61 protein-coding genes and 1 other annotated feature (2 of these 62 only partly in view) are annotated in these 57,671 nt (G+C 36.7%); of the genes, 43 read left to right on the top strand and 18 right to left on the bottom strand.

Annotated features, from left to right (window positions below; genetic code table 11):
- Positions 1-262: the end of an alpha-amylase family glycosyl hydrolase gene (locus J2Y03_RS08210; protein WP_310192719.1), read on the top strand. It extends 1,250 nt beyond the left edge of the window; only the last 262 of its 1,512 coding nucleotides appear in the window; its start codon lies beyond the left edge, outside the window; its stop codon occupies positions 260-262.
- A gap of 230 nt (positions 263-492) precedes the next feature.
- Here the strand turns inward: J2Y03_RS08210 and J2Y03_RS08205 are convergent, their stop codons facing one another.
- A complete protein-coding gene (locus J2Y03_RS08205; RefSeq protein WP_310192718.1) occupies positions 493-1,362 on the bottom strand; it encodes an SDR family oxidoreductase in 870 nt (289 codons plus the stop codon).
- Positions 1,363-1,460: 98 nt separating this feature from the next.
- Entirely contained in the window at positions 1,461-1,952 is a 492-nt protein-coding gene (locus J2Y03_RS08200; RefSeq protein ID WP_310192716.1) for a YajQ family cyclic di-GMP-binding protein, read from the bottom strand.
- A gap of 131 nt (positions 1,953-2,083) precedes the next feature.
- Here J2Y03_RS08200 and J2Y03_RS08195 point away from each other — a divergent pair, with 131 nt between their 5' ends.
- Both J2Y03_RS08195 and J2Y03_RS08190 read left to right on the top strand, forming a co-directional pair.
- Positions 2,084-2,947 (top strand): CvfB family protein, encoded by an 864-nt coding sequence (locus J2Y03_RS08195; protein WP_310192715.1) that lies wholly within the window; start codon positions 2,084-2,086, stop codon positions 2,945-2,947.
- A 70-nt stretch (positions 2,948-3,017) separates the two neighbouring features.
- Positions 3,018-3,149 (top strand): DUF3941 domain-containing protein, encoded by a 132-nt coding sequence (locus J2Y03_RS08190; RefSeq protein WP_132085495.1) that lies wholly within the window; start codon positions 3,018-3,020, stop codon positions 3,147-3,149.
- Positions 3,150-3,189: 40 nt separating this feature from the next.
- Here the strand turns inward: J2Y03_RS08190 and J2Y03_RS08185 are convergent, their stop codons facing one another.
- Positions 3,190-4,050: a DegV family protein gene (locus tag J2Y03_RS08185; protein ID WP_310192712.1), complete on the bottom strand. Its 861-nt coding sequence runs from the start codon at positions 4,048-4,050 to the stop codon at positions 3,190-3,192.
- 108 nt (positions 4,051-4,158) lie between these two features.
- Between J2Y03_RS08185 and J2Y03_RS08180 the strand changes: the two genes are divergently transcribed.
- Positions 4,159-5,001 (top strand): YitT family protein, encoded by an 843-nt coding sequence (locus J2Y03_RS08180; protein ID WP_310192710.1) that lies wholly within the window; start codon positions 4,159-4,161, stop codon positions 4,999-5,001.
- A gap of 60 nt (positions 5,002-5,061) precedes the next feature.
- On the opposite strand, the gene J2Y03_RS08175 is transcribed toward J2Y03_RS08180, so the two are convergent.
- From J2Y03_RS08175 to J2Y03_RS08165, 3 genes are all read right to left on the bottom strand, one after another.
- Positions 5,062-5,247: a DUF3813 domain-containing protein gene (locus tag J2Y03_RS08175; protein ID WP_132085501.1), complete on the bottom strand. Its 186-nt coding sequence runs from the start codon at positions 5,245-5,247 to the stop codon at positions 5,062-5,064.
- Between the two features lie 2 nt (positions 5,248-5,249).
- Positions 5,250-5,402, bottom strand: coding sequence for a hypothetical protein (locus J2Y03_RS08170; protein ID WP_165902987.1), 153 nt, complete (start codon positions 5,400-5,402; stop codon positions 5,250-5,252).
- A 115-nt stretch (positions 5,403-5,517) separates the two neighbouring features.
- Positions 5,518-6,330 (bottom strand): Cof-type HAD-IIB family hydrolase, encoded by an 813-nt coding sequence (locus tag J2Y03_RS08165; RefSeq protein ID WP_132085503.1) that lies wholly within the window; start codon positions 6,328-6,330, stop codon positions 5,518-5,520.
- A gap of 212 nt (positions 6,331-6,542) precedes the next feature.
- Here J2Y03_RS08165 and J2Y03_RS08160 point away from each other — a divergent pair, with 212 nt between their 5' ends.
- The 12 genes from J2Y03_RS08160 (at position 6,543) to J2Y03_RS08105 (ending at position 20,875) form a co-directional block, all read left to right on the top strand.
- Complete coding sequence (locus J2Y03_RS08160) at positions 6,543-7,304, top strand: alpha/beta fold hydrolase (protein ID WP_310192705.1); 762 nt, start codon at positions 6,543-6,545, stop codon at positions 7,302-7,304.
- Between the two features lie 17 nt (positions 7,305-7,321).
- Positions 7,322-7,630: a metal-sulfur cluster assembly factor gene (locus tag J2Y03_RS08155; protein WP_095248602.1), complete on the top strand. Its 309-nt coding sequence runs from the start codon at positions 7,322-7,324 to the stop codon at positions 7,628-7,630.
- Positions 7,631-7,862: 232 nt separating this feature from the next.
- A complete protein-coding gene (locus tag J2Y03_RS08150; RefSeq protein ID WP_310192703.1) occupies positions 7,863-8,984 on the top strand; it encodes a TIGR04053 family radical SAM/SPASM domain-containing protein in 1,122 nt (373 codons plus the stop codon).
- A 472-nt stretch (positions 8,985-9,456) separates the two neighbouring features.
- Entirely contained in the window at positions 9,457-10,788 is a 1,332-nt protein-coding gene (locus J2Y03_RS08145) for a radical SAM protein (protein ID WP_310192701.1), read from the top strand.
- Between the two features lie 56 nt (positions 10,789-10,844).
- Positions 10,845-11,759: a 4Fe-4S dicluster domain-containing protein gene (locus tag J2Y03_RS08140; RefSeq protein WP_310192699.1), complete on the top strand. Its 915-nt coding sequence runs from the start codon at positions 10,845-10,847 to the stop codon at positions 11,757-11,759.
- Between the two features lie 292 nt (positions 11,760-12,051).
- Positions 12,052-13,281, top strand: coding sequence for a PucR family transcriptional regulator (locus J2Y03_RS08135; RefSeq protein ID WP_310192696.1), 1,230 nt, complete (start codon positions 12,052-12,054; stop codon positions 13,279-13,281).
- Positions 13,282-13,294: 13 nt separating this feature from the next.
- Entirely contained in the window at positions 13,295-15,352 is a 2,058-nt protein-coding gene (locus J2Y03_RS08130; protein WP_310192694.1) for a molybdopterin-dependent oxidoreductase, read from the top strand.
- The gene (locus J2Y03_RS08125) at positions 15,349-15,885 is read left to right on the top strand and encodes a 4Fe-4S dicluster domain-containing protein (RefSeq protein ID WP_310192692.1); all 537 of its coding nucleotides are present in this window, start codon (positions 15,349-15,351) and stop codon (positions 15,883-15,885) included. The genes J2Y03_RS08130 and J2Y03_RS08125 overlap by 4 nt, the downstream gene beginning before the upstream one ends.
- A gap of 199 nt (positions 15,886-16,084) precedes the next feature.
- Positions 16,085-16,777, top strand: a complete 693-nt coding sequence (locus J2Y03_RS08120) for a TorD/DmsD family molecular chaperone (protein WP_310192691.1) — start codon at positions 16,085-16,087, stop codon at positions 16,775-16,777.
- Positions 16,778-16,803: 26 nt separating this feature from the next.
- Positions 16,804-19,407, top strand: a complete 2,604-nt coding sequence (locus J2Y03_RS08115) for a molybdopterin-dependent oxidoreductase (protein ID WP_310192689.1) — start codon at positions 16,804-16,806, stop codon at positions 19,405-19,407.
- Between the two features lie 13 nt (positions 19,408-19,420).
- Positions 19,421-19,969, top strand: a complete 549-nt coding sequence (locus tag J2Y03_RS08110; protein WP_310192687.1) for a DMSO/selenate family reductase complex B subunit — start codon at positions 19,421-19,423, stop codon at positions 19,967-19,969.
- Positions 19,970-20,005: 36 nt separating this feature from the next.
- Positions 20,006-20,875 (top strand): dimethyl sulfoxide reductase anchor subunit family protein, encoded by an 870-nt coding sequence (locus J2Y03_RS08105; RefSeq protein ID WP_310192684.1) that lies wholly within the window; start codon positions 20,006-20,008, stop codon positions 20,873-20,875.
- A gap of 510 nt (positions 20,876-21,385) precedes the next feature.
- Here J2Y03_RS08105 and J2Y03_RS08100 read toward each other — a convergent pair.
- Positions 21,386-22,084 (bottom strand): Crp/Fnr family transcriptional regulator, encoded by a 699-nt coding sequence (locus J2Y03_RS08100; RefSeq protein WP_310192682.1) that lies wholly within the window; start codon positions 22,082-22,084, stop codon positions 21,386-21,388.
- A gap of 231 nt (positions 22,085-22,315) precedes the next feature.
- Between J2Y03_RS08100 and moaA the strand changes: the two genes are divergently transcribed.
- Complete coding sequence (moaA, locus tag J2Y03_RS08095) at positions 22,316-23,332, top strand: GTP 3',8-cyclase MoaA (RefSeq protein WP_132085527.1); 1,017 nt, start codon at positions 22,316-22,318, stop codon at positions 23,330-23,332.
- A 67-nt stretch (positions 23,333-23,399) separates the two neighbouring features.
- Here moaA and ric read toward each other — a convergent pair whose 3' ends face one another.
- Positions 23,400-24,098: an iron-sulfur cluster repair di-iron protein gene (gene ric, locus J2Y03_RS08090; RefSeq protein ID WP_396954182.1), complete on the bottom strand. Its 699-nt coding sequence runs from the start codon at positions 24,096-24,098 to the stop codon at positions 23,400-23,402.
- A 225-nt stretch (positions 24,099-24,323) separates the two neighbouring features.
- On the opposite strand from ric, the gene J2Y03_RS08085 reads away from it, so the two are divergent.
- Positions 24,324-25,589 carry a molybdopterin molybdotransferase MoeA gene (locus tag J2Y03_RS08085; protein WP_132085529.1) on the top strand — a complete coding sequence of 422 codons (1,266 nt, stop codon included), beginning with the start codon at positions 24,324-24,326 and terminating at the stop codon, positions 25,587-25,589.
- Positions 25,577-26,104 (top strand): molybdopterin-guanine dinucleotide biosynthesis protein B, encoded by a 528-nt coding sequence (gene mobB / locus J2Y03_RS08080; RefSeq protein WP_310192678.1) that lies wholly within the window; start codon positions 25,577-25,579, stop codon positions 26,102-26,104. The genes J2Y03_RS08085 and mobB overlap by 13 nt, the downstream gene beginning before the upstream one ends.
- A 294-nt stretch (positions 26,105-26,398) precedes the next feature.
- Here mobB and J2Y03_RS08075 read toward each other — a convergent pair whose 3' ends face one another.
- On the bottom strand, positions 26,399-27,091 hold the full coding sequence (locus J2Y03_RS08075) for a Crp/Fnr family transcriptional regulator (RefSeq protein WP_132085533.1): 693 nt from the start codon (positions 27,089-27,091) through the stop codon (positions 26,399-26,401).
- Positions 27,092-27,350: 259 nt separating this feature from the next.
- Between J2Y03_RS08075 and J2Y03_RS08070 the strand changes: the two genes are divergently transcribed.
- The gene (locus tag J2Y03_RS08070) at positions 27,351-27,530 is read left to right on the top strand and encodes a YjzC family protein (RefSeq protein WP_132085535.1); all 180 of its coding nucleotides are present in this window, start codon (positions 27,351-27,353) and stop codon (positions 27,528-27,530) included.
- 105 nt (positions 27,531-27,635) lie between these two features.
- The gene (clpB, locus tag J2Y03_RS08065; RefSeq protein WP_310192674.1) at positions 27,636-30,230 is read left to right on the top strand and encodes an ATP-dependent chaperone ClpB; all 2,595 of its coding nucleotides are present in this window, start codon (positions 27,636-27,638) and stop codon (positions 30,228-30,230) included.
- 45 nt (positions 30,231-30,275) lie between these two features.
- On the opposite strand, the gene J2Y03_RS08060 is transcribed toward clpB, so the two are convergent.
- Positions 30,276-30,461 (bottom strand): YjzD family protein, encoded by a 186-nt coding sequence (locus J2Y03_RS08060; RefSeq protein WP_132085539.1) that lies wholly within the window; start codon positions 30,459-30,461, stop codon positions 30,276-30,278.
- 205 nt (positions 30,462-30,666) lie between these two features.
- On the opposite strand from J2Y03_RS08060, the gene J2Y03_RS08055 reads away from it, so the two are divergent.
- Together J2Y03_RS08055 and J2Y03_RS08050 are read left to right on the top strand one after the other, a co-directional pair.
- A complete protein-coding gene (locus J2Y03_RS08055; protein ID WP_310192672.1) occupies positions 30,667-31,389 on the top strand; it encodes a lipase family protein in 723 nt (240 codons plus the stop codon).
- An 84-nt stretch (positions 31,390-31,473) separates the two neighbouring features.
- Positions 31,474-32,286, top strand: a complete 813-nt coding sequence (locus J2Y03_RS08050; protein WP_310192669.1) for a hypothetical protein — start codon at positions 31,474-31,476, stop codon at positions 32,284-32,286.
- Between the two features lie 43 nt (positions 32,287-32,329).
- Here J2Y03_RS08050 and J2Y03_RS08045 read toward each other — a convergent pair whose 3' ends face one another.
- Positions 32,330-32,572, bottom strand: a complete 243-nt coding sequence (locus J2Y03_RS08045; protein ID WP_132085545.1) for a hypothetical protein — start codon at positions 32,570-32,572, stop codon at positions 32,330-32,332.
- A 185-nt stretch (positions 32,573-32,757) separates the two neighbouring features.
- Here J2Y03_RS08045 and J2Y03_RS08040 point away from each other — a divergent pair, with 185 nt between their 5' ends.
- From J2Y03_RS08040 to J2Y03_RS08025, 4 genes are all read left to right on the top strand, one after another.
- A complete protein-coding gene (locus J2Y03_RS08040) occupies positions 32,758-33,690 on the top strand; it encodes a beta-ketoacyl-ACP synthase III (protein ID WP_132085547.1) in 933 nt (310 codons plus the stop codon).
- A gap of 45 nt (positions 33,691-33,735) precedes the next feature.
- Positions 33,736-34,977, top strand: a complete 1,242-nt coding sequence (gene fabF, locus J2Y03_RS08035; RefSeq protein ID WP_310192666.1) for a beta-ketoacyl-ACP synthase II — start codon at positions 33,736-33,738, stop codon at positions 34,975-34,977.
- Between the two features lie 125 nt (positions 34,978-35,102).
- Positions 35,103-35,912, top strand: coding sequence for a DUF2268 domain-containing putative Zn-dependent protease (locus J2Y03_RS08030; RefSeq protein WP_310192664.1), 810 nt, complete (start codon positions 35,103-35,105; stop codon positions 35,910-35,912).
- A gap of 109 nt (positions 35,913-36,021) precedes the next feature.
- A complete protein-coding gene (locus J2Y03_RS08025; RefSeq protein ID WP_132085553.1) occupies positions 36,022-36,768 on the top strand; it encodes a YjbA family protein in 747 nt (248 codons plus the stop codon).
- Between the two features lie 45 nt (positions 36,769-36,813).
- On the opposite strand, the gene trpS is transcribed toward J2Y03_RS08025, so the two are convergent.
- Positions 36,814-37,803 (bottom strand): tryptophan--tRNA ligase, encoded by a 990-nt coding sequence (gene trpS / locus J2Y03_RS08020; RefSeq protein WP_396954181.1) that lies wholly within the window; start codon positions 37,801-37,803, stop codon positions 36,814-36,816.
- A gap of 51 nt (positions 37,804-37,854) precedes the next feature.
- Positions 37,855-38,096, bottom strand: a binding site (T-box leader).
- Between the two features lie 68 nt (positions 38,097-38,164).
- Positions 38,165-38,350, bottom strand: coding sequence for a hypothetical protein (locus J2Y03_RS08015; protein ID WP_132085557.1), 186 nt, complete (start codon positions 38,348-38,350; stop codon positions 38,165-38,167).
- Between the two features lie 551 nt (positions 38,351-38,901).
- On the opposite strand from J2Y03_RS08015, the gene spxA reads away from it, so the two are divergent.
- The 5 genes from spxA to pepF all read left to right on the top strand — a co-directional run bounded on the left by spxA (position 38,902) and on the right by pepF (position 45,111).
- A complete protein-coding gene (spxA, locus tag J2Y03_RS08010) occupies positions 38,902-39,297 on the top strand; it encodes a transcriptional regulator SpxA (RefSeq protein WP_045519743.1) in 396 nt (131 codons plus the stop codon).
- A gap of 308 nt (positions 39,298-39,605) precedes the next feature.
- Complete coding sequence (gene mecA, locus J2Y03_RS08005) at positions 39,606-40,274, top strand: adaptor protein MecA (protein ID WP_132085559.1); 669 nt, start codon at positions 39,606-39,608, stop codon at positions 40,272-40,274.
- Positions 40,275-40,343: 69 nt separating this feature from the next.
- On the top strand, positions 40,344-41,855 hold the full coding sequence (gene cls / locus J2Y03_RS08000) for a cardiolipin synthase (protein WP_310193033.1): 1,512 nt from the start codon (positions 40,344-40,346) through the stop codon (positions 41,853-41,855).
- A gap of 101 nt (positions 41,856-41,956) precedes the next feature.
- Positions 41,957-43,156: a competence protein CoiA gene (locus J2Y03_RS07995; protein ID WP_310192661.1), complete on the top strand. Its 1,200-nt coding sequence runs from the start codon at positions 41,957-41,959 to the stop codon at positions 43,154-43,156.
- Between the two features lie 134 nt (positions 43,157-43,290).
- Positions 43,291-45,111: an oligoendopeptidase F gene (gene pepF, locus J2Y03_RS07990; RefSeq protein ID WP_310192657.1), complete on the top strand. Its 1,821-nt coding sequence runs from the start codon at positions 43,291-43,293 to the stop codon at positions 45,109-45,111.
- A gap of 480 nt (positions 45,112-45,591) precedes the next feature.
- On the opposite strand, the gene J2Y03_RS07985 is transcribed toward pepF, so the two are convergent.
- From J2Y03_RS07985 to J2Y03_RS07975, 3 genes are all read right to left on the bottom strand, one after another.
- Complete coding sequence (locus J2Y03_RS07985) at positions 45,592-46,458, bottom strand: ClpXP adapter SpxH family protein (RefSeq protein WP_310192654.1); 867 nt, start codon at positions 46,456-46,458, stop codon at positions 45,592-45,594.
- On the bottom strand, positions 46,455-46,862 hold the full coding sequence (locus J2Y03_RS07980) for a globin domain-containing protein (protein ID WP_310192653.1): 408 nt from the start codon (positions 46,860-46,862) through the stop codon (positions 46,455-46,457). The genes J2Y03_RS07985 and J2Y03_RS07980 overlap by 4 nt, the downstream gene beginning before the upstream one ends.
- 83 nt (positions 46,863-46,945) lie before the next feature.
- A complete protein-coding gene (locus J2Y03_RS07975) occupies positions 46,946-47,524 on the bottom strand; it encodes a CYTH domain-containing protein (protein WP_310192650.1) in 579 nt (192 codons plus the stop codon).
- 122 nt (positions 47,525-47,646) lie between these two features.
- On the opposite strand from J2Y03_RS07975, the gene J2Y03_RS07970 reads away from it, so the two are divergent.
- Genes J2Y03_RS07970 through J2Y03_RS07955 form a run of 4 tightly spaced genes read left to right on the top strand, consistent with a single transcriptional unit; the run spans position 47,647 to position 50,435 of the window.
- Complete coding sequence (locus J2Y03_RS07970) at positions 47,647-48,006, top strand: UPF0738 family protein (RefSeq protein ID WP_132085569.1); 360 nt, start codon at positions 47,647-47,649, stop codon at positions 48,004-48,006.
- Between the two features lie 30 nt (positions 48,007-48,036).
- Entirely contained in the window at positions 48,037-48,675 is a 639-nt protein-coding gene (gene yjbM / locus J2Y03_RS07965; RefSeq protein ID WP_132085571.1) for a GTP diphosphokinase, read from the top strand.
- Positions 48,676-48,716: 41 nt separating this feature from the next.
- Positions 48,717-49,517 (top strand): NAD kinase, encoded by an 801-nt coding sequence (locus J2Y03_RS07960; protein WP_132085573.1) that lies wholly within the window; start codon positions 48,717-48,719, stop codon positions 49,515-49,517.
- A 21-nt stretch (positions 49,518-49,538) separates the two neighbouring features.
- Positions 49,539-50,435, top strand: coding sequence for an RluA family pseudouridine synthase (locus J2Y03_RS07955; RefSeq protein WP_310192646.1), 897 nt, complete (start codon positions 49,539-49,541; stop codon positions 50,433-50,435).
- Positions 50,436-50,519: 84 nt separating this feature from the next.
- On the opposite strand, the gene prpE is transcribed toward J2Y03_RS07955, so the two are convergent.
- Positions 50,520-51,260, bottom strand: a complete 741-nt coding sequence (gene prpE, locus J2Y03_RS07950) for a bis(5'-nucleosyl)-tetraphosphatase PrpE (protein ID WP_310192643.1) — start codon at positions 51,258-51,260, stop codon at positions 50,520-50,522.
- Between the two features lie 75 nt (positions 51,261-51,335).
- Here prpE and J2Y03_RS07945 point away from each other — a divergent pair, with 75 nt between their 5' ends.
- The 3 genes from J2Y03_RS07945 (at position 51,336) to J2Y03_RS07935 (ending at position 54,781) form a co-directional block, all read left to right on the top strand.
- Complete coding sequence (locus J2Y03_RS07945; RefSeq protein ID WP_310192641.1) at positions 51,336-53,183, top strand: monovalent cation:proton antiporter family protein; 1,848 nt, start codon at positions 51,336-51,338, stop codon at positions 53,181-53,183.
- A gap of 114 nt (positions 53,184-53,297) precedes the next feature.
- On the top strand, positions 53,298-54,068 hold the full coding sequence (gene fabI, locus J2Y03_RS07940; RefSeq protein ID WP_310192638.1) for an enoyl-ACP reductase FabI: 771 nt from the start codon (positions 53,298-53,300) through the stop codon (positions 54,066-54,068).
- Between the two features lie 116 nt (positions 54,069-54,184).
- Positions 54,185-54,781 carry a CotO family spore coat protein gene (locus J2Y03_RS07935; protein WP_310192635.1) on the top strand — a complete coding sequence of 199 codons (597 nt, stop codon included), beginning with the start codon at positions 54,185-54,187 and terminating at the stop codon, positions 54,779-54,781.
- 49 nt (positions 54,782-54,830) lie between these two features.
- Here J2Y03_RS07935 and J2Y03_RS07930 read toward each other — a convergent pair whose 3' ends face one another.
- The gene (locus tag J2Y03_RS07930; protein WP_310192633.1) at positions 54,831-55,340 is read right to left on the bottom strand and encodes a CotY/CotZ family spore coat protein; all 510 of its coding nucleotides are present in this window, start codon (positions 55,338-55,340) and stop codon (positions 54,831-54,833) included.
- Positions 55,341-55,466: 126 nt separating this feature from the next.
- On the opposite strand from J2Y03_RS07930, the gene J2Y03_RS07925 reads away from it, so the two are divergent.
- The 4 genes from J2Y03_RS07925 to spoVAD form a co-directional block, all read left to right on the top strand.
- The gene (locus J2Y03_RS07925; RefSeq protein WP_310192631.1) at positions 55,467-55,817 is read left to right on the top strand and encodes a DUF1360 domain-containing protein; all 351 of its coding nucleotides are present in this window, start codon (positions 55,467-55,469) and stop codon (positions 55,815-55,817) included.
- A 348-nt stretch (positions 55,818-56,165) separates the two neighbouring features.
- Complete coding sequence (locus tag J2Y03_RS07920; RefSeq protein ID WP_310192630.1) at positions 56,166-56,633, top strand: YhcN/YlaJ family sporulation lipoprotein; 468 nt, start codon at positions 56,166-56,168, stop codon at positions 56,631-56,633.
- 16 nt (positions 56,634-56,649) lie between these two features.
- Positions 56,650-57,126: a stage V sporulation protein AC gene (spoVAC, locus tag J2Y03_RS07915; protein WP_132085591.1), complete on the top strand. Its 477-nt coding sequence runs from the start codon at positions 56,650-56,652 to the stop codon at positions 57,124-57,126.
- Positions 57,127-57,671: the 5' portion of a stage V sporulation protein AD gene (spoVAD, locus tag J2Y03_RS07910; protein ID WP_310192627.1), read on the top strand. Its footprint extends 481 nt past the window's final position; the window shows 545 of its 1,026 coding nt (coding positions 1-545); the start codon lies at positions 57,127-57,129; the stop codon falls past the right edge of the window. It abuts the gene before it with no gap.

The raw sequence follows: 57,671 nt of genomic DNA, 5'->3' as shown, positions 1-57,671 counted from the left end.
TAATAATACAAGTGAATCTCAAAACGTAACGTTAAATAACGACCAAATTGAGGGAGGAAAAGAACTGCGAGGGTTGCTAAAAGGTGACCTTGTCCGGAGTAAGGATGATCGATATGACCTCATTATCGACAGAGATGAAGCGGAAGTTTATGTCTTAGCCAAAAAGAGTGGAATTAATTTGCCACTAATCGGATCATTAATTGTCGTCTATGTCTTGTTCGCTATTTTTATAATAAAAATTAGGAAGAGAAGAGTTAGATAAGGCTCTTTTCTTAAACTTTGTTGCTTTTTCGAACAAAATTTAATGATTATGCTAAGTTTCTACAGAAAATATAATAATTCGACTAAGAACAGAGCCTGCAAACTAAATTCTAACGCGCAAAATAACTATTTCCACGTTAAAATCGGCTTTAGGATTTTAACAACAATCTTTACGAAAACAACCTAGATAAAAAATGCGATACTGAGGTATCGCATTTTTTTATATCTTTCCTACCCGTTTACAATGGTTCCACCGTTGACATGGAGTATTTGTCCACTTACGTAGGAAGAATCGTCAGAAGCAAGGTATACATAGCATGGAGCAAGTTCATACGGCTGACCGGCTCTGCCCATTGGTGTATCTGTTCCAAAGCTTTCGACTTGGTTCTCAGAGAAGGTTGAGGGAATTAACGGTGTCCAGATTGGTCCCGGAGCGACGCCATTTACTCTAATTCCTTGTGGTGCAAGCGATTTTGCTAGTGAACGTGTGAAGGTTACGATGGCACCTTTCGTTGCTGAGTAATCCAGTAATTGCTCATTTCCTTGATAGGCAGTAATGGAAGAAGTATTGATAATTGATGCCCCTTGTTTCAAATGTGGCAGTACCATTTTAGACATATAGAAGTATGAATAAATATTCGTCTGAAACGTCCTTTCTAGCTGTGCTGAGGTGATATCTAACAGACTTTTTTGCGGGTGCTGCTCTGCTGCATTATTTACTAAAATATCAATTTTTCCGAATTGATCGATGGTTTTCTTAACAGTCTCCTTGCAAAAATCTTCATTGCCGATGTCACCGGAAAAAAGCAGGCATTTACGTCCTTCTGCTTCAATCAGTTCCTTTGTTTCGTCAGCATCCTGATGCTCCTCTAAGTAGATAATGGCTACATCCGCACCTTCTTTGGCAAAATAAATCGCTATTGATTTACCGATACCACTATCTCCGCCAGTAATAATCGCAGTCTTACCGGTTAATTTTCCGGCACTTTTATAATTTGGATCTACTGAAACCGGTCTAGGATTCATTTCACTTTCAATTCCTGGCTGATGGTTCTGGTGCTGTGGTGGAAATGCCTTCTGTTGTTGTTTATTATTGGTCATTCATCCTACCTCCAAGGTTATTTACCATTTTAGTTTGAGATAATTGGACGAAAATATTAAAAAAGGTGAAAAGGAAATCTCCTTTTCACCTTGTATTTTTATCTATAGTTTATAAACTGAACATCGACAGTGAGGTCAGCTTCACGTACCAATGAAATGATTTTTTGTAAGTCATCACGGTTTTTGCCACTAACTCGGACTTGATCATCTTGGACTTGGCTTTTCACCTTAAGACCACTATTTTTAATAATGGTGTTAATTTTTTTAGCATTTTCTTTATCGATACCTTGAACAAGTTTTGCTCGTTGGCGTACAGTCCCGCCAGAGGCTTTTTCCATTTTCCCATAATCGAGATTTTTAACGGGTATACCTCTTTTAATCAATCTGCCAAGTAGGACGTCTTTAAGCTGATCCATTTTATATTCATCATCTGAAACAAGAACGAGATCTTCTTTATCTAGTGATACCTCACTTTTACTGCCCTTAAAATCATAACGTGTCTTTATTTCCTTCATCGTCGCAGTAATTGCATTAGTGACCTCGGTAAATTCTACTTTGGATACAATATCAAATGATTCATCTTTTGCCATCGTTAAACCTCCAGTTAATAAGTATTTATATTGATTTTGCTAAAGTTTCCCTTTATGGCTATATTATAGTAAAATATATCAGTTCAAACAACCTTGGGAAAAACTCAAATGAAGAGAAAAGGTGAGTAAAAATGTCTTTACAAGAACTTGTTGGTCAAACTGTAACCTTAACTGTAGCACGAAAAGCGGAATTCGGGTATTTTTTATCAGATGGAAATGAAGATGTATTGTTGCATATAAATGAGGCAGACCGAGAATACGAACTAGATGAAAGTGTTGAGGTGTTCCTTTATGTCGATTCAGAAGGAAGAACATCTGCCTCTACAACCATACCTGAAATTGCGATTGGTAAATATGCTTGGCTAAAAGTAGTCGATAGCAACCCTAATGTTGGAGTGTTTTTAGATATTGGTCTTAAAAAGGATTTATTGTTAGGAATCGATGATCTCCCTGTCCATAAGTCGGTCTGGCCAAAAGAAGGCGATTTGGTTTATGTTACCTTAAGGGTGAATAACAATTATCTTTTATATGCACGTCTTGCAACGGACCCTATTATTGATTCGATTTCGATAAAAGCGACAAGAATGGATTTTAACAAAAATATTCAGGGGCATATCTATCGAACAGCAAAGGTAGGCAGCTGGATCTATACCATTGAGGGCTTTAAAGGTTTTATCCATGAGTCGCAAAGACAGACAGAGCCTCGTTTAGGACAGAAGGTTGAAGGGCGAATTATTGATGTTAAGGAAGATGGAACAGTCAATGTTTCTTTACTTGCAAGGAAACAGGAATCACAGGATTTAGATTCTGAACGTATTTTTGAATATTTAATGAGTCGAAATGGGGCTATGCCTTTTAATGACAAAAGTATGCCAGAGGAAATACAGGAACGATTTCAGTTAAGTAAAGGAGCATTTAAACGTGCTCTCGGAAAACTTATGAAAGAAGGCAGAGTGTATCAAGAAGGAAGCTGGACGTACGTGAAAAAAGATTAAAATCCTATACATACTCCTATTCTAAATGACGGACACTATACACTGAAGGAATTTTGAAAGGGGTATCGTTATGCCGCATACATCAGATAATGATAAAAAAGCGAAGGACAATAATGCATTAAGTCATGAGAAAAATATGATGCGTGAAAAAAATCGTCAAGCTGGTAAAAATCAATATTCGAAAAAAACAGACCATAAATAAAAATAAGCGGGAACTTACCCGCTTATTTTTTTAGATAAAATTATGATGGCAGTTTGTTTAAAAAGAATATCGCGATGGTCCCCGGTCCTGTGTGAGCACCAATTACTGCTCCTATATCTGTAATGTAAACTTCTTTTGGATGTAATTCTTCCTCAAACATCGCCTTTACTTCTAGAGCTGTTTCATAGGCATCAGCATGGCTTATTCCAACTACTTGGTCCTTAAAGTCGGCTCCGCGTTCTTTCATGAGATCAAGTATCCGACGATAAACTTTCTTTTTCCCCCGGATTTTTTCTATCGGAACGAGTTTTCCGTCTTCAACATTTAGGATGGGTTTAATATTTAGCAATCCACCCAAAAAGGCTGAAGCTTTTGAAACACGTCCGCCTTTTGCTAAATAATCTAAGTCCTCTACCGTAAACAAATGCTCCATATGCTCACTTCTAAAAAGGACATCCTTTAAAACTTCTTCTTTTGAAATATTTTCTTCCGCAAGCCTCGCTGCTTCTCTTACAACTAATCCGTAACCAAGTGAAGCACACTTAGTATTCACGATTGTAAAATTAAAGTTTGGATATTTTTCCTTCACTTGGTCAAGAATCATAACAGATGTCTGATATGTACCAGATAATTCAGAGGAGAAAGCAATATATATTCCATTTTCGTTATTTTCAGCCATTCTTGTAAATACCTCTTCAAATAATAAAGGAGATACTTGGGAGGTTTTTGGTACATCCCCATTACGGATAGCGTCATAAACAGTTTTTGGGTCAATGGTTCTTACATCCTCATATTCCTGCCCTTCGACATGGACTTTTAATGGAAATAAGGTGACATTATGTTCTGTGTAAAAATCCTTTGGTAAATCGCATGCGCTGTCAGCTAGTATTTTTACCGGCATTAAGCTCACCTGCTTTCAAGCAATTATAGTTTAGTTTCAGTTTATCGGTTTCATGCAAAAAAAACAATTATCAAAGTGGAAAATACTTTCATGAAGGAGATGCTGCACTTGTTATGGCACCAAACCAAAAAAATAGTAATAGTCATTGTCGGTGCAATTCTTAATGCATTAGCAATTAACCTATTTTTAGTTCCCGCAAATGTTTATTCAAGCGGATTTACCGGAATAGCTCAATTGCTTTCAAAAGTTTTAAGTGAGCAAACACCACTTAATGTTTCAATGGGTATTTTATTATTGATATTAAATATTCCTGTAGCTATCCTGGGCTGGTTTAAGGTTGGAAGGTCGTTTACCATATATAGTTTTCTAAGTGTTGCCTTATCATCTTTATTTTTAGAACTAATTCCAATTCACCAAGTATCAAAAGATATTCTCCTTAATTCCGTTTTTGGAGGTGTAATATTAGCGGTGGGTGTGGGATTAACCTTAAAATGGGGGGCGTCAACGGGTGGTTTAGACATAATTGCTATGGTTTTGTCAAGAATGAAAGACAAGCCAATTGGTAATTATATATTTACTCTAAATTCTCTTATTATTATCACTGCTGGATTCCTTTATGGGTGGGAAAAGGCCCTTTATACGATTGTATCCTTGTATGCTACTACGAGAGTAATTGATGCCATCCATACAAGACACGCGAAACTAACTGCGATGATTATTACTAAAAAAGCAGACGAACTAAAAACAGCTATTCATTCGCAGCTTGTTAGAGGGATTACGATGGTCCCTGCAAAGGGAGCCTTTTCAAACGAACCTAGAGACTTGCTGATGATTGTTATTACCCGTTATGAACTATATGATTTAGAAAGAATCATTATGGAGGTTGATCCCAATGCTTTTACAAATATCCTTCAGACAACAGGAATCTATGGTTTCTTTAGGCGTGAATAGATAGGGAATATAGGTGAAATAGAAAAGCTGGCACGAGTCATTAACGTGCCAGCTTTTCCATTATTGGATTTGTTCAAGCTCATTTTGCATTTCTTGGAGCTGACGTTGTTCTGCTACTGTTGAATTTGCGAAAGCAGAACTTAAGGCATTCTTAGCTTTCGAAACCACAGAATCACGTTCAACAGGGTCGGCAGATTTCGCCATCTCAACAAATCTTCTTGCTTCTTGGAACAACTGGTTTCCCATCGTTATATTCCCCCAAGCGAGGATTCACGCACATTGGCCATTTTTTGGGCTTCCGCTTCAGCGTAGGTCATGTGGTAAGGAATACGTTCAGAATGCTTACTAACAGTATCCACTCCTTGCTGGACAAAGCGTTTCGATTTGTTTCGTTTACCCATTGCAAATCCCTCCAATTTGGTGAGCTTGGTATGAAGCAGTGATAGTGCCTCACAAAAATTAGTATGCGCAAAGTCGAGTATTTCATTTAGGTAAACTCTGGTGAAACACTATTCATTACTTTAAGTTTAACAAATCTGACAAATATACTCCGATACCGTCCTCTTCATTTGTCAGGGTTACTTCATTAGCAATACTTTTAACTTTGTCAATAGCATTTCCCATTGCTACACCACGGCCGGCGTATTCAAGCATCTCTAAATCATTATCTTCATCACCAAAAGCAATAATTCTTTCAGGAGGAATGTTAAAATAATCTGATGCTTTTTTTAAACCTACAGCCTTGCTTAAGCCAGTTTTAATAATTTCAATTACATGCCATGGTGCTGCCCAGCTACGATGATCAATTACCTCAGCGTGAACATCTGACAAATGCTTGCGGATTTGCTTTAATTGATCTTCCTCCGTATGAATTAACAAACTTGTTGGAGAATCTTTTAAGTAATCCCGCAAATCGCCTGTAGTTACTGATGGATTGCCCATACCGAAAATATCTAAGAGCTTTTCGTCATGGTAATGGAAATAAACCTCATCAATTACTTCTGCAATAATATTATGAAATTGAAAAGAGCGGCATGCTTCCACAATATCCTTAGCGACTTTAATGTCTAGAGGATCATGATAAAATCCCCAGCTTGAATCGAGTGGGTGATGCATAAAAGCACCATTAAAATTAACAATCGGAGTGTCTAACTTCAGCTCTTTATAATATGGTTCACTTGAACGAAAAGGTCTTCCGGTTGCAATCATCACCACGTGTCCTGCTTCTCTTGCTTTACTTAAAACGTTTTTTGTTTTTGCAGAAATGGTTTTATCATCTTTCAATAGGGTACCATCTAAATCCAATGCTATTAAATGTTTTTCTGCCATATTTACTCCTTCTTTGCTTGTTTTTTATACAATAAGTCTAAGCTTTAGAAAATTGGTGAATGAAATGTTACACTACAACTATGAATTCTCTTTGGGAAAACAAATGTGTATAAATCCTATGTTAACAATTTTATACCGAACCTGTAAAAAAATTCACTTCATAAGAATATGAATTCAGTTATAATTTAATTTGCCCAGGGGGTTCTGCCTAAGTGATTATCGTTGAAAAAAGTTTGCTAAATAATAATCCTTTCTTACATATCGTGAATAATAGTGGACAACAAAAGAAATTACCACTCATTATTTTTGTCCATGGATTCACCAGTGCAAAGGAGCATAATCTTCATTATGCATATTTTTTAGCAGAAAAGGGGTTTCGAGTCATCTTACCAGAGGCATTATATCATGGTGAAAGAGAGCAAGGATTAACCGAGAAGGATTTATACAGTCATTTTTGGGAAATTGTCATTAAGACAATCCATGAATTAAACGATTATAAGGAATACTATGTCAATAAGGGATTAGTTGACGAGGAGAAAATTGGGTTAGCTGGAACTTCAATGGGCGGTATGGTAACCCTAGGTGCTTTGACCAAATATAAATGGATTAAAACTGCAGTCAGCTTAATGGGCATGCCAGCATTTGAAAAATATTTACATTGGCAATTGGAACAAATGCAAAGTCTCGGGGTTAACCTACCTTTTACAAATGAGCAAATTGCTGAGCAATTTACTGTGCTTCGTCAATATGATTTGAGTCTCCACCGGGAAAAACTAGAAAATCGACCATTATTATTTTGGCACGGTAAAAAGGATCCAATCGTACCTTATGCGTTAACCTACCAATTTTATCAATCCATTAAGGGTAATTGTGGTAACATTCACTTCATAACGGATGACAAAGCTGATCATAAGGTTAGCAGGGAAGGTTTAAAAGCCACTGTTGAATGGTTTGAGAAACATTTATTAAAATAAAAGGAGTGTTTTATAAAATGAATGAAGAATTAAAAGAGAATATTATGGGTGCATTAGAGCTTGTTATCGATCCAGAATTAGGTGTCGATATTGTAAATCTAGGTTTAGTATACGATGCCGAAATGGATGATGAAGGTAATGTAACGATTACCATGACATTAACATCGATGGGTTGCCCATTAGCAGGAACGATTGTTGACCAAGTGAAAAGAGCATTAGCTGATATTCCTGAAGTAAAAGAAGTAGAGGTTAATATTGTCTTTAACCCGCCATGGAACAAGGAAATGATGTCTCGATATGCAAAGATTGCTTTGGGTATCCGATAAGAAAAGTATCAAAAAACAGCAGAAACCATTCTGCTGTTTTTTTTTCTGCTATCCGCAACTAAAACGTGCCATCCGCAGCTAAATTTTGCTATCCGCATCTAGTCTTCACAAAAAGGACTAATATATTTGCACGTAATGTGAGGTAGTTCACTTATAGATAGTGGAATCCCCTTTATAATACAGGTAATAAGGCTGTTTGAATTTGAAATAGCCGTTTTAGGAGGCGTTTCATATGGCTTTTGGCCGAGATTTTAATAAAGATCCATTTATTGTTATTTGGGAACTAACACGAGCATGCCAACTAGCTTGTTTACACTGTCGTGCAGAAGCTCAATTAAAAAGAGACCCACGTGAACTATCATTTGAAGAAGGCAAGAACCTAATTGATCAAATATATGAAATGAATAATCCAATGCTTGTCTTTACAGGTGGAGACCCATTAATGAGACAAGATGTTTTTGATATAGCTAAATATGCAGTAGAAAAAGGTGTTAGGGTTTCTATGACTCCAAGTGCAACACCGAATGTTACGAAAGAAGCAATTGAAAAGGCTAAGGAAGTTGGTCTTTCTCGATGGGCATTTAGTATTGATGGACCGACAGCTGCCGTTCATGATCATTTCCGTGGAACTGTTGGATCCTTCGACCTTACAATGCAAAGAATTAAATATTTGCATGAACTTGAAATTCCAATTCAAATCAACACAGTAATATCTAGATATAATATAGAGTATCTTGATGAAATGGCAAAAATGGTTGAGGATTTAGAATGTGTCCTTTGGAGTGTCTTTTTCCTTGTTCCAACAGGCAGAGGACAAGAGTCAGATATGATATCACCTGTTGAGCACGAGAAAGTATTCAGATGGCTATATGACCTTAGTAAGCGTGTTTCCTTCGATATTAAGACTACCGCTGCCCAGCATTATCGCCGTGTTGTTATTCAGCAAAAGATGCGCGAAGCAAAAAATCAGACAGAGGAAATAAATTATTTAAGTGCCTTAACAGAACAAGGATTAACAGGCTCGATTGACGGACTTGGACGAGCGCCTAAAGGCGTGAATGATGGAAATGGTTTTGTCTTCATCTCACATATTGGAGATGTATACCCAAGCGGATTATTACCAGTTAAAGCTGGGAATGTACGTGAAACACCGTTAGCAGAAATTTATCGAGAGTCACCAATTTTCCAATCACTTAGAAATCCAGATCTCTATAAAGGAAAATGCGGCGTATGTGAATTCCGTCATGTATGCGGTGGTTCAAGGTCAAGAGCCTATGCTATGACAGGAGATTATCTAGAAAGTGAACCATTCTGTGTTTATATTCCAAAGGCAATGAGAGAAAAACAAGTTTAGTAACTAAAGGGAAAGAATGGAAGTAATCAATATTGATTACTACCATTCTTAATGTTGAAAAACAAAATAAACAATGAAAATATTCTGGATTTTTTGGGGATTTGCCGCCATTCTTAAATAAGGAATGGTGCTATTTGTTGTTACGGTGTGGAATTAAAAGTACACTTGCTCAATCGTTCAGAAACATTTCGCAATAGACCAATGCCAATGGGTTGATAAGTTTCAACGGGTGAGATACAAATCACAGAGAATGTAAGGAAAATGGTTAAAAATAGCAGTTCTACTTGATAATTATTTTCACTTTTCATTAATTGTTCATATAATTAAGAACTTTATTTGAACTCTCTCTATGTTCAAGCAGAACAGATAATCGTCTTTGATATAATCACATGTGCAAAGATTCACACATCTAATTACGTTATTAATATTTTTTAATTTATTGATATAAAAAACTATAAAAAGGGTGGATGGAATGATTTCAGATATAAATGCTAGTACCATTTCCCGTATTAAAAATAAAACACTTGTTAATTATAGTCAAATACATCTTTCTGTTCAGAACAATACATTAAGCACAATAGAGTCTTTTGGCCTCCCTCTTGAGAAAAGTAATTTAGGGAAAATAGAAACAGAACAAAAGACTAAACTAAAAAAAGCTGGAGCGTTATTTAGAAATAATGATCACAGCATTGTTTCAAATGGTAGAATCTCAAGTGCGTGTGAGGCATGCCAAACCGGAACAGGAAGCTATACAACCTTTGTTTCTTTAAAATGTCATAGGGATTGCTATTTTTGCTTCAACAAAAATCAAGATGATTACTCTTTCTATGTGAAACATCAAAAAAATGTAAATCAAGATTTAAACGAACTTCTTGAAAGTGGTGTTACTTTAAAACACCTTGCTTTAACCGGAGGAGAACCTCTGCTTCACAAAGAAGAAGCCGTTAATTTTTTCAAATTAGCACAGGAACGCACGCCAGAAACATATACAAGACTTTATACTGCCGGGGATCTTCTGGATGAAGAAATACTCCAAAATTTACAAAAATACGGCTTAAATGAAATCCGATTTAGTATTAAAATGGAAGATTCAGAGCAAAAAAGAAAACATATTTTAGGCAAAATTGACCAGGCAAAAAAATATATTCCTAATGTTTTAGTAGAAATGCCAGTTATCCCTGGCAAGCTGGAAGAAATGAAACAACTTCTATTAACATTGGATAAAATGGATATATTTGGAATTAATTTGTTGGAGTTTTGTTTCCCGCTAGAAAATGCCCAAGCTTTTAGTGAAAGGGATTTCACTCTTAAGAACCCGCCTTATGATGTGTACTATAACTATTGGTATGCAGGAGGATTAGCCGTGGATGGAAGCGAGCAGCACTGCTTGGAATTAGTCGATTTCGCCATAAAGCAAAATCTTAAGCTTGGTGTTCATTACTGCTCACTGGAAAATAAGTTTACGGGTCAAATTTTTCAGCAGAATCATCATCAAGATCTTGGTGAGACATACATTTTCTCTGAAAGAGACTATTTCTTCAAGACTGCAAAAGCATTTGGAAAGGATATTAAAAAAGTAAAGGAAATCTTGGAGCAAAACCATGTAGCTTTCGAGATGAATTCTCAATTCGACTATATTCAATTTCCAATTAAATCAATAGAAAAACTCAGGAAAAACAATATAGATATAGTGATATCCTCAAATGTTGTGGAGTTTGATGGAAAAGATAACAATATCCGTGAAGTTAAAATCGAATGGACAACACCTGTTCTTTTTGAAACAAGTGATATCCAATATATGTAAAGATAAGGGGTACTGCTTAAGAAAATTAGTAAAAAATCTATTGTGGGGTGGATCAGATGGGTTTATTGAGTAAATGGGTAGAGAGTCTTGATTATGAATATGAAATATTAACATCCTGTACTCATCATCGAAGTCCACGTTCCACATGTGAGAAGTGTCTTGATGTTTGCGAGGAAGAGGCGATTTCATTTGTGAAAGGAAAGCCGGTTATTTTACGGAAAAACTGTGTAGAATGTGGGAATTGTATTTCAGCTTGTCCCGTTCAAGCTGTGGCCGGTATATTTCCAAAAAGAACGGTCACAGAGAACAAGCTTGTGATAACAAGTGATCACAAACCAACTGTTAAAGAACTGCTTGTCCTTCACAAAAAAGGTGTTAACGAGCTAATTAGTGAAAATACGACTACTATAGAGCCATGGAAGCATGTTGTTGATGAAGCGAATGTAATGTTAAAGCAATTGGAGAAAGAACCTTTCTTCATAACAATAAAAGCCTTAGAAATGGAAGAAGATCGTTATTCACGAAGAGAACTTTTTTCATTTTGGAAAAAAGAAAGCGAATCACTAATGAAGCAAGTAGCACCGGCTAAATGGCGATTTAACCATGATCAATTAGATTTAGCAAAATACTACCCTGATTATCAGTTTACTGCTATTTCAGTTGACGTAAGCAAGTGTTCCTTATGCAAAGCGTGCATGTTTCTATGTTCGAAAAAATGTCTAGATATAACAGAAACAGGTTTTACACTAACAGCCCAAACATGTTCGTATTGTCAGTTATGCGTTGATGTTTGTCCGGAAAAAGCGATTACAATAGAAGATAAAATTATGAAAGTAAATGATGTTCAGTATCCGGTTTTAAATAAAACATGCAATGTTTGTAAAAATTCATTTGAAACATTACGAGAACATGATGAAAAATGTGTGATATGTACAAAACAAGAAGGATTAGGATATCTTTCTTCCCATTAATAGATACGAAGGCTTGAATAAGAATGTTATCTAACATTGGAGTTCCTGGTCTGATAATGAAAAAACCTTTGCCAGGCCCGGTAATGCCTGGCTTTTTGACGATTTTCCTGTGGCTTGAGCGGGAGACTGTATCAGAGAAATATCTTTTTTTAAACCAAGATACCTTCATGATGGTGCACAGGAACCGAAACTAAAATTCATTAAACCGTACTTATTTGAGCGAGATTAGTCTTTAAATTATGAGAAAATAAGTTACCGAGAATGCTAAACTAGTAAAGCTGAGGTGGGGGATATGCTCGAAGACAAACTGTTACGTATGTTTTTTAATGATTTATTAGATGAATTGAATAATGGGAATGGATTTCCTGGACTGATTAGGCAATTTGCCCTTTTCTTAGGATGCGACACTTTATTAACGGATGACATTTTTCAACCGATTGTTTACGTAACGGAAGAAGGGAAAGTATTTACCTCCGAAATCGTTGAAGTTTATGGGGACCATACTTTTTCTATTAAAAATAATGTAACAGATGAGTTGTGGGATGCCGATAGTGTTCCTTTGTATGAAAATGGAAGATTAATTGGGTACCTGTTCCTTAAAAAGGCCTCACTAGTAGAATCAAATGAGAAAATTCATTTGGAAGTTGCTGCAGGTCAGTTGGCCAAATTTATAAATATTGAACAAAAAAAGCACCTTCAATTAAAACAAATAGGACAAAGATACAAGGATTCTTTTATTTTTGATTTATTATATGGAAACATTAAATCGATAACGGATATTATGTCTAAAGGCGAGCTTTGGGGAGCGGATTTTTCTTTGCCCCATACGGTCATTACATTTGAACTCCATGATTACGAACATTTCTCAATGGATAATGAATTGTTAGAGAGGGTCTATCGTATTTTTGAAAATACGCTAATAAGACTTGGAATCATTCCTTTGATATTGAAAAAGCGGGAAGAACTGGTCATTATTCTTCCATTAGTTGAAAATGAAGATTTTAAGAATAGTCGTCATTTTATCCTCCAAGTTATTGAAACTTTAAGAAAAGATTCTAGCTCATACCTAGGGAGGCGTTCATTAACAGTGGGGGTTGGGAGAATTTATGATCGCTCAACAGAATTGTTCCGATGCTACCAAGAAGCAAAAATTGCCAAGATCCTTGAAGGGGGAAATATCCAGGGTGATGTGACTTTTTTTAGTGATATTGGGCTGTTGAAGCTATTATACAATCATGATTTTCAAGAACTAAAAGAGTTTGAAAAAGATATTTTAGGAGAATTACAAAGAATTGATCGACAATCCGAGATGGCGCTTATCGAGACACTTGAGGGCTATATAATAAATAACTGTGATTTAAAGCAAGCATCAGAAGCGATGTTTCTTCATCGTAATACCCTTCGGTATCGATTAAAAAGAATAGAAGAGTTGTTGCAACTTGATTTAAGTGATCTACAAACAATCATCAATTTTGCCGTTGCATTTAAAATAAAACATTTAGATAACTTGAAACACTTTTAGGAGTTGTCACATGATGGGGAAGTTTGAGCAAAAGGAACCTAAAGTATATCGGAATGTTTGCCCGCGTAACTGTTATTCCACATGCAGCATGCTATCTTTCGTTGAAAATGGAAAACTAGTCAAAGTTATGGGAGATAGGAAACATGGGTATACGGAAGGGAAACTATGTGCAAAGGGTTATGCCTATACACAGTATGTTTACAGTCAGGAACGCCTGAAATATCCTTTAATGCAGACAAAAAGAGGGTCTGGAAATTGGAAGAGAATCAGTTGGGATGAAGCATTTGAAGTGATCGCGAATAAAATGCTAGAGCTAAATAAACGGTACGACTCTAATCTGTCTCTAGGATATAACTCCTTTTCGGGTAATACAGGTTTTCTTCATCAAGCATTACAAGGAATGTTTGAAAGCTTCGGTCCTCATACACAACCAATTGGGAATCCATGTTTATCGACAGGACGGGAAGCTTTAAAATACAATGTTCCAATTGAATACAATCCACCACCTGAAAGAATGGTTCATTCGAATATGATTGTCTTGTGGGGAGCGAACCCTGCAAGGACGAATATTCATCAAATGAAATTCATTTTAAGAGCAAGAGATAAAGGCGCTACTTTTGTTGTTATTGATCCGATTTTTACAGAGACTGCAAAATTAGCTGATATTTATGTTCAAATTCGTCCAGGGATGGATGGCTATCTTACGATGGGAATGATAAAAGTCATTCTTCAAAATAAATGGTTCAATACAGAAAATCTTAACCAACTTATTGAGGGTGGGGAAGCTTTTTTGGAGGAAATTAATCAAGTTAGCTTAGCTGACGTGACTAGAATGACAGGTGTGCCCGAGGAGGCAATCAGGGAGATTGCCTATTTATACTCACATACCTCCCCAATATCGACATGGATTGGTTTTGGTTTGCAAAGAAAATTAACAAGTGTTCAAGATATAAGGGCAATTGATGCATTAGTTACCGTGACTGAGAATCGGTTTATTCCAAACGGTGGGCTCTATTACTTCCATCCAGAAAGTGAGAGGTTTCCTTTATCAATGAGTAAGCAAGGGAAACCAAATCAGCTTAACCGTAAGGTGAATATTAATTATTTCGCTGAAGAGGCGATGCAATTTAGTGATCCACCAGTAATGTTCCTATGGATTAATAGTAGAAACCCTTTAAGTCAGGATCAGCATCTATCTGAATGGTATCGATTGCTAGACCAAGTGGAATTGGTTGTAACCACAGATTTGTATATGACACAGACAGCGGAAATGGCTGACTTGGTTTTACCTACAACAACTCAATTCGAAGCGATGGACCTTCATGTTAGCTATTGGAACCACTGGCTTTCATTAAATCAGAAAGCAATTGAACCCTATTATGAGGCAAAAAGCGATTTAGAAATTGTCAGGGGACTTGTTAAAGTATTGAATGGAAAAGTAGCTGATTTTTCATCGTTTCCAGCTGAGCTTGAAGCAATTGATTGGATTAAGCAGGAAATAAATGACGAAGTAAAAGTAAGATATGGACTGACTTCATGGGAGCAACTTCTTAAACGACCTTTTCACTTACAATCTCAATTTCATAAAATTGGCCAAGAATTAGAAAAGAGAGAAAAACCCTTTATCTTTAAATCGAAGAAAGCCGTTCAAGACGGTTTACCAGCACTCCCAATATGCCAAACCGAAGTTCAGACAAATAAAAATAAATTTATTTTGCTAACACCTCAATCCTTATTAAGGATCCATTCTCAATTCGAAAACTTATCTTGGTTAAATAATGATTCAAAGGCAGGTATTCTTTTTATAAATGAAACATCTGCAAAGAATCTGGATCTAAAGAACGGAGAACAAGTAATGATCTATAATGAAAATGGCGAGGTTTATGGGGAAATAGAATTGGATAAAACACTCCCAGAAAATACAGTTGTAATAAATCAAGGCGGGGACATTCCAATTAATCTATTAATTGGCGGCAGGAAAGGCAGTGAGTTAAACCAGGCAGAAAAACGAGGGAGTACACCCTTTTATGATTTTTATGTGTCCTTAAGGAAGAGGGGAAAGAGGCAATGATTAAACAACTTGGTTTTTTATTCACTGTTGATCGGTGTATCGGCTGTAATGCCTGTACAATCGCATGCTTAAATGAAAATAACCAATCTACCAACGTAAGCTTTCGACGGGTAAAATCAATCAATAACAATCACTTTCTCTCCATTTCTTGTAATCATTGTGACAGCCCAGAATGTTTTCGAGTATGTTCGAATAATGCTTTCATGAAGAGGCAAGACGGTATTGTCGAATTGAACAACGACCTTTGTGATGGATGTGGTATTTGTCTTTCTGCTTGTCCTTATGGCGCGATTCAATATAACCCAGATAATCGAAAAGTAGAGAAGTGCAATATGTGTAATCTGCGACAGCATAAAGGATTCCTTCCATCCTGTGTTCAAGCATGCACCACATCTGCTCTCCAACTGATTGATTTATATGAGGAGCCTATGGTAAAAAGCGTCACAAAAATAGATGGTTTTTTTAATCCTCGATTAACCAAGCCATCAATAAGATTTATCCCGCAAAAGCCTAAAAAACGATATTGGGTTTAATAAAAAACATACCAATGGTGTGTTTTTTTTTGTATTAAAAGTGATTCTCATTGTCCATATAGTCGACAAATCTCATTGTCATCCGATACAAAATTGAAGCGGTTAATTCTATTTTTGGGATAAAGACTTTGTAAATTCCTGCAGATATAATTAAACCAGAGAGAGTCATTTTTGTTTCAATAGAAAGAGGTGCATGACAATGAATCAGCTATCAGTTAATGATTTAACTGAAACTCAAGATCTTTTGGAGCTGCGTACTTTTGCTTACGATATTTTAAGAAGAGTGTTTTTGGCAGAACCAACTAAGGAAGTAGTCACGCAACTACAAAATGGGATTATCGATTCTTTTCCTTTTAAGGATGAAAATATGAAACTTAATGAAGGAATTGAACAAGTTAGCAACTACTTAAAGACCTTTACGATTGATAAAAATTTCGAACAGCTACATTGGGATTATACAAGAATGTTCATTGGTCCATATCAGGTCCCAGTTCCAATTTGGGAATCTGCTTACGTGAATAAGGATGGGCTTCTTTTTCAAGAGGAGACCTTACAAGTTAGAAGATTGTATTTAAAGAACAATTTGCTTTCAATGCAATTTGGTCGTGAAGCCGAAGACCATTTAGGTTTAGAACTTGATTTTATGTATCATTTGAGCAATTTATTAACCGACCTAGTGAAAGAAGAAAACGTCGAACAGCTATATAAAACTGTTGTCGATCAAAATTCCTTCTTAAAGGAACATCTATTGAATTGGACACCTCAATTTTGTGAAAAGGTGAGCATAAGTGCAGATACAGGATTTTATAAAGGGATGGCTAAGATCCTAAACGGATTTTTATTAATAGATAAAATTTGTCTTGAGGAACTTTTGGCCAGAACAAAACAATAAGTAAATGAAAAAATGGAGGTGGTTTTATGTCAAATTTTATTAAAAAAGCGATGGAACAAAAATTAAGTCGAAAAGCCTTCTTAGGTTGGTCTGCCGCATTAACGACGGCGGCCGTTGTTCCAAGCTATGGACTGAAACAAATCGATTCAAAAGCTGCAGCTGAGCAGTTGGAGGAAGAAGGAAAATGGGTTACTGCATCTTGTTGGCATAACTGTGGTGGACGATGTTTGAACAAAGCATTTGTTGTTGGTGGTATCGTCACAAAACAAAAAACCGATGATACGCATAAGGATAGTCCGGATTATCCGCAACAAAGAGGTTGTGCTAGGGGACGTTCACAGAGACATCAAGTCTTTGGTGCAGACAGAATCAAGTATCCAATGAAACGCAAACATTGGGAGCCAGGCGGCGGAAAGAAAGAATTACGCGGAAGAGATGAATGGGTTCGTATTTCCTGGGATGAGGCATTGGATCTTGTCGCTGAAGAATTAAAACGAGTGAAGTCTAAATACGGAAATGAATCGATTTTAGGAACAAGCCGACTGATTAATCATTATGGCGGTGGACTTGTTCGTTGGGGATCTTCCTCATCAGGTGCATGGGGTAAACCTCAGGAACATATGACTGGATTCTTTTCATGGAGTGCAAATGACAGAATGGACTGGCGAAATGCAAAGTTAATCGTTATGTGGGGATCGAATCCGGCTTGGAGTTCTGCTGGTAGTCCTACTTACAACCTTTTACAGGCTAAAAAAGCTGGAGCTAAATTTATCTTTGTTGATCCACAAATTAGTCCATCGATGAAAACTTTAGGCGATCAATACATTCCTTGTCGACCAGGTACCGACGCTGCCCTGCTAATTGGGATGGCTTACCATATGATTGAAAACAACCTGCAAGACCAGGATTTCCTTAATCGTTGTACGGTAGGATTCGATAAGGACCATATGCCTGAAGGAGCAGACCCAAATGAAAACTTTAAAGATTATGTGTTAGGTACTTATGATGGCATAGCTAAAACGCCAGAATGGGCTTCAGAAATATGTGGTACCAATCCTGCTGTGATTAGGGATTTTGCCCAACAAATCGCAACAACAAAGCCAATGATTTTCACCTCTTCGTTTGCTCCAGCTCGTACGTATAGAGGTCAGCAATTCTGTCAGGCATTCCTTACTGTTGGTTGGATGACGGGTAATGTTGGAAAATCAGGCGCGGGAGTTTGGACAAATAACTACGCATCCAATCAAAGTTATGGTGGAAAAACACTTGTACGTGGCGGCGGACGCGGCCTGCCTCCTGTTTTTAATCCACTGTTCCCTAGCGTGACTTATGGAGCGTATGATGGCTACCGGTTTGGAAAACCGAAAAATACTGATTTCCATGGCATGGCCTATACAGAAACATACGATGCAATTTTAAATAATGAGTACCATGCAACCGTAAGAGGGAAAGTCCCGTGTGATATTCGCATGATTTGGTTAATTCGTGACGGCAGTGGTTACAACTACCTAAACCAATCTTCAGGAATTATGAAAGGAATCAAAGCTTTCCGTAAAGTTGATGCGGTCTTTACAAATGATATTGCTCTTTCAACGATTTCGAAGTATGCAGATATTGTCTTGCCTGCAACGACTGAATGGGAAAAAGAAGGCATGATTAAGAGTGGAAACCCAGAAGCAATTATCGTAACGAAAAAAGTAATTGAACCTCTATTTGAAGCAAGAACAGAAGAATGGATGGATCGAGAACTTGCGAAGCGAATAGGATTAAATCCGGATGAAGTGTATCCAATCAATGAGAAACAACAATTGTTCAATAGTCTAGCAGGTGCACAAGTCATTAAGGCAGATGGAAATGACTATGAAGCATTAGTGACGATCACAGCGAAAGACATTAAAAATTGGGGTGTTGATGGAAAGCCGCAAAAAGGGAAAATTTCTTTAGAAGAGTTAGTTGAAAAAGGCTCATTTCAAGTGCCAAGGTCACCTAATGACAACTTTACGGTGATTCAAGGAGAAGCTTTTGTTAAAGATCCGATTGCGAACCCTCTTACTACAAAGAGTGGAAAACTAGAAATTCACTGTCAATCTTTATCTGATGATATAGCTGCGTATGGCTTTACGACAATCCCGCCAATTGCGAAATATGAACCACCAGTTGAAGGGGTTGAGGATACTTATAAAGATTGGAATAAAAAGATTAAAGGGGATTACCCATTTCAACTTTATACGATCCATTATGCTAGACGGTCTCACTCTGTTTTTGATAATGTTCCACAGCTTAGAGAAGCATTCCCGCAAGAGTTTGTGATGAATAAGCGAGATGCAAACGAACTTGGTCTTAAAGATGGAGACACTGTTTTAATTGAAAGTCGTCATGGGAAGGTCATTCGCCCATTGTTTGTAACAGAAACGATGATGCCTGGTGTCGTAACTCTTGGAGAAGGCGCATGGGTAGAAATTGATGAAGAGACAGGCATTGATAAAGCAGGAGCAACAAACACGTTATGTGGAACACATTTAAGTGGTCAAGGAGAAGAACCTTGGAATACAACAAATGTTCGTGTAGAGAAGTACAAGGGAAAAGCTCTACTACCAGATGCTGAATGGCAGCAAAGAATTATATTTTAGGAGGTGACACACGATGAGACAAAAAGGTTTTTATTACGATTCCACAGCGTGTACTGGGTGTAAAACATGTCAAATAGCATGTAAGGATGTAAATGATTTAAAAGTAGGAGAAAATTTTAGAAAGGTCTACTCTTTTGAGGGTGGTACGTTTCCGAATACATGGGGTTATTTCCTTTCATTAGGGTGTAACCACTGTGAGAACCCTAAATGCGCTGAAAACTGTCCTACTGGAGCCATTTACAAGCGCGATAAAGATGGCTTAGTTGTTCAAGATCGGGAAAAATGTATTGGCTGTAAAATGTGTTTATGGTCTTGTCCATACGGACGTCCTCAATTCATAGAAGAAGAAAAGAAGGCGGGTAAATGTGATGGATGTGCAAACCTTGTCGATCAAGGTCTAAATCCAGTATGTGTGGATTCCTGTCCAATGAGGGCGATTGAATTTGGTGAGATTGATGAGCTTCGAGAAAAATATGGTGACAATAGGGATTTGAATGTATTAGTGGATTCGAACCTTACCAAGCCTAACGTAATAATAAACGCTAAATATTATGCGAAATGATAAAAGGAAAAAATACTATATAAGGAGGAATTTCGTATGCACGTGCTCGCTGAAGAATGGCCATTGCTATCCTTTACATTGCTAACACAGTTATCGGTGGGAGCCTATCTATTCTTTGTTATCATCCGCTCACTGCCAAAGAAAGTGGATAGACAGCTTAGTATCCTTGTCACCAAACGGGGAATGTTACTCATCGGTCCGGTGATGTTAGTAGCATTAATTTTATCGGTATTCCACCTAGGAGATCCATTTGGCGCTTACCGTTCCCTATTGAATTTAGACTCCTCGTGGTTGAGCAGGGAAATTGTTTTCTCAGGGTTATTCTTTGCTCTTTGGCTTGTATCCTATTATTTAGATCGTAAAGGCGCTTGGAATCAAATCGTTGCTTGGATGAATGTGGTTGTGGGCTTAGGAGCCATCTACAGTATGGCAAGTATTTATGCCACTTCAATTAAACCAGCTTGGACAGATGTCAATACCTATCTAGCTTTTTATGGGACAACGATTCTATTTGGGGCTGTAGCTTCTATGTTGGTCATTCTTTTAAGCAAAGAAGAAAAGACAGCAGGACTAAATAGTATCATCAAAGGGATTGGATTAGTTGGACTAGCTGCCATTATAGTTCAATTGATTTATCTGCCAGTTTATGTAGCAGGATTGCCTGTTAGTGGGCTTGCAGGACTTGAATCTGCCAGTTTGATAACTGACACATATGCCTTGTCGACTCTCATTAGATGGGTGTTATCAATTGTCGGATTAGCGATGATTGGATTCGCCTTCTATCGTAAAATCGAACCAAAAATACAGTTTAAATTCTATTACACCGCACTAGTATTCGTCCTAGCCGGCGAATTCCTAGGCAGATTCATCTTCTATGCAACTGGCGTCCCAATCATCGTTGGATAAGAAATCACGTAACATCTGGGGTCAGGAGATCACGGGGACAGTTCTTAACATAAGCACTTGGAAGTTTTGCTCATATTTTGAAGCACTTTATAGAATAATTAATTATTCTTCGAAAGGGAGCTTTACTCAGTAATCATCGTAAAATTTTCAAGTGCTAAGAAGCAGGATAGTTTTTTAAAGTTTTTGTGTTAGTAGTTCGACATTCAATAAAAAATTTCCTGCTTCTTGCGATTTCATTGTACCCTACTAATGGATTTCAGCAAGATTTATCTAGAGAATCGGATCAATTTGTAGTTTGAAAAATCGAGATTGGCTTGCACGGATTCATCGATTAGGAACAGACACAGTACACCATCATGAAGAGTACGAGATGATAATAAAAAGACCTTTGCCAGGCTTGTTGCCTGGCTTTTAATATAGGTGCCTATTCACTCCTCGGGTTTTGTCGAAGATTGATAAATGACTTTTTCAACAGAGGAAAAGGAAGCAATCATTATTGAATGCTTCCTTTTATTCAATACTGCAATATACAGCTGGACAATTTTCACAGCCGATTTCATCTTTTAAATATTGAAGGTCTAAAATAGATATTTTCCCTTTTTTGACACTGATTTTTTTATCTTTCTTTAATTCACTTAGGATGCGGTTTGTACTTTCTCGAGAAGTTCCGCAAAAGTTGGCAAGTTCCTGATTGGTTAATGGTAAATCAATTAATATTTCATTTCCTTTATGAATACCATAGCTATTAGACATCCGAATTAGCGTTGAAAAAAGTGCTCCTCGTTTGCCATTTAAGACAAGGTCGCGAAACTTGGTCTGTGTCTTACGGAAATGGTCACTCATCCATTTCATAAACTCGAAAGCAAGTTTACTATTTTGGAAAATTTCACTTTCAATCACATCTTTTTTAATGGCAACAATTTCGCCTTCCTCTAAAATTTTAGCACTTAATAAATATCTTGGATTGTCGGTGAACAACGTTAACTCTCCACAAATATCATTTTCTCCACATATTCTCAAAGAAAGTTCACGTCCATCGGAGGTAATCTTACTTATTTGAACTTTACCTGAAACAATAATATAAAGTTCTTCTGCAAGCATTCCTTCTTGAAATAAATAGGTGCCTTTTTCACTATTAATTTTCCGATCAGCAAATTTAAGTAACTCCTTTATTTCTATTGAATGGGTAGGTTTTATTTTCGTCATCATTTATATTTTCACCTCAAAGTTGGTCACTTTTTCAGATATTATTAATCTTATTTTAACTTAGGTTTTGACCTTGGAATGAAGTAAACAATGACAATATAGTGAAAACTCGTTTGAACATTAAAAAAACTCTTAAGAAATGTTATGATAGTGAATAAAGTAACAGTATTTTAAAAGAATTGTTGGTACAATGATTATACTATTCGCTTTTTGAAGATAATGGAGTTGATATGAATGGAAAAGACCATTATTAAAGATAAATTAGATCGTCCATTACGGGATTTAAGAATCTCTGTTATCGACCGTTGTAACTTCCGCTGTCAATATTGCATGCCTGCAGATCAATTTGGTGATGATTTTGAGTTTCTGCCAAAAAGTGCTTTATTAACATATGAGGAAATCGAACGTGTAGCGAAAGCTTTTGTTAGTGTGGGTGTGGAAAAAATACGTCTTACTGGCGGTGAACCTCTACTACGCAGAGATCTTCCGATTTTGGTGGAAAAGCTTTCAAAAATTGATGGTTTACAAGATATAGCCTTAACAACAAATGGAGTCCTGCTTCCGAAACTTGCAGATAAGTTGAAAGCTGCTGGACTTAAAAGAGTGAACATAAGCCTTGATACCTTAAATGATGAGTTATTTGGTAAAATTAACGGTCGTGGTGTCGGCACCCAGCCGGTATTAGACGGGATAGAAGCAGCTAAGAAGGCTGGTATCAGGGTTAAAGTCAATATGGTCGTTAAAAAGGGTCTTAATGAATCCGAAATCATCCCAATGGCCGACTTTTGCTTAAAAAATGGCTTGGAGTTACGCTTTATTGAATATATGGATGTAGGCTCATCTAATGGCTGGAAAATGGATGATGTAATCACTAAGAAACAAATTTATAACATGCTAATAGAGCACTATCAATTAGATTCTCTTGATCCAGCCTATTTTGGCGAAGTCGCAAAATTATATAATTATAAAAATACAGATGTAAATGTAGGATTTATTTCTTCTGTTTCAGAGTCATTCTGCAGCAGCTGTACTCGCTCACGACTTTCAGCAAATGGACAAATTTTTACTTGTTTATTTAATGGAAATGGTCATGATCTTCGAAACTTTATGAGAAACGGTGCTACAGATGAAGAGTTGCGAAATCGAATCACCGCGATTTGGAATGGTCGGAGTGATAGGTATTCAGATGAAAGAACTGAAGAAACAGCAAAGAATCGTAAGAAAATTGAAATGTCCTATATTGGCGGCTAACCTCTCTTACTCAAAGAGAGGTTCTTTACATACAAAAAGAGGCTGTTTCAGCCTCTTTTAATTCATATTAAAAATATCTAGGGAATAAAATGTTATTTTCTAGGTGTACGTGCATAAATGTAAGACCTTCAAGATCTTCTAGGCGTTTATATACTAAACGATACGTTCCACAAGCGTCCAGAGGTAACGTAAAGTCAGAAGTTACTGCACGAATTTGTCTAAGGATTTCCCCAGCATGATCATGTTCTTTTTCAAGCTCAACAATCATGTTGATTGCTTCTTCTCGGTTTTCTACAGTACCATCTGCAAGTTGTTTAATTAATGGAAATACAACTTCTTCTTCTTTTGTCATATGGTCAATTAATTCTTTTTTGAATTCATAAAAGAGTTCATAAACCTTTAACAGTTCCGGATGATTGTCACCATGAACACGAGAAACCTTCGTAACATAAGGACTGAGCAGTGATAACTCCTCTTGTGATGTACGGTGATAATGATTAATAACATGGTCAATAATGGTAGTTGAATCTGATTTAGTCCATACTTCTAAGTCCGTTTCAGTTGAGCTGTTTTTTTCAAATACTACTCTTAATTCATCTAATAATGCTTCTTCATTAATTCCGTTTTCAGCAATTGCCTTTGATAGTGGAATATTGCCTCCACAGCAAAAGTCGATTCTGAATTTCTTGAACACATCGCTAGTTTTTGGCAGTTCATTTACGATATCTTTAACCAATGTATTTGTAGATAAAGGGAAAGTAATCATATTTTCCTCCTAATATTATTATTCGTTGTTTCTTTTTTCTATCTTAATGATAAGGGATATCAATAAAAAAATAGGTGACTTGAATCACACATTTGATATGATTTAACACTTTTTTGTCCAAAATTGTGATGTTTGCTATATTAGTAACTTTTCGATAGGCTTATAATGAAATGAGTTCAACTTGATAATCTGAACTTTTATATGTTACGGCAGGAGTTGTTGGTGTTGCTAGAGAGAAGAAAACCAATCCCGATTGGGGAAGCAGTTAAAAAAATAATGAGCTATCAGTTAAGTGGACAAACAGAATATGTATCAATAGATGAAAGCTATGGACGCTATTTATCAGAAGATTTAAAGGCTACCAGTGATGTTCCCCATTTTGACAGGGCACCATATGATGGTTTTGCTGTTAGGTCTATAGACACCAAGGAAGCATCATTAAAAAATGAGGTGGAGTTTAAGGTGGTGGACCATCTTGGTGCTGGCATGACTTCTTCAAAGGTAATTAGCCATTTTGAAGCTGTTCGGATTATGACCGGAGCAATGATGCCCGAAGGAACGGACGCAGTTGTCATGTTTGAAGTTGCAAAAGCGTATGAAAAAAATGGGACACCATTTATGTCAATAAAACGGAGCTTTAATAAGGGTGATAATGTTTCCTATCGAGGCGAAGATGCTAAAGAGGGTGAAATCTTAGTCAAAAAGGGTACATTAATTAACCCTGGAATTCAAGCAATGCTGGCGACATTTGGTTACCATCAAGTGCCTGTTGCGAAAAAACCGATTATAGGTTTATTTGCTACTGGAACAGAATTGTTGGAAGTAAATGAAGAATTGGTACCTGGAAAAATTCGAAACAGTAATTCGCATATGATTGCTGCTCAAATACAAAGAACAGGGGCTATTGTTCACTATTATGGTAAACTGCCTGATATATTTGATACTTGTTTTACTGCAGTTAAAAATGCTTTGGATAAGGTAGACATACTCATTACAACTGGGGGAGTTTCTGTTGGTGATTTTGATTATCTCCCTGCGATTTATGAGAAACTAGGTGCTGAGGTCTTATTTAATAAAGTTGCGATGCGACCTGGAAGTGTAACTACGGTAGCGCAACTAGACGGCAAGCTTCTATTTGGTTTATCCGGTAATCCTTCAGCCTGTTATGTTGGGTTTGAATTGTTTGCACGACCGATTATTCGCAAAATGCTCTTTTCCACCACCCCTCATCTACGGAAAGAAAAAGCAATTCTTGAAGTTGATTTTCCAAAAGCGAACCCATTTACAAGATTTGTTCGCAGTGCATTTTCAATCAATAATGGCAGCTTACGTGCAACACCTAGTGGATTAGACAAGTCTAATATCATCATGAGTCTTTCAGGGGCTAATTCCTTGATGATTCTTCCTGGAGGTACGAGAAGCTTTAAAGCAGGTGATGAGGTAGATATTTTGTTACTTGAAGACCAAGTTGGCAGTGAATGGCCTTGGTAAAGCCAATCATCTATCAAGTAGTCGGATATCAAAATAGTGGTAAAACCACTTTTTTATTAAAGCTAATCCAAGTATTAAAAAATGATGGTTTTAAGACAGTTACAATTAAGCATCATGGGCACGGAGGAAGACCGGATGTTCCCTTACAAAAAGACTCGTCTAAGCATCTAGAGGCTGGAGCAGTAGCTGCACTGGTGGAGGGAGAAGGTAGGTTAGTCCTGCAAGCAGATGAATCCTCATGGTCTCTTGATGAACAAATTAGATTAATGAATTTCTTTCAACCAGACATGATTTTAATCGAAGGACATAAGCACCAAGCGTACCCAAAAATACTTTTGCTTAAAGATGAAAATGACCTCTCCCTGCTCACAAAGGTTGATAACATAAAGGCAGTTATCGTTTGGAGTAATACCCTTTTGGAATTGGTCCGGGAACGATTGAACGTGCAAACCTTTCATATTACAGAGGAAAAAGCAGTAAATGCGGTTTCCAACTTTTTAAAAACACAGGTTTAAAGAGCATTTAAATAAAAGGCTGTGTTAATGGAGACTGTTGATTTTAGAACCTGTTGATTGGAGCGGAAGGCGCTTGATCCTCGAAAATGCTATCGCATTTTCTTCGTGCGGTGATTATTCGAGGAAGTAAATTCAAAGTCCTGCGGGATGTACGAGCTGAGTGAGACCCCGCAGGAGCGAAGCTGTAAGGAGGCTCACGGGCGAGCCCGCGGAAAGCATAGCGCCTGGAGCGCAAATCAACAGCCAAATTTAACACAGCCAAATAAAAAAAAATCGGTCAATCGACCGATTTTTTTAGTCTATTTTACATATTTCTGTTGAGCAGTCTTCACAATCAATTTCATTTTTTAGATAATCAAGGTCATGAATGGTAATCGAACCTTTATCAATCGAAATAATTCCTGCTTTTCTTAAATCACTTAGTAACCGATTGACTACTTCACGTGATGTCCCGCAAAAATTAGCCAATTCTTGATTGGTTAACGGTAATTCAATCCGGATTCCTTGATTGGTTTTTTTACCGTAACTGTTAGTAATGCGGATGAGTGTAGAATATAATGCACCTTTCTTACCATGGAGAACGAGATCTCTAAACTTTGTTTGCGTTTTCCGATACTGTTGACTCATCCATTTCATAAATTCAAGTGAAAGTTCGTTATTAGAAGCAAGTTTTTCTTCAAGAACATCTTTCATAATGACAGCTACTTCGCCGCTCTCAGCCATACGGGCACTTAATAAATACTTTGGTGCTGGTGAAAACAAATCAAGTTCTCCAATAAAGTCTCCACTTGAACACATTCTAAGTGTAAGTTCCCGCCCGTCTGGAATAATCTTACTGATTTGGATGATTCCACTTTGGACGATATATACTTCATGTGCAACAGAACCTTCTTGGAACAGAAAAGCCCCTTTTTCGATTTTCTTTATATGGTGAACCGTATCAAACAGTTTAGTTAACTTAACTGGTATTTCTTTTATTGACTGCATATGAAAACCACCTTTAAAGGGGCGAAATCAATCGCTAATTTGTATTCCTAAATAAATGACAGTCAAGTTGCATTTACTAGATAATACTATAATTATATTGTTAACAAAGCTTATATATCAATAATTGTGGCATAAATTCATACAATCGTCAAAATATAATTCTTTTTATTGAAAAAATGTTTAATTTCATAATTATTCCTTTAATGACCCCAGATTAATTGGAAATAATAAAGATGTACATGAAAAGGAGGGACAAAAAATGGGGCAAAATCATCAGTTTAAATCAGGACAAAAGGCACCAAATAATGGTGTATATATAGAAATTGGGGATACAGGAGATAATGTAAATAAACCTAAAAAGATAAAGCTTAAAGCAGGAGATACTTTTCCTGAAACATCCAATGATGAGCGTATTTGGATGTACCAGCGTAAACCTTAAAAAGATGAAAAGTCATCCGCCACGGATGGCTTTTATTTTATTTTTTTTTACATAATCTATATAATAAAATTATAAAGGTCAAAAATGGTCAAAGGGGTGTGAAATATGGATTTAAATCGTATGACAGAGCGGTTGCAAAAGGGAATTTTAGATGCCCAATCCCTTGCAGTAAAAAGCAGCCATCAAGAGGTTGATGAAGTCCATTTATTCTTAATACTTCTTCGTCAAGAGGATAGTTTATTACGAGCAATTTTTGAAAAAGCAGACATCCGAACAGATAATGTTGAAAAATTGTTGCTAACTGTTCTTAATAAAAAACCACAAGTTACTGGAAGTGGTGCGGAGCATGGGAAGCTATACATTACTTCTAAGCTGCAACAACTTTTTGTAAGTGCCGAAGAATTTGCGTCTAAGTTTTCCGATGACTTTATTTCAATAGAGCATATTTTATTAGCTGCTTCCTATGCTAGAGATTCAGAAATGCAGAAGATTTTAAAATCATTTGGAAAGACCGCGGAGTATATCTTGTCCGCCATTAAGGAAATAAGGGGGAACCAAAGAGTGACATCACAAAATCCCGAAGCTGTATACGATGCACTTAATAAATATGGCAGAGACCTGGTAGCCGAAGTGAAAGCAGGTAAAGTCGACCCTGTCATTGGTAGGGACGCAGAAATCCGTCATGTAATCAGAATATTATCTAGAAAAACTAAAAATAACCCAGTACTGATTGGTGAACCTGGAGTGGGTAAAACAGCCATTGTTGAGGGACTGGCTCAGCGAATTGTCAGGAAAGACGTTCCAGAGGGTTTAAAAAATAAAACTATCTTCTCATTAGATATGAGCGCACTCATTGCAGGGGCTAAGTTTAGAGGCGAATTTGAAGAAAGATTAAAAGCAGTATTGAACGAAGTGAAAAAAAGCGAAGGACAAATTCTCTTATTCATTGATGAGCTTCACACCATTGTTGGAGCAGGAAAAACGGATGGGGCTATGGATGCTGGAAATATGTTAAAGCCGATGCTGGCTCGTGGTGAGCTTCACTGTATTGGGGCAACAACCCTTGATGAACATCGAAAATACATTGAAAAGGATCCCGCACTTGAACGCAGGTTTCAACAAGTACTTGTTCAAGAGCCTAATGTAGAGGACACCATTTCTATTTTGCGTGGTTTGAAGGAAAGATTTGAGGTTCACCATGGGGTAAAAATTCATGATCATGCTCTCGTAGCGGCTGCAACGTTATCGGATCGGTATATTACCGATCGCTTTCTACCGGACAAAGCGATCGATTTAATGGATGAGGCATGTGCACTTATTCGAACTGAGATTGATTCCATGCCGACCGAACTTGATGAAGTGACGCGCAGAGTCATGCAGTTAGAAATAGAAGAAGCAGCCTTGAAAAAAGAGCAGGATGACGCGAGTAAAAAAAGGCTAGAAGCCCTTTTAAAGGAGCTTGCTGAATTAAAAGATCAAGCGAACAGCATGAAAGCGCAATGGCTGCAGGAAAAACAGGGAATACAAAAGTTACAAGAGAAAAGGGAACAAATTGAGAAGCTTAAGAGAGAATTAGAGCATGCAGAAGATAAATATGATTTAAACCGAGCAGCTGAGCTTCGTCATGGTCAGATTCCTTTGGCAGAAAAGGAATTGGATGAGCTTGAAACAGCTACATCCAATAACGAACGGTTGCTTCGTGAGGAAGTAACAGGCGAAGAAATATCAAATATTGTATCAAGATGGACAGGAATCCCACTGGCTAAGTTAGTCGAAGGAGAAAGAGAAAAACTTCTAAGATTAGAAATACTATTACATGAGCGGGTAATCGGACAAAATGAAGCGGTACAATTAGTTGCAGATGCAGTTTTACGGGCACGTGCTGGAATCAAGGACCCAAACAGACCTATCGGATCATTTCTCTTTTTAGGACCAACCGGTGTTGGGAAAACAGAACTAGCGAAAGCACTTGCAGAGGCTTTGTTTGATAGTGAAGAGCAGATGATACGTATCGATATGTCCGAATACATGGAAAAACATGCTGTTTCAAGGCTTATTGGAGCACCTCCAGGGTATGTAGGCTATGAAGAGGGCGGGCAACTTACTGAAGCAGTCAGACGAAGACCGTATTCTGTTATTCTGATGGATGAAATTGAAAAAGCTCATCCAGAGGTTTTTAATATTCTCCTGCAGGCACTTGATGATGGAAGAATAACAGATTCTCAAGGGCGAATGGTCGACTTTAAAAATACTGTCATTATCATGACCTCTAATATAGGATCTCATTTCTTATTGGAACGAAATGAGAATGAGGTTGAAATTTCAGAGGCAACAAGAGAAAAGGTTCTCGGACAATTAAAGAGTCACTTTCGTCCTGAATTTTTAAATAGGATAGATGAAACCATCCTTTTTAAACCTTTATCGTTAACAGAAATAAAAGATATTGTGGTAAAAATGATGAAGGAACTACAGAGTAGGTTAAGGGAACAGGATATTGAAGTAAATATTACGGACATTGCAAAAGAGTTTATAGCTGTCAATGGATTCGACCCTATTTATGGTGCAAGACCATTAAAGCGGTTTATCCAAAGAAAAATTGAGACAAAACTTGCAAGGGCAATCATTGCTGGCAAGGTCCATGATCACTCAGTCATTAACATTAGCATTGAAAATGAAGAAATAACCATTTCAATTGAATAAATCAAAAAGGTCATCCAGATTTAATGGATGACCTTTTTAAACGAATTAATGCTTTTGAGCAGGTTCATTAGGAAGCACTGCAGTTGCAATAATAATCAAAATGGAAACACCAACAGATATAATTGCTCCTGACGTGAAGTCATAAACCCCACCTTCTGTCATTGAACTAACTACATATGAAAGCATTTGCACTAAAAGAAACGCCCAGAAAAAAGTCCAAAAGTATCGCACTATGTTTCACCTCTACCCTATTTATCATCTCTAATAATATTACCATAAGCTTTTGAAATAATAAACGCAAAGTTTGACAATAACATTTTGCTGCATAAAATATATAAACACTAGATGGATGTGTTTAAACTAGGCTATACTCCCTTTCATTTAATGTGAAATCACATACAATATTTTGAGGAAATATGTAAAAGGAGATTTAGTGATGGAGAACCGGAATTTTCAGATGGATAACCAGTGGAACGTCATCCATTACCCTAAAAAGCCCACAGGTTTTGGAATATTAATAATCGGAGATGAAAGGCATTTTGTTGACGAAAGCAAATGCTTTTGGACTCAGAATGAAGGTAGACTGGCCATTATCAACCAATTTAAAAAATCAGGATATACTATTTTTTCCTCAAATTTGTATGGGCGAAACTGGGGAAGTGATCATGCTATAGAGCTTGCACAGAGGCTATATCAGCAAGTAATAAGAAGTGAAATTCTTAATAATAAAGTTCATGTAATCGCCGAGGGTATGGGGGCTCTTGTTGCTGTTAGATTAATGGAAAAGATGAAGGGGCAATTAAGGTCAGTCGTTTTGGTAAATCCTATTCTCTCCTTGAAAAAACATATTGAACTTGAAAAGGAACACAAATTCTTTTATAAAAAATTAATGAGGGAACTGACAGCTGCTCATATGAAGGATCAAGTCACGCTTGAAAGAGAGCTGCAAAACATGGATGATGACGTAAATTTAGATTTGGGTATTCCAATAAAAATTATCAATGTTATGTCCAGTGGGAAATCATATAACCAATCAAAACTGCTGCAACAAATACTGGTTAAAACGGAAATAAGTCCAACATATATTGTTCCTGAAAAAAAGCAACAGCTTGGAAATATGATAAAAAAATTTTTCAACCAATATGAAAAGGTACTATAAACACCGTCCTCCCCTTAAAGAGAAATATTTCTTTATGAAACCGCATAGAATTCATTAAAGAAGCGTGGGGAGGCAGGATTAGTAATGGACAAGGTCGTTATAGTTGGAGTATTTGACTTTGTGAATTTTCATCTATGCAAAGCATTACTTAATAAAGGGATAGAGGTCAGGGGAGTACAGATTGAGACAGAAGAAAATGAGGATATTTTAGTTGAGAAAAGACTAGAAATCGGACGAAATTCGAACTTTACTGAGGTTTCTGTAAAGGACTTAACAAATAAATCCAACGAAAAAGAGACGATAGTACTCTCTGTCTACGACCTATATATGAAATATAAGGAGAATGTTTTACAAAATGACTTTATGAAAAACCATTTCCTATATGAGGATAATTGGGATCAAATTATTATTATTGTTCCTATTCAACTACTTGGAAATGAAATTGAATCAGAGGCCAATGTGTTTATTAATGATGTTATTAATAGGAAGAGAAACTTGAATAAAAACATTCAATATCTCTATTTACCAACTATATATGGACCATGGCAGCCTGATACGTTTATGTTTCAACATTCAATTTTAGCAGGCATGGATAAGGGAAAAGGATTTAGAGGAATGCGGGAGGAGACAAACGATGCCCTGTTTGTTGATGATACTGTGGAATCTATAATTGAAGTAGTCGAAGAGAAAGGGCCAGGAAAATACTTACTCCAAAGTGGAGAGAAAGACCAGTGGGATTTATGTGCTGCTTTTTTAAGAATCATCGGACATCCTTCAAGCGAGCGAACAGTAGATAGAATGGAAGATGATATCATCAAATTAACGGTTAACCGTTCCATCCCTATTTCTGAAGCCTTGACAAAGCAGATTGACCACACCCATAGATTGTATAGTTAATATTCATTTAAGTAATTAAAAAGCTGCCGCAAATCACGGCAGCTTATTTTTTCTTTAAAAATTTTTCTACAAACGGATAAACCATTTGAATTATAGGCTTCAAATTTTGAGAGGAATCCTTCAGCTTTACGATGTTTTCTATAATTGATTCAAAATCAAGTGAATTTTGATTCGAATTTGGAACCTCATGGTGATTACTGTGCATACTCCCTCTTCTATCACCAAACATCATCCTAGAAAAACGATCATCCGGACTCTGCTTGTGATGAGCTTTTTCTTTTTCCATACTAAGCCCCTCCATATTGTAATGAATTCTCCTTTTAGATTATGATGGGAATGTTCAAATGGTATGGACATAAGCGGGGTATAAGGATTTAATGGTTGCTTAATGATACTTTTGTTTGATAAAATTAGTACCAAGTCATAATAATTACTAATAATAAAAGATGAATTATATAAGGAGATGATTCCTTGAACGCTGGAATTGTTGGAATTGGAAGATATTTACCAGAGAAAGTAGTTACAAATGCAGATTTAGAAAAAATCATGGATACATCAGATGAATGGATTCGGTCACGAACAGGGATTGAAGAACGTCGTATCGCAGACGATAATACGAACACTTCTGATATGGGGCTGGCGGCTGCTCAAAAAGCAATCGAAAATGCAGGAATCACTCCTGAAGATATCGATTTAATTTTGGTTGCAACTGTCACACCTGATCAACCATTCCCTTCCGTTGCATGTATGCTTCAAGAACGGTTAGGTGCTAAAAAAGCTGCAGCGATGGACGTGAGTGCTGCATGTGCAGGTTTTATGTATGGTATTGTCACAGCGAAGCAGTTTGTAGAATCAGGAGTTTATAAGCATGTATTAATAGTGGGAGTTGAAAAACTTTCAAAAATTACTAATTGGGAAGATAGAAACACCGCAGTGCTGTTTGGTGACGGTGCTGGAGCTGTTATAATTGGCCAAGTATCAGAAAATAGAGGTGTTCTCGCTTTCGAACTTGGTGCGGACGGTACAGGAGCAAAACATTTATACCAAGATGAGTATATTATTATGAATGGACGAGAAGTTTTTAAATTTGCAGTCCGACAAATGGGAGAAAGCTGTCTCAATGTTCTAGAAAAGGCTGGATTATCCAAAGAGGATGTAGATTTCCTTATTCCTCACCAAGCCAATATCCGAATCATGGAGGCATCTAGGCAAAGACTTGAACTGCCAGTTGAGAAGATGTCAAAAACCGTTCATAAATATGGTAATACTTCAGCTGCTTCTATTCCAATTTCGCTCGTTGAAGAGTTAGAGGCTGGAAAAATTAAAGACGATGATATCATTGTAATGGTGGGATTTGGCGGCGGTTTAACCTGGGGCGCCATTGCCATTAGATGGGGAAAATAACCAATAATTGATATAAAATGATGTGTAATAAAGGAGATGTCACAAATGGAAAAGCGTAGAGTTGTGGTGACAGGTGTAGGAGCGGTTACACCGCTGGGATTGAATGTTGAAACCACATGGAAAGGGATAATTGAAGGAAAGTCTGGCATTGGACCTCTAACAAGAGTAAATGCAGATGAGTATCCTGCAAAAGTTGCGGCACAGGTAAACGACTTTTCACCCGAAACAATTATGGATAGAAAAGACGCGCGTAAAATGGATCGTTTTACTCAGTTCGCGGTTGCAGCAGCATTAATGGCCGTTGAAGATGCAAATCTTGCTATTAATGCCGATAATGCCGACCGTATAGGAGTATGGATTGGATCAGGGATTGGCGGAATGGAAACATTTGAAGAACAATTTGAAATCTTTCAAAAAAGAGGATACAAAAGGGTTAGTCCATTTTTTGTACCAATGCTGATTCCTGACATGGCAACTGGGCAGGTTTCTATAAGACTTGGTGCAAAAGGATTTAATTCCTGTACAGTAACAGCATGTGCAACAGGAACAAATTCAATTGGAGATGCCTTTAAAGTAATTCAGCGGGGCGATGCAGATGCCATGATTACTGGTGGAGCCGAAGCGCCAATTACAAAAATGTCTGTAGCTGGTTTCTGTGCAAATACTGCACTTTCTACCAATCCTGACCCGAAAACTGCAAGCAGACCATTCGATAAAAATCGTGATGGCTTTATCATTGGTGAAGGTGCTGGTGTTATCGTTCTAGAAGAGTTAGAGCACGCATTAGCCCGCGGGGCAAAAATATATGCTGAAATTGTTGGCTATGGTGCAACAGGGGATGCTTATCATATTACCGCACCAGCTCCAGGTGGCGAAGGCGGGGCACGTGCGATGAAGATGGCGATTAAAGACAGTGGTCTAAATCCTGCGGATATCGATTATATTAATGCTCATGGAACAAGCACTGAATATAATGATAAGTTTGAAACCCTTGCAGTAAAAGAGGTATTTGGTGAACATGCGTACAAACTGGCGATTAGCTCAACAAAATCAATGACAGGACACCTTCTAGGGGCTGCAGGAGGCATTGAAGCAATCTTTTCAGTGTTAGCCATGAGAGACAGCATTCTACCTCCGACTATTAATTATGAAACAGCTGACCCTGAATGTGATTTAGATTATGTACCAAATAAAGCCCGTCAAAAAGAAATTAAAGCTGTAATGAGTAACTCACTAGGCTTTGGCGGTCACAATGCAACGATTGTTTTCAAGAAATATGAAAAATAAATGGCTTGACCAGGAAATTTCCTGGTTGGCTTTTTTTATTATTATTTAGGGAAAGTAATACCATACAGAACCTCTTTCCATCTCATTCATAAAATGTAAAAAATGAAGAAGTATGGAGTGAGGAAATGGGCATCATTCAAACAGATAAATGGTTGGAAGAGGAGTTTAATCGTCCAACAAAAATATGCGAAAAGCTGCTCCCTGCTTTTAAGGGGCAAAGTGCACTAAAAATTTATAATCAATTAACCGAGTTCGGAATGTATTCACCCTCGCATTTGACCAAAGAAATTTTTAATTCGATGAAAGAAACCAAGGTATGGGAGGAAGTGGACCTTATTTTTCAGGAATATAAAAGGAGGTGGGGAGGGCCAGATATTCCAATTTACCTTTTTCCAATTGGCCAGCAACGGAGCCTTTTTTCTAGACAAGAAGAAAAAGTTAAGGGCGGCGTCTCTTACCCAGATAAAATGTTTTTATTTCTGTCTAATAGGCTAACGGTGCAAGAATTAGAGGCACTTTTTGTCCATGAATACCATCATATTTGCAGGTTAAAGATGCAAACAAAAAGGTTCGAAGACTACACCTTACTCGATTCAATTATAATTGAAGGGCTTGCCGAATACTCTGTTTTAGTGCATTGTGGGAGAAACTATTTAGCAGATTGGTGCAGTATGTATACAGATTCTGAATTGGAAAACCTGTGGGATAAATATTTAATTAAAAATTTGGATTTGAAAAAAAGTGAGAAGAAACACGATGATTTATTATATGGATTAGGCAGGGTTCCTAAATTAATCGGATATGCAGCAGGGTTTAAAATTGTAGAAAATTATTATAAAAGTAATCATTATTCAACAAAACTATCCTTTAAACTACCAGCAAAGCAATACGTAATAGCTGGAAATAGTATTACTAAAAAAAGCCCAAAAAAATAGGCTTTTTTTGTTTTGGTTTTTTTGGAGCAATCTATATATTGAGGAATAAATTAACTTATCTCTGCCCATACTGATTGACAAACAGTTTCTTGAAGTGAGGGGTTGTACAATGTTGTATCTTCATGATGTTTGGGTAAATTGGTTTGAAGGTGAAGAAAACGGATATAATGTGTGCCACTTTCATGAATGGCGCAAAGATGACGGTGTAGAGCTGTTAGACCAAGCTCCTTTGTTAAAAGTAGAACCGATTCTCTTTCACTATATTGAGAACGATCTCTCAGAATTACCTCAACAGCTTCTGGATGATATTTTTCAAAAGGCGTACTTAAGAAAAAATCATGAAAGAGTTCAACTTGATTATTGCTTTGTTGTTACAGATGGGGTTGGAATACTAGCAATAGATACAATCGGATACTCAATACCGATTAGAAAGAGCAGGCTCATTCCAAGACAAGAACAGCTTGTCTATGAAATGATTGCTGGACATGAGGCGAAACAATACCATTTTCAACAGAATTCAGTGGATAAAGATTTTCATATCTTATCACCTGAACCAGAATTAATGACAGGACTAACGCGAAAAGAGCGTCAGTTAAAACAGCTGTTATTTATGGCACTTGATCAATTACATACATCTCAGAACGAGGCTGAAGTTCGTTACTGGTTTACTGAATGGTGTCCAGAGCGGTACTCAGCCATACAGGAATTGAACTTTGAAAATGCATGGCTGCAGTTGTTTGAGGAAACAAAATACGGTTGGTCTAAACGACATGAAACATTTTGTGAGAATCTAATAAAAGGTCAGCCATTTTTCGAAAAGCTATGGGAAATGGAGCATGGACCTAAAGTAAATTAAAAACTGGTCACGAAAGTAAATCATAACTTTCGTGACCAGTTTTTTTTATCTTCTCTTTCTTCCTAATCCCATCGCATTTTCCATTTTCTTAACTGTTTTACTGGCAACTTGGTTTGCCTTTTCAGCACCTTCGTCTAATATTCTGTCAAGTTCACTTGATTCCATTAAGTTATTATACTTTTCTTGAATCGGCTTAAATACATTTACAACTACATTAGCTAAATCACCTTTAAAATCTCCATATCCTTTACCATGATACATTGCCTCAAGTTCAGGGATGGTCTTATTATCTAGAATGGAATAAATAGAAAGCAGATTAGAGATTCCAGGCTTATTGGTCTGATCAAATTTAACAATACCCTCAGAGTCTGTAACAGCACTTTTAATTTTCTTTTCAATTTGTTTTGGATCATCTAGCGGAGTGATAAAAGCTTTACTATTTGGATCGGATTTGCTCATTTTCTTTGTTGGTTCCTGTAATGACATAATCCGTGCGCCAACTTCAGGAAGGCGAATATCAGGGATTGTTAAAACATCTCCATATTTTTTATTAAATCTTTCTGCTAAATCTCGCGTTAATTCCAAATGCTGCTTCTGATCTTCTCCAACAGGTACTAAATTGGCATTATATAATAAAATGTCTGCAGCCATTAATGGTGGATATGTTAATAAACTTGCGGATACAGCATCTTTACCAGCAGACTTATCCTTAAATTGAGTCATTCTTTCCAATTCACCAATATAGGCAATACATTGCATCATCCATCCAGCTTGAGCATGTGCTGGAACTTCCGATTGGATAAACAAGGTTGCCTTCTCTGGATTGATACCAACAGCTAAGTAAAGTGCTGCTAAACTTCGAATATTCTTTCGAAGTACTAAACGATCCTGTGGGACTGTTATCGCATGTTGATCGACGATACAAAAGTAGCAATTATAATCGTTTTGCAATTCTACAAATTGCTTCATTGCCCCAATATAGTTTCCAAGTGTAATCGTACCACTTGGCTGAATTCCTGAAAAAATTGTTTGCATGACCAAATTCCTCCTAAATTTATATAAAAAAAAACCATTCATCCCCACAACGATAGGGACGAATGGTTCGCGGTACCACCCTAAATTACTCAAAAGAGTCACTCATTTCCTGAATATCTTGATTTAATAGTCAGGGAACCTTTTAACGCAAGGAAACGTCTTTTCCTACTATTCAATGAAGTTCGGAAAAGAAGCTCGAAAGTCCATTCCGTATTTTTCCGTGTTTGTTTTCACCAGCCACAAACTCTCTGAAACGGATAAAAATACGTACTACTCTTTGTCATTGCCTACTACTTTAATTAACTTATTCTTATTATAATTAAATGTATATTCGTAATCAAGTTACTATAGGGTTTTATCGTTACTTCTTATTGCCTCCAACACTTTTCCAACGTGTTTGGAATCTTGCACTTTGATCTACGAATTCTGAGCGTTTCTTTCCCCCAAAAACAGTTTCGCCAAAGCCATTGGTTATTACACCCATAAGTGCAGTAATACCAATAATAAGAATAGCAACCATTGATAAATCAGCTATGTATCCACCCATGATAAAACCTCCATTTTCAATTCAAAAGTTAGGTAACTGTTTATTTTGTAAATCTCCTTATGATTATTTTATAAGAACAAGGCGGTTATTGAAAGAGGAAACGTTTAAAAACAACAATAATTATAGAAAAGATGAATGCGTTTTCATTTATGGGGCTTTAATTGAGAATATTCCTAGGTATAAAAGATCGTGATATATTACAGATAAACACTCTATACATAATTCCATTATTTTCTGAAAAAACCTACAAATTAATAACGGTTGATTCGAAGAATATAGGGGGTTAAAGATATATTATTGAAAAATTCAAGATTAAAACCTTGAAAAAGTATGAAACCTTTTTAGTATTTATTCGTCTAATATAATGAAAATAAATAATTAATGTTTATCATTTGACATTCAATAAATTTTGAAAAAAGGATACCTTTTTTAAAATCAGTAGTGTATAATTAATGATATAAATTACTTATTTATAATTATTTTAATCAAGAATCAATATTGATGGTTTACTATAGAATTAAATAGTAATTAAAAGAGGAGTGTGGAGAAGAATGGTAACATTATACACTTCACCAAGTTGTACATCATGCAGGAAAGCAAAATCATGGTTAGAGGAACATGAAATCCCATATACTGAAAGAAATATATTTTCTGAACCATTGTCAATTGAAGAAATCAAAGAAATCCTTCGCATGACAGAAGATGGTACAGATGAAATTATTTCAACAAGATCAAAGACTTTTCAAAAGTTAGATGTAAACTTAGATACAATGCCGCTACAAGATTTATTTGAGTTAATAAAAGCTAATCCTGGATTATTACGCCGTCCAATTATTATTGACGAAAAACGATTACAGGTTGGCTATAATGAAGATGAAATTCGACGGTTTCTACCGAGGAGAGTACGTACTTTCCAATTAAGAGAAGCACAACGCATGGTTAATTAAATTTAAAGATTAAAGCCTTCATTCTGAAGGCTTTTTTTACCCTCCAGGCCTATTAAGTTTGAGATTTCTGAGTCATTTTGTTACAATGTAAGGAATATCTAATTAATAGGCAAATGAATGGTTTTTGCAATTTAGAGTAATTTTATTTCCCAATTTGATACTTTTGTCATAAAATGAAGGTACAAGGATTTTTTACTTTTTTTCATAACAACAAATGAATCCTTTCTAACTTGGGTAATTGCTAAAAAGCATTGTCTGCTTGGGGGTATTTAGTCCCTTCAATAGGAAAAAGGAAGGGAGAGGTAAAGATGGAAATCGAAAGAATTAATGAGCATACAGTGAAGTTTTACATCTCTTATGGTGATATAGAAGAACGAGGCTTTGATCGAGAGGAAATTTGGTACAATCGGGAGCGGAGCGAGGAACTATTCTGGGAAATGATGGATGAGGTTCATCATGAGGAAGAGTTTGTTGTGGAAGGACCATTATGGATCCAAGTACAGGCGTTAGAAAAAGGGTTAGAAATTCTTGTAACAAAGGCCCAGGTATCAAAAGATGGACAAAAGTTTGAGCTTCCAATTCCAAATGAAAAACTAAAGGATTTACCTGTAGATAACAATATTGAAGATATCCTGGATCATCATTTTAATCCTGGACATCGTGATGATGATCTTTTACTCGAAGAGGAGTCTTTAGAGTTTTTAATTGCTTTCAAGGATTTTGAAGATGTCATAATGTTATCAAATCGTGGCGGCCTCGATGATTTAATTACCGTGTTGTATAACTTTGAAAATAAATACTATTTATATACTGAGTTTCCTGAAGATTTGTTTGAAGAGGATGAAATTGATGATATTCTAAGTATCCTGCTTGAATATGGATACGAAACACAGTTAACCATCCATCGAATCCAAGAGTATGGTAAAGAAATAATTTCTAAAAATGTTTTTACTGAAATTAGAAAACATTTTAAATAAACGTGCCGATTTCTATTATTGAAATCGGTATTTTTTACATACTTTGATTATTAAATGGCGGTGATTAGACTGAAAAACACAGTAAGGGTTGTTTTGTTTGTGCTCGTTTTATCCATACTTTTGTTTTTCTTTAATGAGTATTTAGATGGCAGCATATTTGGTTTCTTAAGCCTTTTAATCACACTATCTGTCATTTTTATTGCATTTGTAATCTTTCTTGAAAATCGTCATCCGACCCAAACGATTACCTGGTTGGTTGTTTTAGGGAGCTTTCCATTAGTTGGATTCTTTTTCTATTTACTTTTTGGTAGGAATTATCGAAAAGAGAAAATGTATCGGAAAAAGTATTTTCTCGATAAACAAGCTTTTTTAACGGTGGAGGGTGAAAATGACCCGCGAAGTGAAGAAAAACTTAGTTTAATGGGTGAGCACCAAGCAAGACTATTTACTTTGGCACAAAGGTTGGGAAATAGCCCCATATCCTTTGATACTTCGACTAAGGTATTAACCAATGGCGAGGAAACTTTTCATCATATTCTTGAACAATTGGACAGAGCGAGACATCATATTCATATGGAGTATTATATTGTTCGGGATGATCATATCGGGCAAGAAATAAAAAATATCTTAATTAAAAAGGCTGCACAAGGAGTAAAGGTTAGATTCCTATATGATGCAGTAGGTTCTTGGAAATTATCAAAAATGTATATAAATGATTTGAAAAAAGCCGGAATAGAAACGGTTTGTTTTGGTCCTGTAAAACTGCCATTTTTAAATAATAAATTTAATTTCAGAAATCACCGAAAAATTATTGTGATTGATGGGATGATTGGGTTTGTTGGCGGCCTTAATATTGGTGATGAATATTTAGGCAGGAATCAACATTTTGGTTTTTGGCGGGACACCCACTTAATGGTAAGAGGGGAAGCTGTCAGGTCGCTACAGCTCATTTTTTTACAAGACTGGTATTATATGACCAACCATAGCTTTTTAACAGCGGAGTATTTGTCTCCACAAGTAGATGAAGAAAACCATGGAGGAGTCCAGTTAATTGCCGGCGGACCAGATAATGAATGGAGTGTTATAAAAAATATCTTTTTCTCGATGATTACTTCAGCAAAAAAATCTGTTTGGATTGCCTCACCGTACTTTATCCCTGATGAAGACATCTTTTCCGCGATAAAGGTGGCTGCCTTAAGTGGAATTGATGTGAGATTACTTGTACCTAATCGTCCGGATAAACGAATTGTCTTTCATGCCTCACGCTCCTATTTTCCAGAGCTTTTAGAGGCAGGTGTAAAGGTTTACGAATATGAACGTGGGTTTATGCATAGTAAAATCGTGATTGTCGACCATGAGCTTGCTTCCATTGGAACGTCAAATATGGATATGCGTAGTTTTCATTTGAATTTCGAGGTAAATGCCTTTTTATTTCGAACAAAAAGTACTCAAAAGCTTGTGGCGGAATATATCAATGACCTAGAATATGCAAAGCAGCTTGAATTAGCCTCTTTTCGTAAAAGACATATTGGTTTACGATTAATAGAATCAACTGCAAGGTTACTTTCACCGCTTCTTTAAGTTCACAAACTCGTCAAAATGACGAGTTTTCTTTTTGTCTAAAAAAAGGATTTCTTGTCATATAACACGAATGTAAGGAATAAAAGGAGGGTGAGATTCATTTGTTAACGGCACGAACGAAATCAGGAACAATGTTTAGCTTAAGTAACGAATATGAAAAAGAGAAACTATTGATTCTTCGAAACAATGAGAAGTTTACTTGTCCGGTCTGCGGGGAATCAGTATCTCTAAAATTAGGGAATCAACGAATTTACCATTTTGCTCACCGAAGCGGCACAGTTTGCAGCGATTTTCATGAAAGTGAATCCCTTTATCATATAGAAGGAAAACTTCAGCTCTATCAGTGGTTACATATGCAAGGTATTCCTGCAGAATTAGAGTATTATGATTCGATGATTGGACAGCGTCCTGATATCATGTTCCATTTTGGCGGCAGCAGATACGCATTGGAATACCAGTGTTCGCCAATATCGGAAGAAATATTTATTAAGCGAACAGATGCATACTTACAAAATAATTATATTCCTTTCTGGATTATTGGCAGCAAGCATATTAAAGCAAAAAGGAGTAATATTATTTTCTCCTTGTCAAACTTTGATTATTTCTTTTTAAGAAAAGCAGCCCACAGGCAATTGGTACTTCCTTCTTATTGCCCCAAAGAAAAAAGATTTCATATCCTCAGTTCGATTCATCCTTTTTCCATAAAAAATGCAACCGCAAACAGCTTTCTCCTTTCTATTCACAAGACAGGAATTGAAGAAATTCTAGAACCAAAGGTGTTCAATCAATTTAACTTTACGAAATGGGCAAATGAAATGGAGAAATATACGATAAACTGGTCTCTTCATCCTAGTCCGGAATTAAATAGATTTCTTCGCGAGATATATACTCATAACCTCAACTTATATTTACTTCCTCCTGAAATCGGATTACCTGTAAGTCATTCCCTTCTAATTCAAACACCACCTATCATCTGGCAAACTTATTTGTATGTAGATGTTTTCCAGATTAAATCACCTAATTCACTTATTGATTTGAAGGAGGTAGAAAGAAATTTCAATAATAGAATAAAATTGAATGAAATCATCATCAGGAATTTACCACAACTCACGAGTGAAAAACCTTTTATGGCTGTGCAAGAATATTTTCAACTATTGGAGAGATTTGGAGTAATCATAAAAAGGGGCGAATCCCTCTATCAACTCCAAAAAGGGTTCACTATCCCGAATTCTAACCGGGAAAAGGAAGAACGTAAGCAGGAATTTTATCAGAAAAATCGCTCCATTCTTGAAAAAATATAAATGAAATAGTAGTTTGGAGCATAATATAATAGGTAAATCTTATTAAAAATAAAGGAAATAGCAGGAAAAAGGAGAATAATAACAGGGTTATAATTCTTTTCGTAAACCGAAAAATGTTGAATGGAGGAAGAAATATGGCAAACGAAACTACTGCGGTAAAAGCGCTGCCTTCAAGAAATGATATTCCAGTCGAAGATACATGGAGATTAGAAGATATTTTTGCTAGTGATGAAGTATGGGAAAAAGAGTTTCAAGAAGTAAAGAACCAAATTTCAGGGATTAAGGAATTCGAAGGAAAACTTGGTGAGAGTGCTGATACTCTTTATAGTGCTCTGCAATTTCAAGATAAGCTTCTTGAAAGAATCGGCAAGCTTTATACATACGCCCATATGCGCTATGACCAAGACACGACGAATTCTTTTTATCAGGGATTAGATGATAGAATGAAAAACCTTTACTCCCAAGCTGGAAGTCAATTAGCATTCATTGTTCCTGAAATCTTATCACTAGAGGAAGGTAAGGTTAATGGTTTTTTAAATGAAAAATCGGAATTAAAGCTCTATGAGCATGCCATTGAGGAAATTAATCTTCAAAGACCACATGTTTTGTCGGCTGAGCAGGAGGCATTGCTAGCAGAAGCGGGTGAAGTCATGGACGCGTCTAGTAACACCTTCGGAATGTTAAATAACGCTGATTTAAAGTTCCCTTCTGTTAAAGACGAAAATGGTGAAGAGGTTGAGATCACTCATGGACGATACATCCGATTCTTAGAAAGTGGAAAGCAAGAGGTTCGTCGTGATGCCTTTAAAGCGGTTTTCGAAACATATGGAAAGTTCCGAAATACGTTTGCTAGTACGATTAGTGGAAATGTGAAAAAAGATAATTTTAATGCAAGAGTCAGAAAATATAATTCTGCAAGACATGCAGCACTTTCAGCCAATAATATTCCTGAAAGCGTATATGATAATTTAGTTAATACCATAAACGATAATTTACATTTATTGCACCGCTACGTTAAACTCCGGAAAAAGGTGTTAGGGGTAGAAGAACTGCATATGTACGATCTTTATACACCTTTAGTCAAAGATGTGAAAATGGAAATACCGTATAAAGAGGCTGAAGAGCTAGTTGTTAAAGGTCTTGCTCCATTAGGTGAGGAGTATTCACAAATTTTAAAACAAGGTTTTGAGAACCGCTGGGTGGATGTTCACGAAAATAAAGGAAAGCGGAGTGGAGCTTATTCTTCTGGAGCTTATGGAACAAACCCTTACATTCTTATGAATTGGCAAGATAATGTAAATAACTTATTTACACTTGCTCATGAATTTGGACATTCGGTTCATAGCTACTATACTAGAAAAAATCAACCATACCCATATGGAAATTATTCAATCTTTGTGGCGGAAGTTGCCTCCACATGTAATGAAGCACTTTTAAATGATTATTTATTGAAGACGATTGATGACGAACAAAAGAGGATCTATTTATTAAATCATTATTTAGAAGGATTCAGAGGCACTGTATTCCGACAAACTATGTTTGCTGAATATGAGCATATCATTCATCAAAAAGCTCAAAATAATGAGGCGTTGACTGCGGATTCATTAACTAGCGAATATTATGCTTTGAATAAGAAGTATTTTGGAGAAGAGGATATTGTGATTGACGAAGAAATCGGGTTAGAATGGGCTCGAATTCCTCATTTCTATTACAATTATTATGTCTACCAATATGCTACCGGCTTTAGTGCTGCAACAGCATTAAGTAAACAAATCCTAGAGGAAGGGGAGCCTGCTGTTAAACGCTATATTGATTTCTTAAGTTCTGGAAGCTCTGATTATCCAATCGAAGTACTTAAGAAAGCCGGTGTGGATATGACAAGCGCAGACCCAATCAAGGATGCATGTAAGGTGTTTGAAGAAAAGTTAAATGAATTGGAACAGTTGTTATCTTAACAAGTAAAAGGGATGGTACCTGGTGTACCATCCCTTAAAAACCTCTAAATCTTTTTCTGTCATTCAGATAGAAAATTAAAGTAAGGATTCCAATAAAAAAAAGCGGAATGCTAATGATTATTGGGAAGATTTTCATTAAGGCTAGGATATGGAAGAAAAATCCGCCAAAAATAAACAGGATCATGAGGAAAATAGGTAAATTCTTCATTGAAGTGGTCACCTCTTTTTAAAGTTAGGTCAGTTATAGTTTATTGTCCAAAATTGAAAATATGATTTTGACAATTATGTGAAATAACACACAATCATATTGTCAATGGGTTCTAGCTCATGATATATTTTATACGTGAAGTTAATCACAACAAACATATACCCCTTTGTTTGACCGTGAAAAATTTCTCCCATCCCCTTTGTTCGTATTAATAGAAAAAGACCTTGCAGTTAACTGCAAGGTCTTTTCGTATTTTTTTGAAGTGATATTTTCTAGTCTTCAACATAGCGCCAAAATGTCCCATATTTAGCCGGGAGCTGTTCTACCTTTTGAAGTAAAAGTAATTTTTTCATTTCACGCTCAACCTGAGAGATGGTCATATTATAAACGACTGCTATCTCTTTAGAAGCCACTACTTTAAAATACTTCAAAAATGACTCCATCGGCGGAGGTTGATTTTTTACAGGCTGCTCAGACAACATTTCTTCAAGAATTTGTACATAGACTTCGTATGGGTATGATCCCGTAATTTTAATTCCTTCATCCTCTGCATTCTCGTTAAAAAATACAAGAGTTGGAATTTCTTGTACCTCCATTTCAGTGGTGATTTTTAAGTCACACTGAAACGCTTTTGCCGCACTTTCAGAATTAAAATCTGAAATGAATTCTTCGACATCTAAGCCAGCATTATTTGCACAGGATTTAAGCACCTCAAAATGGGAGATGTTTTGTTTATTAATAAAAAGTTTTTCTTGAAGCTTACGTAGAAACCGTATACCAGCTCGTCTCCCTTGCAGTTCCGCTGCCTTTATTGCTATGGAAGCAACATACGGGGAAGCTACAGGATTTTCTAACCAAAGGCTCCCATCACAGGACATTCCTGATCTGCTAGCCGTCTTTTCCCATAAATCTGCTATGACTTCATAATTCTTCTTTTTACTGACATTTAAATTGGTGATACGACCACTTAACACGTGCTTTAGAGAAAAATATTGACCGTATTCGATATGCAGCTTTTTTAAGATAGGCTCAAGTGCCCAACACTCAGGGCATAAAGGATCGATGAACATATATATTTCAAGCGGCTTCTTGTCATAACTAGAGAATTGTGGTTTTGAAATAAATCCTTGGTTACTCACGAATTTTCACCCGATATCTCACTGCCTTCTGGCATATTAATCATATGTTGTGCAGTAAGATAGAGCCTAGAATAAAAATCTTCCCTTAGCGGACCTTCTAGTCCAGTCTTGTCCATCGCTTGTTTCATACAAGAAAGCCATGCTGTTGCACGGGTAGGAGTTATGGGAAAAGGCAAATGTCGTGCACGCATCATAGGGTGACCATGCTCATCCGTATATATTGGAGGTCCTCCCAAATATTGTGTTAAAAATTGCTTTTGTTTTCTAGCAACTTCTGATAAATCATTTGGAAAGATTGGTGCAAGATCAGGATGTTGTGCAACTAGACCATAAAAAGTATCCACAAGGCTATGTAAGATATCCTCGCCTATGGCTTCATATGGAGTAGGCTTTTTCTCATTCAATGTTGACAACTCCTTTAAATATGTTTGTAATTTTATTTTATCAATGGACATTTCATATCTCAAATAAACCGCTTAGGAAAAAATTAACTCGAATGTTTTTGTTGATAAAACCTTGCAATTTTATTTAGTGTTTTCCGTATTGGAATACCATATTGCTTAAGGAGTTCCTGGAAAGCTGATTGCCCAAGTTGAAAATCTTCTACTTCGTATTCGACTTCATAATCTTCATTATTTAAATAAAAGCTATGGTCCAAGACAAGTAGTCCAATTTTGTATGGGAACTCAGCCCTTTTTGTCAATAGAGATCCGAAATATGCAATACTGTTAAAAGAAATATCCAATTGTTCAATACCATCATGAATTTTTCCTGTAGGAAGTTTTCCATATTGAATGGCCGTTTGGAATTCATTTACTGATAAATGTTGAGTGGTTTCTAAAAGACCAACAGTAGCCGGTTGTTTTAATGTCATTTCATAGTGCTCATATTTTTCCCTAATTCTTAGTGCAGAACCTAAATTCTTTAATGCAAAATCAGGTGTGTCAAAGTAGTGATTATTTTGGGTTATGATTTGTTTTTCTTCTACATTAAATTCCTTTAACAGAATTTCATATTCATCTTTTGTGAGGATATTTTTAAATTCAATTTCAATGGTTTCGCTCATTATGATCCATTCCTTTCAATTCATACCTTTATTGTATCTTAGCTGTTGTTCGAACCGCAATTTCCTGGGAGAAATGGATAGATTATGCTAAAATGGTAGAGTGAATGATGGAGGTAATAATGATGAATAAAAGAATATCAATTGATAAAGCAAATTTTAAGGATAGAAAATTACTTTTACAGGCAAGTGAGTCGATTAACGGTTTAATCCCATCTGAACAAATTCTTGTTGACTCTAAACAATTTTCATTTGTTTATTTAATGGATCATCCAGAGGGTTATACATATATCGACATTCCAGAACCAATATGGCCATTATTAAAAAGGACATTAGCAGAAAAAACACAAGTTTGGATCCAATTTGAGGATGAAGAATTGGAGTTAACTAATTTTTATGAAGAATTAGTTGACCTTTTAAACAACATAAAAGGAAATAGTAATTATGGTGAAGAGATGGTCGCAAAAGTAGAAGTGAATTTTTAAACATATTTTAGTTTTCATTGAGGTGGCATGATGAAGCATTGGGACCAATTTTTAGCTCCATATAAACAAGCTGTATCAGAGCTGAAAATAAAATTAAAGGGAATGAGGGGGCAATTTGAGCTGGATTCAAGTCATTCACCTATTGAATTTGTGACTGGCAGAGTTAAGCCGATTGCAAGTATCCTTGATAAGGCAAATCAAAAAGGAATTCCACTAGATAAATTAGAAGAGGAACTGCAAGACATTGCTGGAATGCGGATCATGTGTCAATTCGTAGACGATATTCATCGGGTTGTAAGCTTATTAAGAAACCGAAATGATCTGGAAATCGTTGAAGAGAGAGATTATATTTCACACAAAAAAACAAGTGGATATCGCTCTTATCATGTTGTAATTCAGTATCCGGTCCAAACGATACATGGAGAAAAAAAGATTCTTGCTGAAATACAAATAAGAACTCTAGCCATGAACTTTTGGGCAACAATTGAACATACTTTAAGTTATAAGTATAAAGGGATTTTCCCGACTGATATCCAAATGAGGTTACAACGTGCTGCGGAAGCTGCATTTCGCTTAGATGAAGAAATGTCCTTAATTCGTGGTGAAATTCAAGATGCACAAGCATTTTTTACAAGGAATAAAGAGTTTAAGCAAGAGGAAAAAAGTTGATAGAGGCTTTGTAAGCATTTCAGTACGAGGAGAAAACAATTATGAAATTTGCGATTACATCCAAAGGAGATCAGAAATCGAATATCTTGATGCATAAAATGCGGACATATTTACTCGATTTTGATCTGATTTACGATGAGGACCAGCCAGATATAGTTGTTTCTATCGGCGGTGATGGGACACTTCTTTATGCTTTCCACCGATACAGCAGCCGCTTGGATAAGACCGCTTTTGTCGGAATTCATACCGGGCATCTCGGCTTTTATGCTGATTGGACCCCTGATGAGATTGAAAAATTAGTCATTGCCATCGCCAAAACACCTTACCAAGTGGTGGAATATCCCTTAATTGAAGTGATTATTCGTTATCAGCATGCAGGTAAGGAGTCAAGATACCTTGCTCTAAACGAATCCACTGTCAAAAGTGTAGAAGGGACATTGGTTATGGATGTGGAAATTCGCGGACAGCAATTTGAACGGTTCCGAGGCGATGGATTATGTGTATCTACCCCATCTGGCAGTACTGCTTACAATAAAGCACTTGGAGGGGCAATTATCCATCCATCCATATCTGCCTTACAGGTCGCTGAAATGGCGTCAATTAACAATCGCGTGTTTCGGACTGTTGGATCGCCTCTAATCTTGCCATCCCATCATACTTGTATGTTGAAACCAGTGAATCATGTTGACTTTCAAGTAACAGTTGATCATCTTACCTTGCTTCATAAGGATGTAAAATCAATTCAGTTTAGGGTTCCAGACGAAAAAATCCGCTTTGCTCGTTTTCGTCCATTTCCTTTTTGGAAGAGAGTCCATGATTCTTTTATTTCTGATTCGGACTAATCAAGAGCTCGAGGAGACAATATGAATTCACGTTTTCAACTTCAGTGGGAAGTTAATCCATTACAGGCCGGTCAAACAATCAAAGAATTCCTGAAAGAAGAGGAAATATCTCGGATTGCCCTAACGGATATAAAATTCAGGGGCGGGAACATATTGGTAAATGGCATAGAAGTGAATGTTCGGTATGTGTTAAAGGAAAGTGAAACCTTAACTATTATCTTTCCTCCTGAAAATCCAAGTGAAGGAATAGTAGGAGAAAGAATCCCATTAACAATTCTATTTGAAGACCAATACCTACTAGTGGTAAACAAACCAGCGGGAATGAGTACCATTCCATCGAGGGAGCATCCAACAGGCAGTTTGGCAAATGCCTTGGTTGGTTACTATGAAGAAATTGGTCTCAGAGCAACCGCACATATTGTTACCCGTTTGGACCGGGATACATCTGGAATTGTATTAATTGCAAAACATCGGCATATACATCATTTATTTAGCAAGCAGCAACAAAAAGGGCATGTTAATAGAACCTATGAAGCATTCGCTGAAGGAAGTCTTAAGCATGAGAATGGATCGATTGAGGAACCGATTGGAAGAAAGAGTGACAGTATAATTGAAAGAGAAGTACGCAGTGATGGTCAATATGCGTGTACCGATTACAAAGTGCTAAATAGGTATAGCGAATTTACTCATGTTGAATTACAGTTAAAAACTGGAAGAACTCATCAAATACGTGTTCACATGTCATTTATAGGTCACCCATTATTGGGAGATGACTTATATGGAGGCAGTCTATTGCTAATTGAGCGTCAAGCCCTCCATTGTAAAAAGATTCGTTTTCCTCACCCTTTTAGTGGTATAAATATGCATTTCACAGCACCTCTTCCATTCGATATGAATGAATTAAGTAAACAAGGCTGACTTTTTAAAAGGTCAGCCTTAATTGCGTAATTTGATGATTTCCTAGGAAATTTGTCGATATACTTAGGCTTATTTTCCCTATTTTTAAGTAAAGTCTTTAAATTTTTCTGCTATGTATGGCATAGTAGAATCTACAGAAACAATTTCCATCTCTGGGTATCGAAGAACAGTAAGCTTTCCACCAAAAACAGCTCCAGTATCAATATTATATGTATTATTGATTATTCTGGGTTCTCTCACAGGTGTGTGACCGTAAACAATAATAGCTTTACCTGTATACTGTTTGGCCCAATCTCTTCTAACAGGAGAACCATCAGGGTGCTTTTCGCCAGTAATATCTCCATATAAGACAAAGGTCTTCACTTTTGAGTTTGTCTTTCCGATAAATTCTTCTTTTATTCCAGCGTGTGCGATAACAAGCCTATTTTGGTCTAATACTAAATGAAGCGGAGATTTTTCATATAGGTCAATGAAATTGTTTCGGATGGAATGCTGCTCTTTTTTGGGTAGTGATTTATACTCAGCAACGGTTGTTTCAAGTCCATGGGTTTCCTGAACCTTATTTCCAAGAAAGTAGCGATACAATTTATTGCAATGGTTTCCAGGTGTGTAAAAAGCCTTCTTTTGCTGTATTACAAGTCTCCAAACTATTTCAGCTACTTTTAGAGAAGAAGGTCCGCGGTCGGTTAAATCCCCAACAAATCCTAGTAGTCGATTATCGGGGTGAACGGGAATCCCGTCTTCCCATTTGTAACCACATTTCTTTGTAAGAGCTTCGAATTCTGGTAAACAGCCATGTATATCACCGATAATATCAATTTTCATTGAAGTAGTTCCCCCTTTAAATATATTTTTTGCCCGGGTTCACGTTTTTATTAGAGAAAAAAAGGAGGTTGATTTATGGAACAGCATGCTTCTGTAATATCTTTATTAATAGTAGTGACAGTTGCCTTCGTAACGCCAATTCTACTGCACCGGTTAAAATTAAATTATATCCCTGTTGTGGTTGCAGAGATCATTATGGGGCTGGTGTTTGGGCAAAGCGGTTTCAATGTCGTCCATGAAGATATGTGGTTATCAACGCTATCTACACTAGGTTTTATTTTTTTGATGTTTCTTAGCGGATTAGAAATTGATTTTACTGCCTTCACGGGGGGAAAGGAAAATAATAAACTTCCTAGTGGCAAAAAAGAACCGAACACCTTTTTGGTCGCAACGATTATTTTTATAGGGATATTTGTTTTTTCACTAGGTTTATCCTATTTGTTTGTCTTCGCTGGGTTTATTGACAATGCTTTTTTAATGACTCTTATTATATCAACGATTTCTCTAGGGGTCGTTGTACCAACATTAAAAGAAGCAAATCTGATGAAATCTAATATCGGACAAATTATTTTATTAATTGCTGTCGTGGCAGATTTGGTCACGATGATCCTTCTGGCAATTTTTGTATCTATCTATGACAAGGGTCAGGGTAATACCTGGCTGCTATTGATTTTGTTTGCAGCAGGAGTAGTCTTGTATTTTGTAGGAAAAAGGTTTAAAAATCGACCTTTACTCGAATCATTGTCAAGAGGGACAGTGCAAATCGGTACCCGTGCAGTCTTTATGCTGATTATCGTATTAGTGGGGCTTTCAGAAAGCGTAGGTGCAGAAAACATACTCGGTGCATTTCTTGCTGGGGTACTGGTTTCTCTCCTATCCCCAAATCAGGAATTGGTTCATAAACTTGATTCCTTTGGGTATGGTTTTTTAATACCAATCTTTTTTGTGATGATTGGGGTGGAGCTTGATATATGGTCGCTATTTGCGGATAAAAAGCTATTGCTATTAATACCGCTTTTATTAATTGGACTCTTAATTTCCAAAATTGTCCCCGTTTATTTGTTGAAAATATGGTACGATACGAAAACTGTTCTTGCTTCGGGTTTTTTATTAACTTCCACACTATCTTTAGTTATCGCAGCGGCGACGATTGGAGAGCGTATGAAGGTGATTACTACGGAGATGAGTGGAACACTGATTTTGGTTGCTGTCATCACCTCCATATTTACGCCGATTGCTTTTAAGAAATTGTTTCCTAAAGAAGTAGCTATTGATCGAAAACTAAGCATTGCTTTTTTAGGAGCAAACCAGGTGACACTCCCTGTTTCAAGGGAGTTAAAGTCAGGCTTATACGAAACGACCTTGTACCACACTAAAATGGATAAATCAGATAAATTGTCTTCAAATTCATTATTCGATATTGTTGAGATTCCTGATTATTCCTTGGATACAATTGAAAAGAATAAAATATTTCAAGCGGATATTATCGTTATATCTACAGGTGATGTTCAAATAAATGCAAAATTGTCTTTAAAAGCGAAAGAAATGAATGTATCAAGGGTCATTGCCCGGATTGAAAATCCCGAAATTGAGCAAAGCCTGAGGGAAAATGAAATTGAAGTTTTCTCGTCCTTCATGTCAACAAAAACATTGCTGCGTGCTCTAATCGAAACTCCGAGTGTCATTAACATCTTAACAAATCAAGAGACCTCACTATATGAAATAAGAATGAAAAATGAACAGTTCGATGGCATGACCTTAAGGAGGTTCCCGTTTACCGGGGATGTTATCTTTGTCCGGATTTTTCGTGGAAAAGATTCGCTTGTTCCTCACGGTGACACGGAGCTGCTTTTAAATGACCGTTTGATTGTAACGGGATCTAAAGAATATGTAGATGAGTTGAAAAGAGAACTGGAATTCTAATAAGATAAACTCGTGGTAAGCTGTTACTTTTCATTTTTTAGTAAATAGTGTAATATTAGTACCAAGTACTAATAACTAATATAATAATGTATCAAGTGGGAGGACTTTTTCTTTATGAATCTTTCTTTAAATGGAAAAACATATGTGGTAATGGGTGTTGCTAATAAGCGCAGTATTGCTTGGGGAATTGCTCGTTCATTACACATTGCAGGTGCGCGTTTAATCTTTACTTATGCTGGTGACAGACTTGAAGGGAATGTCCGTGAATTAGCTGAATCCTTGCAAGCAGAAGGTACTTTAGTGCTACCATGTGATGTAACAAGTGATGAAGAAGTGGCTAAATGCTTTGCTGAGATTAAAGCAACTGTTGGAACGATCCATGGTATTGCACACTGTATCGCTTTTGCGAACAAAGAAGAATTAAAAGGTGACTATTTGAACACCACAAGAGAGGGCTTCTTGTTAGCACATAATATCAGTGCCTATTCTTTAACTGCTGTGGCGAAAGAAGCTAAAGGATTGATGGTTGATGGCGGTAGTATTGTGACCTTAACGTACCTCGGCGGGGAGCGTGCATTGCCAAATTATAATGTAATGGGTGTAGCAAAAGCTTCTCTTGATGCCAGCGTACGCTACTTAGCTGCAGACTTAGGAAAAGAAGGAATTCGTGTTAATTCCATCTCTGCTGGTCCAATTCGTACATTATCAGCCAAAGGGGTTGGCGATTTTAACGAGATTACGAAAGTAGTTGAAGAGAGAGCGCCATTACGAAGAGCTACAACAACTGAAGAAGTTGGAGATACTGCTTTATTCCTTTTTAGTGACCTTTCAAGAGGCATAACTGGCGAGAATATTCACGTTGACTCAGGATATCACATTTTATAATTGTAAAGCCCGCTAATAATTGATTAGCGGGCTTTTTCTATGGCGATTTTTATGAACGAGGATAGGCAATTTGCATACATATAGAGTGTAGGGCTAGGTAAATGGAGGTGAATTGGGTGGAGAAAAACACAAAAAAGGGACCGTTATTATATGTCTCTCAGACTTTTCTAAATACACCTGTAAAAAATAATCAGGAAGTATTTACAAATAGGCAGGAGGTCCAGCTGCCAATCGAAGAACCACAGCTAGAGGAGGAAAGTGACAAGAAAAAAGTTTTGGAAAGTGACAAGAAAAAAGTTTTGGAAAGTGACAAGGAAAAAGTCTTGGAAAGTGACAAGGAAAAAGTTTTGGAAAGTGACAAGGAAAAAGTCTTTGAGGTTTCACTGGCTAATACTGATTTACCTAAACGATCTAAGATAAAAGAAGTAAAAGAGAAGAATAAAGCTCAAACAAATCAAGAAAAACAACGTACATTCAATCGGGTAAAAGGCTTTAAGGAAATGAACCTTATCGAGCGTTTGAAATACCTGGCTAACTTCCCTAAAGCAATGCCGCCTGTTCCATGCGTTTTTTATACAGTAGAAAAGAATTATCAGGGTTATTTAGTTGAATACAACGAACAAGAAATAACCATTAGAATTCCAAATCAAACAACAGAAACCATACCAGTCCAAAATTTAAAAGATATCATTATGATTGGAATAAAAAGATAAACAAAAAAAGCCAGCCGGGTTATCGACTGGCTCATTTTAATCTGAAATACTAATCGCAAATACCAAGGTCTACATCAGCAATACATTGTATTGCACAGAAACAATTTAAATCAACTGTAATACAGTCATTGGTAGAACGGAAACGGTTAACCTTACAAACTCTTTCAAGGTTAATACAGCATTTTTCTCCGCCTCCAACGAGATTTACCGGCATAAATCCTCCATCGTCCCTGCGTCCTGGTTCTAAAACACGAAGTGTTGCACAGCAATTATCATATACATCTTCAACGCGGAAGAAAATTGAAACGCATGCACCGTTTGTGGGGCTAAAGAACGCGTGGAATGGTGAACCATCAGCGTTTTTTAAAACAAATACACGAGTATCAGCACGATCTCTAGCTGGTGAAACCAATGTACCAAGTGGTTCCAAGAAACAACTTGGGCAATCTAAGCAATCATCATCTTGTATAGCATTATCCTGGATTTCTTTAATAGCACGAACAACATCGCATACACAGCCGTTGTTGCTGGGTGAATCACTATTTCTGCCACAACCCATTAATTACTCCTCCAATCCGTGATATATATCTTACATTACTAACATATTTCAACATCGCCAATTGGGTAACGGACAATCGCCTTTTTGAATTAAATTAGGCTAGAAATAAGGAAAGGACAAGAATCTATGAACATTGATCTATTGGATTTTATGATATTGACATTAGCCTGTTTCCGGCTAACCAGGCTATTTGTCTTTGATAAAATAACAGAGTTTATCCGTGATCCGTTCTTTGATGAAGTAGAAGAAGAAACGGAGGAGGGGACAATCGAAACATATTATGTTCCGAAGGGGACACCAGTAAAAAAATTCTTTGGGGAGCTGCTTAGTTGTTATTGGTGTACAGGCGTATGGACATCGGTATTTGTGGTAGCAGGATACCTTTTGTTACCGGTAATATTCGTCCCCACTATTCTTGTATTTGCTGTAGCCGGTTTAGCCGCAATAGTGGAAACCTTAGTCCAGCTATGGTTATAGAAAATTTAGTTGAAATAGTCGTCCGCCTTAGACAAGGTTGTCAAGGTCTCATATCTTAGAGTAGGAGAAATATTGATATGGGAGTTGTGAAAAAATGAATAATCAAAATAAGAAAACTCAAACAACAAAATCCTCTCAAACGAAAAAGCAAGGTAGGAAAAAAGGCTGCGGCTGTAATAAAAAAACTCAAAAATAATCATTTAAAACTGCCAGTCTTTTGGCGGTTTTTCTTTTTGAAAAAAGTATTTATAAATAAAGTTTTTACAAGCTAGTCATAATTTAGGTTAAACTCGAAAAAACTATATTATAGTGGGTATTCCTATAATTCGGCTAAGGGAAGGAAATAAAATGGTCTACATAATACGTCTAATGTTAATTGCTTGTGTGCTCTTTATGGGTTCCTGTAGTCAAGATCAAAAAGTGAAGGATAGCCAACTGGCTCTCATGAAAACGACCAATCCTAACCCGACTGTTACAGCAAAAAATAAAGGCAAGGACAATGCAATAAACATTGAAAAGGAAGTAAGCAGTTTTGATGAAATCTATGATGTGGCAGTGGTGAAGGGAAAAAAAGCAACACTTGTAGTATATAAGGTGAAGCATATGAAGCGATTCAAAATGAAAAAAATTGAAAAAGATTTAAACAAAACGCTGGAAGAACATTTCCCGAAGGAAAATTTTACTGTGTCGAGTGACTATAAGGTATTTTTAGAAGCTGTTCGGCTCGTTGAAAGGAAGAATAATGGAACCCTTTCCGATAAGAAGGCTGAGAAACGGTTAAACGAAATCGTTAAAATGACAGGGGATATGAAGTGAGAAGGGATGAATAAAGATGGCAAGCAAGCAGAAAAATATGACTCCTCAGCAGCAGAATTATCAGCAACTTCAACAAAAGCATGAACTGAAACGACCTGTTTTAAAGAATTGTATTAAGGCCTTTTGGGTAGGCGGGCTGATTTGTGTTGTTGGCCAGGCTATTAGTTATTTCTATATTTACTTTTTCGACTTTACTGAACAGAGTGTGGGTAATCCAACCGTTGCGACAATGGTGTTCCTATCCATGCTGCTAACCGGTTTCGGTATTTATGACCGCCTTGGACAATTTGCTGGCGCGGGAAGTGCAGTGCCCGTCACTGGATTTGGGAATGCAGTAATTTCTGCCGCAATCGAGCACAGGACAGAAGGATTTGTATTAGGTGTTGGAGGAAATATGTTTAAACTTGCTGGTTCGGTTATTCTTTTTGGAGTATTCTCTGCGTTTGTTGTTGCGCTGATTAAAACGTTACTGGGAATGTGGGGGGTTTTGTAATTGTTAAAAGGGCATCAATCTTGGGTCTTTCATAACCGGCCAATGATAGCGGCAACCGGAGTTTCCGGTGGTCCATTTGAGGCAAATGGTAACCTAGCCAATGACTTTGATATTTTACATGAAGATTTATGGATGGGGATGGATTCATACGAAAAGGCACAACGAGTGCTGCTGGAAGAAGCAATAAGGACTACATTAGCGAAAGCAAAAATGGAGAAAGAAAAAATAGAATTTTTATTTGCAGGAGATTTAATTAATCAAATCACACCAACCAGCTTTGCCGCGAGGACTATGCAAATACCTTATTTTGGTCTTTTTGGTGCATGCTCAACTTCAATGGAAGGGTTGGCGTTAGCGTCCTTTGTTGTTAACAGCCAAGGCGCTAGAAACGTTTTAACAGGTGCCTCAAGCCATAATGCTGCAACTGAAAAACAATTCAGATACCCAACTGAGTATGGAGGACAGAAACCGCCTACAGCTCAATGGACAGTTACAGGTGCTGGGATTGCACTTGTTACAGAAAATCAAGCAGGTCAGCAGCTGCC

It is taken from the genome of Neobacillus niacini, assembly GCF_031457145.1.
GTDB classification, from domain to species: Bacteria; Bacillota; Bacilli; order Bacillales; family Cytobacillaceae; genus Neobacillus; species Neobacillus niacini_J.
This window is presented reverse-complemented; position numbering and strand designations above follow the sequence as displayed.

What these genes read in the sequence shown, in the direction of transcription:
- J2Y03_RS08205 (WP_310192718.1), bottom strand. Translation starts at nt 1,362, where the DNA reads ATGACCAATAATAAACAACAACAGAAGGCATTTCCACCACAGCACCAG.
- J2Y03_RS08200 (WP_310192716.1), bottom strand. Translation starts at nt 1,952, where the DNA reads ATGGCAAAAGATGAATCATTTGATATTGTATCCAAAGTAGAATTTACC.
- J2Y03_RS08195 (WP_310192715.1), top strand. Translation starts at nt 2,084, where the DNA reads ATGTCTTTACAAGAACTTGTTGGTCAAACTGTAACCTTAACTGTAGCA.
- J2Y03_RS08190 (WP_132085495.1), top strand. Translation starts at nt 3,018, where the DNA reads ATGCCGCATACATCAGATAATGATAAAAAAGCGAAGGACAATAATGCA.
- J2Y03_RS08185 (WP_310192712.1), bottom strand. Translation starts at nt 4,050, where the DNA reads ATGCCGGTAAAAATACTAGCTGACAGCGCATGCGATTTACCAAAGGAT.
- J2Y03_RS08175 (WP_132085501.1), bottom strand. Translation starts at nt 5,247, where the DNA reads ATGGGAAACCAGTTGTTCCAAGAAGCAAGAAGATTTGTTGAGATGGCG.
- J2Y03_RS08170 (WP_165902987.1), bottom strand. Translation starts at nt 5,402, where the DNA reads ATGGGTAAACGAAACAAATCGAAACGCTTTGTCCAGCAAGGAGTGGAT.
- J2Y03_RS08165 (WP_132085503.1), bottom strand. Translation starts at nt 6,330, where the DNA reads ATGGCAGAAAAACATTTAATAGCATTGGATTTAGATGGTACCCTATTG.
- J2Y03_RS08155 (WP_095248602.1), top strand. Translation starts at nt 7,322, where the DNA reads ATGAATGAAGAATTAAAAGAGAATATTATGGGTGCATTAGAGCTTGTT.
- J2Y03_RS08150 (WP_310192703.1), top strand. Translation starts at nt 7,863, where the DNA reads ATGGCTTTTGGCCGAGATTTTAATAAAGATCCATTTATTGTTATTTGG.
- J2Y03_RS08145 (WP_310192701.1), top strand. Translation starts at nt 9,457, where the DNA reads ATGATTTCAGATATAAATGCTAGTACCATTTCCCGTATTAAAAATAAA.
- J2Y03_RS08140 (WP_310192699.1), top strand. Translation starts at nt 10,845, where the DNA reads ATGGGTTTATTGAGTAAATGGGTAGAGAGTCTTGATTATGAATATGAA.
- J2Y03_RS08135 (WP_310192696.1), top strand. Translation starts at nt 12,052, where the DNA reads ATGCTCGAAGACAAACTGTTACGTATGTTTTTTAATGATTTATTAGAT.
- J2Y03_RS08130 (WP_310192694.1), top strand. Translation starts at nt 13,295, where the DNA reads ATGGGGAAGTTTGAGCAAAAGGAACCTAAAGTATATCGGAATGTTTGC.
- J2Y03_RS08125 (WP_310192692.1), top strand. Translation starts at nt 15,349, where the DNA reads ATGATTAAACAACTTGGTTTTTTATTCACTGTTGATCGGTGTATCGGC.
- J2Y03_RS08120 (WP_310192691.1), top strand. Translation starts at nt 16,085, where the DNA reads ATGAATCAGCTATCAGTTAATGATTTAACTGAAACTCAAGATCTTTTG.
- J2Y03_RS08115 (WP_310192689.1), top strand. Translation starts at nt 16,804, where the DNA reads ATGTCAAATTTTATTAAAAAAGCGATGGAACAAAAATTAAGTCGAAAA.
- J2Y03_RS08110 (WP_310192687.1), top strand. Translation starts at nt 19,421, where the DNA reads ATGAGACAAAAAGGTTTTTATTACGATTCCACAGCGTGTACTGGGTGT.
- J2Y03_RS08105 (WP_310192684.1), top strand. Translation starts at nt 20,006, where the DNA reads ATGCACGTGCTCGCTGAAGAATGGCCATTGCTATCCTTTACATTGCTA.
- J2Y03_RS08100 (WP_310192682.1), bottom strand. Translation starts at nt 22,084, where the DNA reads ATGATGACGAAAATAAAACCTACCCATTCAATAGAAATAAAGGAGTTA.
- moaA (WP_132085527.1), top strand. Translation starts at nt 22,316, where the DNA reads ATGGAAAAGACCATTATTAAAGATAAATTAGATCGTCCATTACGGGAT.
- ric (WP_396954182.1), bottom strand. Translation starts at nt 24,098, where the DNA reads ATGATTACTTTCCCTTTATCTACAAATACATTGGTTAAAGATATCGTA.
- mobB (WP_310192678.1), top strand. Translation starts at nt 25,577, where the DNA reads ATGGCCTTGGTAAAGCCAATCATCTATCAAGTAGTCGGATATCAAAAT.
- J2Y03_RS08075 (WP_132085533.1), bottom strand. Translation starts at nt 27,091, where the DNA reads ATGCAGTCAATAAAAGAAATACCAGTTAAGTTAACTAAACTGTTTGAT.
- J2Y03_RS08070 (WP_132085535.1), top strand. Translation starts at nt 27,351, where the DNA reads ATGGGGCAAAATCATCAGTTTAAATCAGGACAAAAGGCACCAAATAAT.
- clpB (WP_310192674.1), top strand. Translation starts at nt 27,636, where the DNA reads ATGGATTTAAATCGTATGACAGAGCGGTTGCAAAAGGGAATTTTAGAT.
- J2Y03_RS08055 (WP_310192672.1), top strand. Translation starts at nt 30,667, where the DNA reads ATGGAGAACCGGAATTTTCAGATGGATAACCAGTGGAACGTCATCCAT.
- J2Y03_RS08050 (WP_310192669.1), top strand. Translation starts at nt 31,474, where the DNA reads ATGGACAAGGTCGTTATAGTTGGAGTATTTGACTTTGTGAATTTTCAT.
- J2Y03_RS08045 (WP_132085545.1), bottom strand. Translation starts at nt 32,572, where the DNA reads ATGGAAAAAGAAAAAGCTCATCACAAGCAGAGTCCGGATGATCGTTTT.
- fabF (WP_310192666.1), top strand. Translation starts at nt 33,736, where the DNA reads ATGGAAAAGCGTAGAGTTGTGGTGACAGGTGTAGGAGCGGTTACACCG.
- J2Y03_RS08030 (WP_310192664.1), top strand. Translation starts at nt 35,103, where the DNA reads ATGGGCATCATTCAAACAGATAAATGGTTGGAAGAGGAGTTTAATCGT.
- J2Y03_RS08025 (WP_132085553.1), top strand. Translation starts at nt 36,022, where the DNA reads ATGTTGTATCTTCATGATGTTTGGGTAAATTGGTTTGAAGGTGAAGAA.
- trpS (WP_396954181.1), bottom strand. Translation starts at nt 37,803, where the DNA reads ATGCAAACAATTTTTTCAGGAATTCAGCCAAGTGGTACGATTACACTT.
- J2Y03_RS08015 (WP_132085557.1), bottom strand. Translation starts at nt 38,350, where the DNA reads ATGGGTGGATACATAGCTGATTTATCAATGGTTGCTATTCTTATTATT.
- spxA (WP_045519743.1), top strand. Translation starts at nt 38,902, where the DNA reads ATGGTAACATTATACACTTCACCAAGTTGTACATCATGCAGGAAAGCA.
- mecA (WP_132085559.1), top strand. Translation starts at nt 39,606, where the DNA reads ATGGAAATCGAAAGAATTAATGAGCATACAGTGAAGTTTTACATCTCT.
- pepF (WP_310192657.1), top strand. Translation starts at nt 43,291, where the DNA reads ATGGCAAACGAAACTACTGCGGTAAAAGCGCTGCCTTCAAGAAATGAT.
- J2Y03_RS07975 (WP_310192650.1), bottom strand. Translation starts at nt 47,524, where the DNA reads ATGAGCGAAACCATTGAAATTGAATTTAAAAATATCCTCACAAAAGAT.
- J2Y03_RS07970 (WP_132085569.1), top strand. Translation starts at nt 47,647, where the DNA reads ATGAATAAAAGAATATCAATTGATAAAGCAAATTTTAAGGATAGAAAA.
- yjbM (WP_132085571.1), top strand. Translation starts at nt 48,037, where the DNA reads ATGAAGCATTGGGACCAATTTTTAGCTCCATATAAACAAGCTGTATCA.
- J2Y03_RS07960 (WP_132085573.1), top strand. Translation starts at nt 48,717, where the DNA reads ATGAAATTTGCGATTACATCCAAAGGAGATCAGAAATCGAATATCTTG.
- J2Y03_RS07955 (WP_310192646.1), top strand. Translation starts at nt 49,539, where the DNA reads ATGAATTCACGTTTTCAACTTCAGTGGGAAGTTAATCCATTACAGGCC.
- prpE (WP_310192643.1), bottom strand. Translation starts at nt 51,260, where the DNA reads ATGAAAATTGATATTATCGGTGATATACATGGCTGTTTACCAGAATTC.
- J2Y03_RS07945 (WP_310192641.1), top strand. Translation starts at nt 51,336, where the DNA reads ATGGAACAGCATGCTTCTGTAATATCTTTATTAATAGTAGTGACAGTT.
- fabI (WP_310192638.1), top strand. Translation starts at nt 53,298, where the DNA reads ATGAATCTTTCTTTAAATGGAAAAACATATGTGGTAATGGGTGTTGCT.
- J2Y03_RS07930 (WP_310192633.1), bottom strand. Translation starts at nt 55,340, where the DNA reads ATGGGTTGTGGCAGAAATAGTGATTCACCCAGCAACAACGGCTGTGTA.
- J2Y03_RS07925 (WP_310192631.1), top strand. Translation starts at nt 55,467, where the DNA reads ATGAACATTGATCTATTGGATTTTATGATATTGACATTAGCCTGTTTC.
- J2Y03_RS07920 (WP_310192630.1), top strand. Translation starts at nt 56,166, where the DNA reads ATGGTCTACATAATACGTCTAATGTTAATTGCTTGTGTGCTCTTTATG.
- spoVAC (WP_132085591.1), top strand. Translation starts at nt 56,650, where the DNA reads ATGGCAAGCAAGCAGAAAAATATGACTCCTCAGCAGCAGAATTATCAG.